At 69.2% G+C, this 57168-nt stretch carries 47 protein-coding genes and 9 pseudogenes (1 of these 56 only partly in view); 29 read left to right on the forward strand and 27 right to left on the reverse strand.

The genetic code is table 11. The features are described from left to right. Positions 1-118: 118 nt before the first annotated feature. Entirely contained in the window at positions 119-535 is a 417-nt protein-coding gene (locus AB0I23_RS31900) for an IS66 family transposase (protein ID WP_359114541.1), read from the forward strand. 157 nt (positions 536-692) lie between these two features. Here AB0I23_RS31900 and AB0I23_RS31905 read toward each other — a convergent pair. Both AB0I23_RS31905 and AB0I23_RS31910 read right to left on the reverse strand, forming a co-directional pair. Then, positions 693-1711, reverse strand: a pseudogene (locus AB0I23_RS31905) (aldo/keto reductase). A 33-nt stretch (positions 1712-1744) separates the two neighbouring features. Further along, the gene (locus AB0I23_RS31910; RefSeq protein ID WP_359114543.1) at positions 1745-2641 is read right to left on the reverse strand and encodes a helix-turn-helix transcriptional regulator; all 897 of its coding nucleotides are present in this window, start codon (positions 2639-2641) and stop codon (positions 1745-1747) included. Between the two features lie 305 nt (positions 2642-2946). Between AB0I23_RS31910 and AB0I23_RS31915 the strand changes: the two are divergent. After that, a pseudogene (locus AB0I23_RS31915) lies at positions 2947-3216 on the forward strand (MFS transporter); the annotation flags it as partial. Between the two features lie 159 nt (positions 3217-3375). Here AB0I23_RS31915 and exaC read toward each other — a convergent pair. From exaC to AB0I23_RS31945, 6 genes and pseudogenes are all read right to left on the reverse strand, one after another. Continuing rightward, the gene (gene exaC, locus AB0I23_RS31920; protein ID WP_359114545.1) at positions 3376-4899 is read right to left on the reverse strand and encodes an acetaldehyde dehydrogenase ExaC; all 1524 of its coding nucleotides are present in this window, start codon (positions 4897-4899) and stop codon (positions 3376-3378) included. A gap of 103 nt (positions 4900-5002) precedes the next feature. Then, entirely contained in the window at positions 5003-6253 is a 1251-nt protein-coding gene (locus AB0I23_RS31925; protein ID WP_359114547.1) for a GAF domain-containing protein, read from the reverse strand. Between the two features lie 97 nt (positions 6254-6350). Then, complete coding sequence (locus AB0I23_RS31930; RefSeq protein WP_359114549.1) at positions 6351-6944, reverse strand: N-acetylmuramoyl-L-alanine amidase; 594 nt, start codon at positions 6942-6944, stop codon at positions 6351-6353. A 297-nt stretch (positions 6945-7241) separates the two neighbouring features. Then, positions 7242-7539: pseudogene (locus AB0I23_RS31935) on the reverse strand (LysR family substrate-binding domain-containing protein); the annotation flags it as partial. A gap of 90 nt (positions 7540-7629) precedes the next feature. Continuing rightward, positions 7630-9012 (reverse strand): SWF or SNF family helicase, encoded by a 1383-nt coding sequence (locus AB0I23_RS31940; RefSeq protein ID WP_359114551.1) that lies wholly within the window; start codon positions 9010-9012, stop codon positions 7630-7632. Then, on the reverse strand, positions 9009-11894 hold the full coding sequence (locus AB0I23_RS31945; protein ID WP_359114553.1) for a DEAD/DEAH box helicase: 2886 nt from the start codon (positions 11892-11894) through the stop codon (positions 9009-9011). Before AB0I23_RS31945 ends, AB0I23_RS31940 begins: the two co-directional genes overlap by 4 nt. A gap of 268 nt (positions 11895-12162) precedes the next feature. On the opposite strand from AB0I23_RS31945, the gene AB0I23_RS31950 reads away from it, so the two are divergent. The 3 genes from AB0I23_RS31950 (at position 12163) to AB0I23_RS31960 (ending at position 14125) form a co-directional block, all read left to right on the forward strand. Beyond that, the gene (locus tag AB0I23_RS31950; RefSeq protein WP_359114554.1) at positions 12163-13287 is read left to right on the forward strand and encodes a fatty acid desaturase family protein; all 1125 of its coding nucleotides are present in this window, start codon (positions 12163-12165) and stop codon (positions 13285-13287) included. A gap of 96 nt (positions 13288-13383) precedes the next feature. Next, a complete protein-coding gene (locus AB0I23_RS31955) occupies positions 13384-13566 on the forward strand; it encodes a hypothetical protein (protein ID WP_359114556.1) in 183 nt (60 codons plus the stop codon). Positions 13567-13582: 16 nt separating this feature from the next. Then, a complete protein-coding gene (locus tag AB0I23_RS31960) occupies positions 13583-14125 on the forward strand; it encodes an MOSC domain-containing protein (protein ID WP_359114557.1) in 543 nt (180 codons plus the stop codon). 158 nt (positions 14126-14283) lie between these two features. Here AB0I23_RS31960 and AB0I23_RS31965 read toward each other — a convergent pair whose 3' ends face one another. Together AB0I23_RS31965 and AB0I23_RS31970 are read right to left on the reverse strand one after the other, a co-directional pair. Next, the gene (locus AB0I23_RS31965; RefSeq protein ID WP_359114559.1) at positions 14284-15249 is read right to left on the reverse strand and encodes a hypothetical protein; all 966 of its coding nucleotides are present in this window, start codon (positions 15247-15249) and stop codon (positions 14284-14286) included. Between the two features lie 120 nt (positions 15250-15369). Beyond that, positions 15370-15669, reverse strand: a complete 300-nt coding sequence (locus tag AB0I23_RS31970) for a hypothetical protein (protein WP_436847035.1) — start codon at positions 15667-15669, stop codon at positions 15370-15372. A gap of 116 nt (positions 15670-15785) precedes the next feature. Here AB0I23_RS31970 and AB0I23_RS31975 point away from each other — a divergent pair, with 116 nt between their 5' ends. Then, the gene (locus tag AB0I23_RS31975) at positions 15786-16688 is read left to right on the forward strand and encodes an oxygenase MpaB family protein (RefSeq protein ID WP_359114562.1); all 903 of its coding nucleotides are present in this window, start codon (positions 15786-15788) and stop codon (positions 16686-16688) included. 28 nt (positions 16689-16716) lie between these two features. Here the strand turns inward: AB0I23_RS31975 and AB0I23_RS31980 are convergent, their stop codons facing one another. After that, on the reverse strand, positions 16717-17316 hold the full coding sequence (locus AB0I23_RS31980) for a class I SAM-dependent methyltransferase (RefSeq protein WP_359114563.1): 600 nt from the start codon (positions 17314-17316) through the stop codon (positions 16717-16719). A 171-nt stretch (positions 17317-17487) separates the two neighbouring features. Between AB0I23_RS31980 and AB0I23_RS31985 the strand changes: the two genes are divergently transcribed. Genes AB0I23_RS31985 through AB0I23_RS32000 form a run of 4 tightly spaced genes read left to right on the forward strand, consistent with a single transcriptional unit; the run spans position 17488 to position 21940 of the window. Beyond that, positions 17488-18351 (forward strand): MHYT domain-containing protein, encoded by an 864-nt coding sequence (locus AB0I23_RS31985; protein WP_359114564.1) that lies wholly within the window; start codon positions 17488-17490, stop codon positions 18349-18351. A gap of 58 nt (positions 18352-18409) precedes the next feature. After that, positions 18410-21049, forward strand: coding sequence for a sensor histidine kinase (locus tag AB0I23_RS31990; protein ID WP_359114566.1), 2640 nt, complete (start codon positions 18410-18412; stop codon positions 21047-21049). Further along, positions 21046-21483 (forward strand): roadblock/LC7 domain-containing protein, encoded by a 438-nt coding sequence (locus AB0I23_RS31995; protein ID WP_359114567.1) that lies wholly within the window; start codon positions 21046-21048, stop codon positions 21481-21483. Before AB0I23_RS31990 ends, AB0I23_RS31995 begins: the two co-directional genes overlap by 4 nt. Positions 21484-21505: 22 nt before the next feature. After that, positions 21506-21940: a DUF742 domain-containing protein gene (locus AB0I23_RS32000; protein WP_359114569.1), complete on the forward strand. Its 435-nt coding sequence runs from the start codon at positions 21506-21508 to the stop codon at positions 21938-21940. Positions 21941-21971: 31 nt separating this feature from the next. Here AB0I23_RS32000 and AB0I23_RS32005 read toward each other — a convergent pair whose 3' ends face one another. Together AB0I23_RS32005 and tatA are read right to left on the reverse strand one after the other, a co-directional pair. Beyond that, positions 21972-22547: a TerD family protein gene (locus tag AB0I23_RS32005; RefSeq protein ID WP_266977885.1), complete on the reverse strand. Its 576-nt coding sequence runs from the start codon at positions 22545-22547 to the stop codon at positions 21972-21974. A 143-nt stretch (positions 22548-22690) separates the two neighbouring features. Then, positions 22691-22855, reverse strand: a complete 165-nt coding sequence (gene tatA, locus AB0I23_RS32010) for a Sec-independent protein translocase subunit TatA (protein ID WP_359114571.1) — start codon at positions 22853-22855, stop codon at positions 22691-22693. A 174-nt stretch (positions 22856-23029) separates the two neighbouring features. Here tatA and AB0I23_RS32015 point away from each other — a divergent pair, with 174 nt between their 5' ends. Then, a complete protein-coding gene (locus AB0I23_RS32015) occupies positions 23030-24529 on the forward strand; it encodes an LCP family protein (protein ID WP_436847032.1) in 1500 nt (499 codons plus the stop codon). Positions 24530-24744: 215 nt separating this feature from the next. On the opposite strand, the pseudogene AB0I23_RS32020 reads toward AB0I23_RS32015, so the two are convergent. Further along, positions 24745-25323: pseudogene (locus AB0I23_RS32020) on the reverse strand (cation-transporting P-type ATPase); the annotation flags it as partial. Further along, positions 25307-25675 (reverse strand): ArsR/SmtB family transcription factor, encoded by a 369-nt coding sequence (locus tag AB0I23_RS32025; protein WP_359114573.1) that lies wholly within the window; start codon positions 25673-25675, stop codon positions 25307-25309. The pseudogene AB0I23_RS32020 and the gene AB0I23_RS32025, both read right to left, overlap by 17 nt. A 332-nt stretch (positions 25676-26007) precedes the next feature. Between AB0I23_RS32025 and AB0I23_RS32030 the strand changes: the two genes are divergently transcribed. The 5 genes and pseudogenes from AB0I23_RS32030 to AB0I23_RS32050 all read left to right on the forward strand — a co-directional run. Then, positions 26008-26646 carry a GTP-binding protein gene (locus AB0I23_RS32030; protein WP_359114575.1) on the forward strand — a complete coding sequence of 213 codons (639 nt, stop codon included), beginning with the start codon at positions 26008-26010 and terminating at the stop codon, positions 26644-26646. Between the two features lie 117 nt (positions 26647-26763). Beyond that, the gene (locus tag AB0I23_RS32035) at positions 26764-27171 is read left to right on the forward strand and encodes a roadblock/LC7 domain-containing protein (protein WP_359114577.1); all 408 of its coding nucleotides are present in this window, start codon (positions 26764-26766) and stop codon (positions 27169-27171) included. Positions 27172-27448: 277 nt separating this feature from the next. Further along, the gene (locus AB0I23_RS32040) at positions 27449-28384 is read left to right on the forward strand and encodes a DUF6397 family protein (protein WP_436847033.1); all 936 of its coding nucleotides are present in this window, start codon (positions 27449-27451) and stop codon (positions 28382-28384) included. A 36-nt stretch (positions 28385-28420) separates the two neighbouring features. After that, a complete protein-coding gene (locus AB0I23_RS32045) occupies positions 28421-28909 on the forward strand; it encodes a GNAT family N-acetyltransferase (protein ID WP_359114579.1) in 489 nt (162 codons plus the stop codon). Between the two features lie 161 nt (positions 28910-29070). Continuing rightward, a pseudogene (locus AB0I23_RS32050) lies at positions 29071-29267 on the forward strand (LAETG motif-containing sortase-dependent surface protein); the annotation flags it as partial. Positions 29268-29365: 98 nt separating this feature from the next. Here AB0I23_RS32050 and AB0I23_RS32055 read toward each other — a convergent pair. Continuing rightward, positions 29366-31570, reverse strand: a complete 2205-nt coding sequence (locus tag AB0I23_RS32055) for a SpoIIE family protein phosphatase (protein WP_359114580.1) — start codon at positions 31568-31570, stop codon at positions 29366-29368. Between the two features lie 252 nt (positions 31571-31822). Here AB0I23_RS32055 and AB0I23_RS32060 point away from each other — a divergent pair, with 252 nt between their 5' ends. After that, positions 31823-32896, forward strand: coding sequence for an enoyl-CoA hydratase/isomerase family protein (locus AB0I23_RS32060; RefSeq protein ID WP_359114582.1), 1074 nt, complete (start codon positions 31823-31825; stop codon positions 32894-32896). Between the two features lie 262 nt (positions 32897-33158). Here the strand turns inward: AB0I23_RS32060 and AB0I23_RS32065 are convergent, their stop codons facing one another. From AB0I23_RS32065 to AB0I23_RS32080, 3 genes and pseudogenes are all read right to left on the reverse strand, one after another. After that, entirely contained in the window at positions 33159-33386 is a 228-nt protein-coding gene (locus AB0I23_RS32065) for a hypothetical protein (protein ID WP_359114584.1), read from the reverse strand. 619 nt (positions 33387-34005) lie between these two features. Next, positions 34006-34467 (reverse strand): hypothetical protein, encoded by a 462-nt coding sequence (locus tag AB0I23_RS32075; protein ID WP_359114586.1) that lies wholly within the window; start codon positions 34465-34467, stop codon positions 34006-34008. A 143-nt stretch (positions 34468-34610) separates the two neighbouring features. Continuing rightward, positions 34611-35229: pseudogene (locus AB0I23_RS32080) on the reverse strand (FAD-binding oxidoreductase); the annotation flags it as partial. A 182-nt stretch (positions 35230-35411) separates the two neighbouring features. On the opposite strand from AB0I23_RS32080, the gene AB0I23_RS32085 reads away from it, so the two are divergent. Continuing rightward, entirely contained in the window at positions 35412-36206 is a 795-nt protein-coding gene (locus AB0I23_RS32085) for a pentapeptide repeat-containing protein (RefSeq protein ID WP_359114627.1), read from the forward strand. Positions 36207-36221: 15 nt separating this feature from the next. Here AB0I23_RS32085 and AB0I23_RS32090 read toward each other — a convergent pair whose 3' ends face one another. After that, positions 36222-36410, reverse strand: coding sequence for a hypothetical protein (locus AB0I23_RS32090; protein WP_359114588.1), 189 nt, complete (start codon positions 36408-36410; stop codon positions 36222-36224). A 141-nt stretch (positions 36411-36551) separates the two neighbouring features. On the opposite strand from AB0I23_RS32090, the gene AB0I23_RS32095 reads away from it, so the two are divergent. Together AB0I23_RS32095 and AB0I23_RS32100 are read left to right on the forward strand one after the other, a co-directional pair. Then, positions 36552-37886, forward strand: a complete 1335-nt coding sequence (locus AB0I23_RS32095; protein WP_359114589.1) for a radical SAM protein — start codon at positions 36552-36554, stop codon at positions 37884-37886. A 192-nt stretch (positions 37887-38078) separates the two neighbouring features. Next, a pseudogene (locus tag AB0I23_RS32100) lies at positions 38079-38445 on the forward strand (short-chain dehydrogenase/reductase); the annotation flags it as partial. A 93-nt stretch (positions 38446-38538) separates the two neighbouring features. Here AB0I23_RS32100 and AB0I23_RS32105 read toward each other — a convergent pair. After that, positions 38539-39234, reverse strand: a complete 696-nt coding sequence (locus AB0I23_RS32105; protein ID WP_359114629.1) for an NADPH-dependent F420 reductase — start codon at positions 39232-39234, stop codon at positions 38539-38541. A gap of 154 nt (positions 39235-39388) precedes the next feature. Here AB0I23_RS32105 and AB0I23_RS32110 point away from each other — a divergent pair, with 154 nt between their 5' ends. The 5 genes and pseudogenes from AB0I23_RS32110 to AB0I23_RS32130 all read left to right on the forward strand — a co-directional run bounded on the left by AB0I23_RS32110 (position 39389) and on the right by AB0I23_RS32130 (position 42560). Continuing rightward, complete coding sequence (locus AB0I23_RS32110) at positions 39389-39940, forward strand: glycoside hydrolase family 25 protein (protein WP_359114591.1); 552 nt, start codon at positions 39389-39391, stop codon at positions 39938-39940. A gap of 21 nt (positions 39941-39961) precedes the next feature. Continuing rightward, positions 39962-40440: pseudogene (locus AB0I23_RS32115) on the forward strand (zinc-binding dehydrogenase); the annotation flags it as partial. A 370-nt stretch (positions 40441-40810) separates the two neighbouring features. Beyond that, the gene (locus tag AB0I23_RS32120; protein ID WP_359114593.1) at positions 40811-41008 is read left to right on the forward strand and encodes a hypothetical protein; all 198 of its coding nucleotides are present in this window, start codon (positions 40811-40813) and stop codon (positions 41006-41008) included. Between the two features lie 91 nt (positions 41009-41099). Further along, positions 41100-41366, forward strand: a complete 267-nt coding sequence (locus tag AB0I23_RS32125) for a hypothetical protein (RefSeq protein ID WP_359114594.1) — start codon at positions 41100-41102, stop codon at positions 41364-41366. Positions 41367-41867: 501 nt separating this feature from the next. Continuing rightward, the gene (locus AB0I23_RS32130) at positions 41868-42560 is read left to right on the forward strand and encodes a LysR substrate-binding domain-containing protein (RefSeq protein ID WP_359114596.1); all 693 of its coding nucleotides are present in this window, start codon (positions 41868-41870) and stop codon (positions 42558-42560) included. Between the two features lie 59 nt (positions 42561-42619). On the opposite strand, the gene AB0I23_RS32135 is transcribed toward AB0I23_RS32130, so the two are convergent. The 4 genes from AB0I23_RS32135 to AB0I23_RS32150 all read right to left on the reverse strand — a co-directional run bounded on the left by AB0I23_RS32135 (position 42620) and on the right by AB0I23_RS32150 (position 50059). Beyond that, a complete protein-coding gene (locus AB0I23_RS32135) occupies positions 42620-42808 on the reverse strand; it encodes a ferredoxin (RefSeq protein ID WP_359114598.1) in 189 nt (62 codons plus the stop codon). A gap of 31 nt (positions 42809-42839) precedes the next feature. After that, positions 42840-44036: a cytochrome P450 gene (locus AB0I23_RS32140; protein ID WP_359114600.1), complete on the reverse strand. Its 1197-nt coding sequence runs from the start codon at positions 44034-44036 to the stop codon at positions 42840-42842. An 826-nt stretch (positions 44037-44862) separates the two neighbouring features. Next, a complete protein-coding gene (locus tag AB0I23_RS32145; protein ID WP_359114602.1) occupies positions 44863-49431 on the reverse strand; it encodes a carboxypeptidase regulatory-like domain-containing protein in 4569 nt (1522 codons plus the stop codon). Between the two features lie 190 nt (positions 49432-49621). After that, positions 49622-50059: a helix-turn-helix domain-containing protein gene (locus tag AB0I23_RS32150; protein ID WP_359114604.1), complete on the reverse strand. Its 438-nt coding sequence runs from the start codon at positions 50057-50059 to the stop codon at positions 49622-49624. Between the two features lie 263 nt (positions 50060-50322). Here AB0I23_RS32150 and AB0I23_RS32155 point away from each other — a divergent pair, with 263 nt between their 5' ends. Continuing rightward, on the forward strand, positions 50323-51423 hold the full coding sequence (locus AB0I23_RS32155) for a hypothetical protein (protein WP_359114606.1): 1101 nt from the start codon (positions 50323-50325) through the stop codon (positions 51421-51423). 66 nt (positions 51424-51489) lie between these two features. Here AB0I23_RS32155 and AB0I23_RS32160 read toward each other — a convergent pair whose 3' ends face one another. Continuing rightward, complete coding sequence (locus AB0I23_RS32160) at positions 51490-52062, reverse strand: hypothetical protein (protein ID WP_359114608.1); 573 nt, start codon at positions 52060-52062, stop codon at positions 51490-51492. 138 nt (positions 52063-52200) lie between these two features. Between AB0I23_RS32160 and AB0I23_RS32165 the strand changes: the two are divergent. The 3 genes and pseudogenes from AB0I23_RS32165 to AB0I23_RS32175 all read left to right on the forward strand — a co-directional run. Further along, positions 52201-54593 (forward strand): annotated as a pseudogene (locus tag AB0I23_RS32165) (Tn3 family transposase); the annotation flags it as partial. A 142-nt stretch (positions 54594-54735) separates the two neighbouring features. Then, on the forward strand, positions 54736-55989 hold the full coding sequence (locus tag AB0I23_RS32170) for an IS256 family transposase (protein ID WP_359114610.1): 1254 nt from the start codon (positions 54736-54738) through the stop codon (positions 55987-55989). A gap of 270 nt (positions 55990-56259) precedes the next feature. Next, a complete protein-coding gene (locus tag AB0I23_RS32175) occupies positions 56260-56835 on the forward strand; it encodes a hypothetical protein (RefSeq protein ID WP_359114611.1) in 576 nt (191 codons plus the stop codon). 122 nt (positions 56836-56957) lie between these two features. Here the strand turns inward: AB0I23_RS32175 and AB0I23_RS32180 are convergent, their stop codons facing one another. After that, on the reverse strand, positions 56958-57168 hold the 3' portion of the coding sequence (locus AB0I23_RS32180; protein ID WP_359114613.1) for a hypothetical protein. Its footprint extends 17 nt past the window's final position; the window shows 211 of its 228 coding nt (coding positions 18-228); its start codon lies off the right edge, out of view; its stop codon occupies positions 56958-56960.

A 57168-nucleotide genomic window follows, 5' to 3' on the forward strand; every position in this document is an offset into this window, starting at 1 on the left:
CTGCTATCCGGGTGCCCTTACCGCACACCGGACATGACGTCACGTCACACATGAACCCGGCGAACCGGACCAACCTCGACTACGCAATGCCCCTGGCCTGAACACCCAGGCCCTGCGCGTGCGGACCGGTGAGATCGACGAGATCGCGCCCGAGGCCCTGCTGCTGCACCTCGAAGCGTTCCACCACGGCGTCGCCGTCGGCCTGTCCCACCATCCACGCGCCGAGGGACGAAAACAGTCCACCGCCCGCAACCTGCTGGAACGTCTGCGGGACCAAGCCCATACCGTGCTCCGGTTCGCCGACGATCCCCGGCACGTGCCCTTCACCAACAACTGTGGCGAGCGAGCACTCCGCCCGGTCAAGACCCAGTTGAAAATCTCCGGCTGCCACCAGTCCGCCGACGGCGCCACGGCCTGGCTCGCCGTGCGCTCCTACCTGGACTCCGCCCGCAAACACGGGCTGAGCGCCTTCGAGGCCATCCACCGCGCCTTCACCGGCACCCTCTGGATGCCACCCATCACGCAGACCACCTGACAGCACACTTCACACACCGTCACCGATCAGCCGCATTCCTTCTGAATGCGTACGTCCGAGTAGTCGCCGGCCGGTGCGTCATGAGCCAGAAGGCGCCTTTCGTGGTCGCGGGGAAGTCGGCGCGACTGGCCGGCGTGGCCGGCCAGTCCGGGGCGCGTCAGCGGCGTCGCTGGTCGGCGAGCAGTTCGACGTCGCCGTAGCTGTTGTCGACCGGGTTGACGGTGACGCCGGGGGCGACGATCTCGTCGATGGCGTCGAGCATGTCGGACGACAGTGTGACGTCGGCGGCGGGCAGAAACGCCTTCAGCTGGTCCGTGGTGCGCGGTCCGATGATCGCCGAGGTGACGCCGGGGTGGTTGATGACGAAGGCGACGGCCAGCTCGATCAGGGTGAGACCCGCTTTCTCCGCCAGGAGCGCGAGCTGTTCGACGGCGTCGAGCTTGCGCTGGTTGGCGGAGGTGCTCATGTCGAAGCGGGCCTGGGGCGTGCCGCGGAGGCGGGGCCCTCGGTGGCGTTCTTGCGGTAGCGGCCCGACAGCCAGCCGCCGCAGAGCGGGCTGTAGGTGAGGGTGCCCATGCCGTGGCGGCGCACGGTGGGCAGTACGTCCTCCTCGATGCCACGGACCAGGATCGAGTACGGCGGCTGCTCGGTCACGAACCGCTCCAGCAGGCGCTCCCGCGAAGCCCACTGGGCCTCCACGATCTGGGAGCCGGAGTAGGACGAGGAGCCGATGTAGCGGACCTTGCCCTGGTGCACGAGGTCGGAGAGGGCGCCGAGGGTCTCGGTGACGTCGGTGTCGGGGCTGGGGCGGTGGACCTGATAGAGGTCGATGTAATCGGTGCCGAGCCGGCGCAGGGAGTTCTCGACCTCGCGGATGATCCAGCGCCGCGAGCCGCCCCGCTGATTGGGGTCGTTCTGGTCCATGGGCATGAAGAACTTGGTCGCCAGGAACACGTCCTCGCGGCGGCCTTCGAGTGCCTTGCCGACGATCTCCTCCGAGACGCCGGCGGAGTACACGTCGGCGGTGTCGACGAAGTTGATGCCCGCGTCGGGGGCGCGGTGGATGATCCGGATCGAGTCGGCTTCGTCCTCGTTGCCCCAGGGGCCGAACATCATCGCGCCCAGGCAGAGCGGGCTGACCTGGACGCCGGTGCGGCCGAGTGGTCGGTACTGCATGAAGGAGTTCTCCTCAAATGTGGTCAGTCGTCATCAGTCGTTCGCGGTCGGGACGACGGTCCCGGTGCTTGCCCAGCTGGCGAGAAGGCCCAGGGCCTCCCTCGCCGGGGAGTCCGGTTCGGGTGTGTAGAAGTTGAGGCGGAGGCCGGGATCGGCGGGCAACTCCATTGCCTCGTAGGGCAGGGCGAGATCGCCGACCAGGGGGTGGTGCAGGTTCTTCAGTCCGGAGCGGTGGAACTTCACGTCGTGGCGGGCCCAGCGGCGGGCGAAGTCGCCGCTCTTGGTCGTCAGTTCACCGATCAGGTCGGTGAGCGCCTTGTCGTGGGGTGCCCGGCCCGTCTCGTTGCGCAGGAAGGCCACCGCGTCGTCAGCGCCCTTGTCCCAGTCGACCCAGAAGTCCTTGCTCGCGGGGTCCAGGAACATGAAGCGGGCGCTGTTGACCGGGCCGCGCTGGGCGAACAGCGGCGAGTCGAAGAGGGGTGCGTACAGCGCCCGCCCCAGCGTGTTCGCGGCCAGGATGTCAAAGCGCGCGTTGCGCACGTACGCCGGCACATCGGTCATCGAGTCGAGCAGGCGCAGGATCGTGGGCCGCACCCGTGACGCCGTCGCCGTAGGGCGCCGGCCTGACGGTGTCGCCGCGCGGGCCAGGTCGTAGAGGTGAGTGCGCTCGGCCTCGTCCAGCTGCAGCGCGTGCGCGAGGGATTCCAGTACCGAGTCCGAGGCGCCGGAGAGGTTCCCGCGCTCCAGGCGGACGTAGTAGTCGACGCTCATGCCGGCGAGCAGCGCGACCTCCTCCCGGCGCAGGCCCGCAACGCGCCGGTTGCCGCCGTAGACCGGCAGCCCGGCCTGCTCGGGCGTGATCCGGGCACGCCGGGTGCTCAGGAACTCGCGGACCTCGGCGGCCACGCTCTTCTTGTCTCTGTCTGCCATCGTCCAGATCCCTGAAATCGCTCCGCCGCCGGTGATCGCGCCCCGGTGGGACGGTCCAGCCCGGCCTACGACGGTCCTGCCTTGACCTTCACCGTAGGTCCGTCCGCGAGGACCTGCGAGGTACTGCCAGTACCCGGAAGACCAGTGACTCCCACCCCTGTGCCCGCGCGGGGTTCTCTTGGAGAGAACCGAGGACCAGGAGTCCGACACCAGGCCCTCACCCGGAAAGCGAAGGACACACCGTGCGCGCAGCACCCAAGTACGACGGGACCGGCGACGTCGCCATAGCGGAATCCACGCCGCCCATGGCGGTGCGTGCGTCGGCCCCTGCCGCCCCGGCCCGGGCGACGCTGATCCTCGCGATCATCTGCGTCAGCTACTTCATGGTCATCCTCGACAACTCGATCGTGTTCACGGGGCTGCCGCAGATCCGCTCCGACATGGGGTTCTCCGAGACGGACCTGTCCTGGATCACCAACGCCTACGTCCTGGTCTTCGGCGGCCTGCTGTTGTTGGGGGCCCGGGCCGGTGACCTGTTCGGCCACCGCAGGGTGTTCCTGTTCTCCCTGGTCGTCTTCGCGCTGACCTGTGACTGGTCCGGAAGCACTGGTCAGCAGGGGTGCAGTCGTGGGAGGAATTGGGAGTTAGCGCGCAAGCCGGGCCCGGTCGAGAGCGGGTTGAGCGAAGGGCGCCTGACGGGTGAAAACCCAGGTCAGGCGCCCTTTCGCATGTGTCTAGAAGAAGCCCAGCTTCTTCGGCGAGTAGCTCACCAGCAGATTCTTGGTCTGCTGGTAGTGCTCAAGCATCATCTTGTGGTTCTCCCTGCCGATACCGGACTGTTTGTAGCCGCCGAATGCGGCGTGAGCCGGGTACGCGTGGTAGCAGTTCGTCCAGACCCGGCCCGCCTGGATCGACCGGCCCGCCCGGTACGCGGTGTTGATGTCCCGGGTCCAGACGCCCGCCCCGAGCCCGTACAGGGTGTCGTTCGCCGTCTTGATCGCGTCGTCGAAGTCCGAGAAGGAGGTCACGGCGACGACCGGGCCGAAGATTTCCTCCTGGAAGACCCGCATCCGGTTGTCGCCCTCGAAGATGGTCGGCTGGACGTAGTAGCCGCCCGCCAGTTCTCCGTCGTACTCGATCCGCTGTCCGCCCGACAGGACCTTCGCGCCCTCCTGCCGGCCGATGTCCAGGTAAGAAAGGATCTTCTGCAGCTGGTCGTTGGAGGCCTGGGCGCCGATCATCGTGTCCGTGTCCAGCGGGTGTCCGGGCACGATCTGCTCGGTGCGGGTGATGCCCGCCTCCAGGAATTCGCTGTAGTGCCCGCGCTGGATCAGCGCCCGCGACGGACAGGTGCAGACCTCGCCCTGGTTGAGGGCGAACATGGTGAACCCTTCGAGGGCCTTGTCGCGGAAGTCGTCGTCGGCCGCCCAGACGTCGTCGAAGAAGATGTTCGGGGACTTGCCGCCCAGTTCCAGCGTCACCGGCTTGATGTTCTCGGATGCGTACTGCATGATCAGCCGCCCCGTCGTGGTCTCGCCTGTGAAGGCGATCTTTGCGACGCGCGGGCTGGATGCGAGGGGCTTGCCCGCCTCCGCGCCGAAGCCGTTGACGATGTTGACGACACCCGGCGGCAGTAGATCGGCGACCAGGCTCAGCCACACATGGATCGAGGCCGGGGTCTGCTCCGCGGGCTTGAGGACCACCGCGTTGCCCGCGGCGAGCGCCGGGGCGAGTTTCCACGTCGCCATCAGGATCGGGAAGTTCCACGGGATGATCTGGGCGACCACGCCGAGCGGCTCGTGGAAGTGATACGCGACGGTGTCGTCGTCGATCTCGCTGAGCGAGCCCTCCTGGGCGCGCAACGCGCCCGCGAAGTACCGGAAGTGGTCGATCGCGAGCGGGATGTCGGCGGCCAGGGTCTCCCGGACCGGCTTGCCGTTGTCCCAGCTCTCGGCGACCGCCAGCTCCTCGAGGTGCGCCTCCATCCGGTCCGCGATCCGGTTGAGGACCGAGGCGCGTTCACCGGCCGCGGTGGCGCCCCAGGCGGGGGCGGCGGCGTGGGCCGCGTCCAGGGCGCGTTCGACGTCCTCGGCGGTGCCGCGGGCGACCTCGGTGAACGGACGCCCGTTGACGGGGCTCGGGTTCTCGAAGTACTGGCCGAGGGCCGGCGGGACGTATGCGCCGCCGATCCAGTGGTCGTAGCGGGACTTGTACGAGACGATGGCGTCCTCGGTGCCCGGCGCAGCGTAACGGGTCATCTCTGTGGCCTCCCGGATCCGGTGCCGCCCGCCGTTGGACGGCCCTCGGCGGGAGGCTAGGGACGGGAACGTTGCAACCTCGTTGCGCCGGACAGCAGAGGTGTCAGCGCTGTTCGGAGTCGAGCGTGCGGGCCCTTGCCAGCAGCGCCGGCCGCTGCCCGGGAGGTGCCGCCGCGGCGAGCGCCTGCCACACCGGCAGGTCGTCCTCGCCCCAGGGGCTGTACGCCCAGTCCGCCAGCAGCCCCGGGTCGCCGCGTGCGATCAGCGAGGCTCGCAGCTGATCGTCGAGACGGCGCCGCAGCCGGACGACGGACGGTGCCTGCGAGCCCGGCAGCAGCGGCCCCGCGTACGCGCTGAGCGCCGCCGCCAACGCACCGGACGCCAGTCTGCGCGCCACGCCGTCGAAGTCGGCGTCGACCGCAGCAGCGAACCGATAGGGGCGGGAAAGCAGCAGTTCGGGGCCGAGCAGCCTTCGCAGCCGGGAGAGTTCGGCCCGCAGCGTCACCGGGGTCACCGACTCGTCCTCGTACAGTTCGACGAGTAGTTCGTCGCCTGCGAGGCCGTCCGGGTGACGGGCGAGTGCCACCAGGATCTCGCTGTGCCGCCTGCTGAGCCGGATCCTGCGGCCGCCCGCGACAACCAGCGCCTCGTCCCGGCCGAGCGCGCTCAGCTGTACGAAGTCCCCGGCTGGTTCGGGTGCGAGCAGGGCGAGCTGGGACTCGGCGGCGCGCGCCACCGCCTGGACGAACGCCAGGCTGTGCGGATGGGCGAGCCGGTTGCCGCCGGTGATGTCGACGGCGCCCAGCACCCGTCCCGTGTGCGGGTCGTGCAGCGGCGCCGCGGCGCAGGTCCACTGCTGGACCGGGCGCAGGAAGTGCTCGGCGCCGAACACCTGGACCGGACGGTCCACGGCGATTGCCGTCCCCGGCGCGTTCGTTCCGGCCACGGACTCGGACCAGCGGGCACCCTCCACGAAGTTCATCCGGCCGGCGCGTCGGCGGGTCGTCGCGTGCCCTTCGACCCAGAGCAGTCGGCCGTGCGCGTCGCACACCGCAAGGAGATGTTCGCCGTCCGTCGCGTACGCACCCATCAGTTCACGGATCACCGGCATGGCGCGGGCGAGGGGATGTCCCTCGCGGTACGGTCCGAGTTCGTCCGGGCCCAGCTCGACCAGGGCCGCACCGTCCGGACTGACCCGGGCCCGCGCGGAGCGCCGCCACGACTCGCCGACCACGGAACGTACTGGCCGTTCCAGCCGTCCCGCGGTGGTGAACACCTCGTGTGCTTGGCGCAGTTCGCCGAGCCGTTCGCCGGGGTCCGTGTCTGCGGTCAGCGCCACCCAGGGGTCCGTCAACTCACTCTCCCGTCCGGGGGACTCGTGCACCCCCATCGTCGTCGCAGCCGGGCTCTGCGACAACCTCGGTGCGGAGAGTCGTCTGACCCGCGCGGGGTCAACCGGTGCTGTAGAGGTTGACGAGGCGGATGTAGCGCACCCAGTCCCAGTTGGGGCCGGGATCGGTGTGATCGGTGCCCGGAACCTGGGCGTGACCGAGAATGTGGGCGCGATCCTTGGGGATGCCGTAGCGGTCGCAGACCGACGCGGTCAGCAGAGCGGACTGTTCGTACAGGGCGTTGGTGAAGTACGTCGGCTGGTCGACCCAGCCCTCGTGCTCGATGCCGATGCTGCGGGTGTTGTAGTCCCAATTGCCCGCATGCCAGGCGATGTTCTGCTCCCGTACGCACTGCGCGACGTACCCGTCCGCCGAGCGCACCACATAGTGAGCGGAGACCTGCTTCGCCGGATTCTGGAAGATGCCGATCGTTTCCGAGAAGGTCTCCTGCGTGACATGGATGATCACGTACTGCACCGGATAGGCCGAAGGGCGTGTCGAGACCGTGTAGTTGGACGTGGAAGCGGGCGTCCAATGCGCGACCGGGTAGTCGGTGCTGCCCGCCTCCGCTGAAGCCATGGCACGGGTGGAAGCCGACAGCATTGCCGCCGCGGCGGCTGCCGCAGTGCCCTGAAGAATCCTTCTGCGATGCATCGATGCTCCTGTGGGGGAGGGGAACGGGGAGACGGTGTACGGGGTCAGGGGGTGGGGAGCAGGGTAGCGGTTTCGCGGAGGTGTCGGTGCGGTCCACGGTGAGGGTCGCCCGCGGGAACACGCCGATACGGCCGAGCGCGAGGACCGTGATGGAATGAGGCCTCCTGAGGCAACAGCAGCTGACGGCGGTCAGGCTCTGCCGTCGCGCTCAACCTCCGGTGACATCGAGCCGAACACAAGGGCAGTACGCGACGAGGGGCAGGAGCGGTCCCTGTTCCCGAGCGGCTGGATTCTGTCCGGCGGATCTTGGCTGACAGCTGCCAGGAGGCTTGCGACCAGAGGGTTCTGGAAGTTGCGTCGCCAGGCGGCGGCGACCCGCGTGCGGGCCGTGCGGGGCTCGATCCTGCGGAAGGCCACGTTTTTGAGACGGATTGCGCCGGATGCTCGCCGGGGCCAGTGAGATGCCCAGGCCGGTTTCCACCAGGGCGCAGACGGTCTGCCATTCCACCGCGTACTGGGCCACGTCGGGGGTGAAGCCCGCGGCTGCGCAGAGGCCGGTGATCCGGTCATGCAGGTGTGGGCCCACCAGGCGAGGGTCGTCGTCACCGCCGCTATCTGCGCGGACGCCCGATCAAGCACACCCCGGGCCGAAGGACCAGCGGGCCGTCGCCACGGCAGCGTCCGATCACGGCTCTGCCAATGACCCGCCGGCCAGGACATGAGCGTCGCCGAGCGCGCCCGCCAGCACCGCCGCCGGATCGTCGTCCGCCGGGCCCGCCGGGTTCCAGCGACCGCGCTCCTTGCGGTACGGCCACCAGCGCCCGTCCCGCCCGTACCGCAGCTGTACGTCGCCATCCGCAACGGTCCAGCGGTTGCCCGCCGCCCCCAGCTGCGGGCGCTCGCCGTCCTCCCACGCCTCGGCGAGCCGCGCACGGGCCCTGGCGAGGGACTCCGGATCGGGTGCCCACGCCTCGTCGAGCACCGCGAGCGCGGCCGCCCCGCCGTATTCCCAGGCTCGCACCGCCGCGTCGAGCTCGGCCCGCGGCCGCCCCGATCCGGTGCTCAGCCGTGTCACGATCCACGGCTCGGGACGGGTGTCGGCGACCAGCCGTACCGCGTCCTGCTCCGGCGTCAACTCCTCCTGCACCGGCTGCTGTTCGTGGCCAGGAACGAGGGCGTCCGCCAGCATCCGGTAGGCGCGTACCGCACTGTCCGTCACCAGGACCTCCAGCGCCGTCGGGTCGAGACCGGGCTCCGGTTCGGTCTCCGTCTCCAGCGACGGGGCAGGACCGGGCTCCGCGGGCAGCGGCGGGGGAGCAGGCAGCGGGGGCAGGATCTCCCGCGCGGCGAACGTCTCGTCCGCCCGTACGCCGAGCACCCGACGGTCCTCCACGACGGAGGTCTGCGCGGGTTCCCGCTCCGCGGCCCGGACCGCGATCCGCACCTGGAGTTCGTCGAGCAGCCACCGCTCGCCGCGCCCGCGCATCAGCAGGAGTACGAATGGGTCCTGGTCCAGCAGCCGTGCCACCTGGTAGCAGAGCGCGGCGGAGTGCGGACAGTGGTCCCATGTCTCGCACGTGCACTCAGGATCAAGATCGCCGATGCCCGGCAGCAGATCCACTCCGGCCGCCGCCGCGTCCTCCACCAGATGCGGCGGCATCTCCCGGTCGAGCAGTGCGGCGATGTGCCCGGGCCGGTCGACCGCCATGTCCAGGAACCGGTCCCACTCCTCCTCGCTCAGCTGTTGAAGCAGCACATCACTGCGGTATGCGGTCGAGTCCCGGTCCTGGACGACCGCGGTGATCCGACCGGGCCGTACGGAGACCGCACCGACCCGCCCCTCGCGGGCGAACCGGCGCCCCTGCTTGACCTGTTCGCCGTCCAGCGCCGTGTCCTCCAGGGCCTTCAGCCATGCCCGCCCCCACCAGGACTCGGCGAAACCGCGGCCCCGCGCCGACGGCAGGGCAGCGAAGGTACGTTCCTGCGCCGGTGCCGACTCCTCCTCGGCGACGTCCTCGGATGCGTACCCGTCGAACTCGTATGCGTCGTTCTCATAGCCGTCATTCATCGCGCGCCCCCTCGCAACTCCACCAGATCCGCCAGTTCCGCATCGGTCAGTTCTGTCAGCGCCGACTCACCGGAACCGAGCACCGCATCCGCGAGACCCTGCTTGCGGGCCAGCATGCCGGCGATCCGGTCCTCGATCGTTCCCTCGGCGATCAGCCGGTGCACCTGCACCGGCTGGGTCTGCCCGATGCGGTACGCGCGGTCGGTGGCCTGCGCCTCCACCGCCGGGTTCCACCAGCGGTCGAAGTGCACCACATGGCCGGCCCGGGTGAGGTTGAGCCCCGTGCCCGCCGCCTTCAGCGACAGCAGGAAGACGGGGGCCTCGCCTGCCTGGAACCGGTCCACCATGGCCTCGCGTTCGGCGACCGGCGTGCCGCCGTGCAGGAGCTGGGTACGCACGCCGCGCGCCGCCAGATGCTGTTCGAGCATCCGTGCCATCTGCACGTACTGGGTGAACACGAGCACGCTCGCATCCTCCGCGAGGATCGTGTCGAGCAGTTCGTCCAGCAGCTCCAGCTTGCCCGAACGGTCCGCGATCCGCGGCCGTTCCTCCTTGAGGTACTGCGCCGGGTGGTTGCAGATCTGTTTCAGTGCCGTCAGCAGTTTCACCACCAGGCCGCGCCGGGCGAACCCGTCCGCGCCGGAGATCTCGGCCAGCGTCTCCCGTACCACCGCCTCGTACAACCCGGTCTGTTCCGCCGTCAGCGACACCGCACGGTCCGTCTCCGTCTTCGGCGGCAGTTCCGGGGCGATGCCTGGATCGGACTTGCGCCGACGCAGCAGGAACGGCCGGACCAGCGCGGCGAGCCGTTCGGCCGCCGCGGGATCGCTGCCGTCCTCCACGGCCCGCGCGTACCGGGTGCGGAACGTGCCGAGCCGGCCCAGCAGCCCGGGCGTCGTCCAGTCGAGGATCGCCCACAGTTCCGAGAGGTTGTTCTCCACGGGGGTGCCGGTCAGTGCCACCCGCGCCCGCGCGCCGATCGTCCGCAGTTGCTTCGCGGTCTCCGAGTACGGGTTCTTGACGTGCTGTGCCTCGTCGGCGACCACCATGGACCACCCGGCCTCGGCGAGCCTCGCCGCGTCGAGCCGCATGGTGCCGTACGTGGTGAGGACGAACTCGCCGTCCACCAGGCCCTCCAGGCTGCGGGACGCGCCGTGGAATCGGCGCACCGGTGCGCCGGGGGCGAACTTCTCGATCTCCCGTTGCCAGTTGCCCATCAGCGAGGCCGGGCAGACCACCAGGGTCGGTCCGGCCGTCTCGTCGACGCTCTGCCGGTGCAGATGCAGGGCGATGAGCGTGATGGTCTTGCCCAGACCCATGTCGTCGGCCAGGCAGCCGCCGAGGCCGAGCGAGGTCATGGTGTGCAGCCAGTTCAGACCGCGCAGCTGATAGTCCCGCAGCGTCGCCGCGAGCGCGGCGGGCTGACCGACCGTCTGCTGCTCGGCCGACCCGGGATCGACGAGCCTGGATCGCAGCTGCGCGAGCCAGCCGGTCGCCTGGACGTCGACCCGGCGGCCGTCGACCTCGGCGGAACCGGTCAGTACGGCGCCGAGCGCGTCGATCGGGGTGACCTTGCGGTCCTGCGTCGCGCGGGCGCGACGCGCCTCCTCGGCGTCGATGAGCACCCACTGGTCGCGCAGTCGGACGATCGGTCTGTTGGCCTCGGCCAGCCGGTCCAGTTCGGCGCGGCTGAGCTTCTGGTCGCCGAGTGCGAACCACCAGTTGAACGCCAGCAGCGCGTCGGCGGACAGGAACGACGGGGCGTCCGACGCGGACCGCCCGTTGCGGGATTCGCCGTCGCCGACGCCGCCGTCCTGGTCGTCCGGCGGTCCGATCACCGCGCGTGCGGTGAGGGTACGGGTGAGCTCCTTGGGCCAGTGCACCTGGACGCCGGTCGCGGCGAGCGCCCGGGCGGCGGAGCCGAGCAGTTCGGTGATCTCCTCGTCGTCCGGCTCGACGGAATCCGGTACGGCGGCCGACAGCAGCGGGGTCAGCGGTGGCCAGGCGCGGGCGGCGCGGCGCAGCGAGAGGAGGGCGTCCATCCGTGCTCGAGGACCGAACGCCGCCGCGGTCCCCGCCCAGACGTCGGCGGCATCGGCGACAAGCGTCGGATCGCTGACGCTGTGGATCTGCAGCACCGCACGGAAGGACGGCCCGCCGCCCGGCTCGGTGTCCTCGTGCACACCGGTAGGTCCGGTGAGCTCGATGCGCAGCGAGAGCCGCACGCCCGCGTCGTGCCCGGCCGCGACATCAGCGGCCCAGGCTCGACGGTCCGGCAGTCTCTGCGGCGTGTCGACGGCGAACGCCGGGCTGCCGGTGGCGAACACCGCTGCGGGTGTGCGCGGCAGGCCGTCCGCGACCGCGTCCAGGAATGCGCGCAGCAGCCGCTCCGGCTCCGGCAGCATTACGGGCTCGGCGTCCTTGTCGAGCGGCACCGCATGGGCAGTGGGTGGCATGGAAGCCGCGAGGTCACGGATCCGGTCGACATCGGCTGCAGTCAGCGGACCGGCCCGCCAGGCGTCGTGGTCCGTGGCACTGAGCCCCGGCAGCAGCAGTCCGCGGGCGGCGAGTTGGAGGGCGAGGAGCGTGGCCGCGCCCCAGAACGCGGCTGCGGGATGGGCGTGCGCGGCCGCCCGCGCGCGGGTCAGAACGGGCAAGGAGTCGCGCACGGGCAGCAGTAGGGCCGGAACACGGTACGGGCGGGCGTCGGCTCCGACGACGGTCAGTTCTCCGACCGTCCCAGGGGCCTCGGGCGGGCTGCTGCCGTCCGGATGCCAGAAGGCGGCCCGGCCGGTGCGGGCGGGGTCCGAGGGCAGGAAGACGACGGAGCAGCGGGACAGTGCGGAGATCTCGGCGCGGGACGGCGCGGGAAGCCTGTGCACAGCGATGGCGGATTCCTCAAGTTTGACTAGTGGGTGCCAAGGTCGCCGAGGGTACTCCATGGCGACGATGCCCGGGAGTGCAATCACCATGATCCACATCACGTTCGAGGGCGTCCGCGAGCTGTCGGGTGGAGCCAGCACCCCCCTGCGGGTAGGGGGCTGTCCCCCCGGAATCCCGGGTGGTGGCGCCATGGTTGCGGTGCGCCCCGTGCCCGTACGTTTCGACAGGTCAGAGCAGACTTCAAGCCTCCCAGAGAGCGGAGACGCCATGCCCGAGGCCGTAGCCACCGTCGCGGACCGCACCCGCGACCGTGCCTGCAGTACCGACATCGCCGGAGGTGCGGGAGACACCACAGGCACGGGAACTGCCGCACGGTCGGGGGACGAGAGAGGCACAGGAGCAGCCGGTAGCGACTTCGCGCCCCTCCTTCGGGCCGTCAAGGCACAGGGACTCCTGAAGCAGCGCACCGGTTGGTACGCGGTACGCATCGCGACCAATCTCCTGGCCCTGGGTGCCGTGACGACCGGCCTGGCCGTCCTCGGCAACACCTGGTGGACCCTGCTGCTCGCCCTGCCGCTGGCGGTCCTCTGGGCCCGCGCCGCGTTCGTCGGCCATGACGCCGGACACGCCCAGATCACCGGCGACCGAAAGGCGAGCCGGATCATCGGCCTGACCCATGCCAATCTGCTCCTCGGCATGAACGAGGCCTGGTGGAACGACAAACACGTACGCCACCACGCCAACCCCAACCACATCGACAAGGACCCCGACGTCGGCGTCGGCGCCCTGGTCTGGACCCAGAAGCAGGCGGCCCAGCGCGAAGGTTTCGCCCGCTGGCTGACCCGCAACCAGGCCCGGCTGTTCTTCCCGATGCTGCTCCTCGAAGGCATCGCCCTCAAGATCTCCGGCTTTCAATACCTGCGGCAGCAGCCGGCCCGTGAGCGCGCCCTCTCGGCAGCCCTCCTCGTCACCCACCTCGGGTTGTACGCGACGCTGCTCCTCACCGTCATGTCTCCCGGCAAGGCCGCCGTCTTCGCACTTGTGCACCATGCACTCTTCGGGCTCCACCTGGGCATGGCCTTCGCGCCGAACCACAAGGGCATGGAGATGCCCGATCCCGACGGCGACCGCTGGGGGCATCTCCAGCGACAGGTCCTCACCTCGCGCAACGTGCGCGGCGCCGCCCTCACCGACTGGTTCCTCGGCGGGCTCAACTACCAGATAGAGCACCACCTCTTCCCGAGCATGCCCCGCCCCCATCTGCGCCGGGCACAGCCGCTGGTGCGTGCCCACTGCGAGGCGCTGGGCATGCCGTACGCGGAGACCGGACTCATCGAGTCCTACCGGCAGGCGCTGCAGCACATGCACGAGGTCGGGGAACCGCTGAGGTGACCCCGCGGGAGGCCCGCCGCCGTGGGCTGGAACCGATGAGGACGCACAGGCGTTCTCACAGCAGGAGCGGCGTGAGCCGCGTAGGAGGCGTGGACAATGTCGAACAGCGCAAAGATTGCCATCGGGGGAGTCGTCGCGGCAGTCATCCTGATGCCGTTCATCGGATTCTGGCTGTCGCTGCTGGTGCTGATCGGAGTGCCTGCGGTGGCCTACCTGATGCTGGATCCCTCCCAGAGGCGCAGGCTCCGTAGGATCACCCGTAAGGAAATAGGCCGCTGAATGGGGTTCTTCGTAGATGAGCGGGATCGTCACCGTGGTGAGCAGTAACGGGGCTTACTCATTCACCAAGCCGAACCGGCAGACCGTCACCCTGCTGACCGGTCTCGGAGTGGAGGGGGATGTGCACGCGGGAGCCACGGTCAAGCACCGCTCCCGCGTCGCGCAGGACCCCACCCAGCCGAATCTGCGCCAGGTTCATCTCATCCACGAGGAACTCTTCGACGAGTTGCGTGCAGAGGGCTTCGAGGTCGCTCCCGGTGACCTCGGGGAGAACGTCACCACGCGTGGCGTCGATCTCCTCGCGCTGCCCGTCGGCACGCTGCTGCGCCTCGGCGACGAGGCCGTCCTCGAGGTCACCGGCCTGCGCAACCCGTGCCTGCAGATCGACACCTTTCAGGAAGGGCTGCTCAAGCGGGTCGTCGGCCGTGACGAGGCGGGCAACATCGTGCGCAAGGCCGGGATCATGAGCATCGTCAGGACCGGCGGGGTTGTCCGGCCCGGCGACCCGGTCGAGGTCGAACTGCCCGCCGAACCGCACCGGCCGCTGGAGCGCGTGTAGCGGCCGACGGGGCGGCGCGGGCAGCCGGGCCGCCAAGGAGGACCGCCGAGCCCCTGACTCAATCGCAGGCCGGCTCGCGACCCGGCGGCGCAGGCCGGGACCCAGCGGGCGTTTCGGGCCCTCGGCCTCGGCCCGGTCGGCGGGGCGGGCGCCGAGAATCAGGCCGGTCGCACGGCGAGCGCGTCGAGCGCCTTCAGCAGACCGGGCAGTTCCGCCCCGCGGCCGACAGGCAGGACCTCGCCGGGTTCCTCGTCCAGCAGGATGAACGCGATGTCGTCCGTCCGGGCGACCAGGGACCAGCCGGGGCCATCGGCTCGCAGGGTGCGGGCTTCGCCGGGGGCGAAGGAGGAGCGGATACGCCCGGGCGGCGGCGGGTTGTCCACGTAGGCGTGGGCTTCTGCCAGCGCGCGCCGGACACCGGGATGGACGCCCGAGGGCGCCGCGTCGCCGGCGTCGGTGTCGGCAGCGGCGGTGGGGTGGGCGGAGGCGTCCGCGTCGGTGGCTCCGTCGGCATCCGGGTCGCCTGCGCCCTCCTCGTCCGCAGAATGTGCGGGGTCCGACGTGTCCTCGCTCTCTGCGTCATCGGTACTGCCCGCGACTTCCGCCCCCGCGAACGCTGTGGCGTCGTCGATCTGCTCGCGCCACGCCGCCCACTGCAACGCGATCTCGTCGGCGCCCAGCCGCCGCTGCGCGGGCCCCCACGATTCCGTGTCGGGAGGGGTCAGCGGCGGCAGATCGGCTCCCTCGGTCTCCGGGGCCGGCAGCGGGTCGTGCGGCGCGGGCACCCCTGGCGCGGCGACCGCCAGCGCCAGCGGCCAGCCAGGGAGCGCGCAGACCACCGAACGGTCGTCGGGGGAGAGGTCGTACTCCATGCCGCAGTCCCAGGAGGCGATCGCGACGGCGACCAGGGACACGTCATCGACGACGACGGTCCACCGGGCCCCGCCGTCGTCCTGACCGAGGACGAGGCCGTAGCCGTCGGCGTACGGTTCGAGGCCGAGTGCCGCGCAGGCCGCCGGGTAATCGTCACCGAGCACGCTCGGGAACTGCGCGGGTGTCAGCAGCACCGCTGTCAGCACATACAGTGCGTCTTCTTCGGCGACTGCGTCGTCCGTCCCGGCCACAGCACCCTCCTCGTCCCTCATCGTTTTCCGTCGGCGCACCTTAACCAGTGGGTAACGCGGTCGTCGAGGCCCTGACAAGGTAGGACCCCCACCGCGCCGTCGGTGAGCGGACGTCGCGGTTCAGTCGGCGGGCAGGCCGAGCAGGGTACGGGCCACGGTCTGCGGCGACTGGCCTGTCTCACGCGCCAGCGCGGTGACCGCCCGGCAGGCCAGCTCGTTTATGCCGAAGGAGAGCGCCTCGGGTGACACCCAGCTGCTCGCCTCGTCGATCCGGTCCTGGTCGTCGTCCACACTAGCCGCGACGTAGGTGGCGGCCGCGTCGAACAGATTGTGCTGTTTGGGTTGCCGTTCCTCGCGCGGCGGCGCGGACCGCTCACCCTTTCGGCGGGGTGACACAGCCTTCCGCAGACTGCTGAGCATGTCGATCATGAGGGACCGCCTTCCGGGAGCCGTGCACGCGTGGTGCGTTCGTACATGCTTACGCTCTTCCCCTTCCACGTAGAGTTTGACCTTCGACCGAGGAACGGGGCAGTGCGGTGGAGCGATACGACCGGCTGAAGGAGATCCGGCGGCTCGATCCGGAGCGGGACTTCCTGGAGATCTACCGGCTCACGGCGACGTACGAGTTCCCCTGGGACATCACCCGTGCGCTCGAACTGGCCCTGTACCGCACGTATGCGGTCCCCAGCATCGGCCGACTCCTCGCCGAAACGGCTGAGCTGACGGATCGTTCGCAGAAGCGGTACGACGACACCGCGCTGCTTCTCGACACCGTGGTGGAGCACGGCTTCGACAGCGCCCCGGGGCGAACGGCGATCCGCCGGATCAGTCAGATGCACCGCAGCTACGACATCAGCAACGACGACATGCGTTATGTGCTGTGTACGTTCGTCGTGGTCCCGAAGCGGTGGATCGACACCTACGGCCGGCGTCGGCTCTCCGAGCATGAGCTGCAGGCGTTCGCCTTCTACTACCGCACTCTGGGCACGCACATGGGCATCAAGGACGTGCCGCAGACCTTCGAGGATTTTGAGCGCACCCTCGACACGTACGAGGACGAGCACTTCGGCTGGGACGAAGGGGCGCGCAGCGTCTCCGACGCCAGGCTGGCATTGATGGGCTCCTGGTATCCGGGCCCGCTCGCACCCGTCGTACGCAAAGCCGGCCTCGCACTCCTCGACGATGCGCTGCTGCGGGCGTTCCGTTACGAACGACCGGGCGCCGTCGCGCGCCATCTCACCCGAGGCGCGCTGCGGCTGCGGGCGAGGGCCGTGCGACTGCTGCCGCCCCGGTCCACCGCGCACTATGCGCGCCAGAACCCGGAGATCAAGGGCTATCCGGACGGTTACGAAGTCGGTGAGCTCGGTACGTTCCCGACGCCCGGCGTCGGTGGCTGCCCGATCCCGCGCAAGCGGAGGCCGGGCGCCCCGGTCGAGTGAGCACGTGCGTACGTGAGCCGGGGCCAGGTCAGTCCGTCCGCACGGCGAGTGCGAGGAACCGTGCGTCCTCATCGGTGTACGAGACCAGCTGCCAGCCCGAGCGTGCGAGCAACCGCCGGAGATTGGGCTCGGCCCGCAGATCGTCGTCCGTGATCTGCCGATCGTGGCGTGCGGCCAGCGCGGCCCGGCCGATGGGGTGGAACAGTGCCAGCTGCCCTCCGGGACGTACGACGCGGGCCAGCTCCGCCAGGTCCGGCCCGGGGCGCGACAGGTGCGAGATCAGCCCGGCACCGAACACCGCGTCGAGCACCCCCGCCCGCAGCGGCAGGCGAGCGACGTCGGCGAGGAGCAGCCGACCGCTGCGGTCGCGCCCGGCCCGGACCGCCGCGTCCAGCATCGCCCGTGTGAGATCGGCGCCCAGGACCGTACCGTGCGGCCCGACGGCGGTCCGCAGAGCGGGCAGCGCACGTCCCGTACCGCAGCCCGCGTCGAGGACGGCGTCGCCGGGGCGCAGCACGAGGACTTCGACAGCGGCGGCGTAGGCCGGGCCGTCGTCCGGGAAACGGGTGTCCCAGTCTGCTGCGCGGGCGGTGAAGAAGTCCTGGACGTGTGTGTCGTCATCGGCCATACGTACATGATCGCGCACGGGCAGACGGAGCGAAACAGAGTGAAACGGACGGAAGTGACGTGCATGTTCGAGCACAACCTGATCGTGCGGGATCATCTCTCTGTCATATTCCGGCAGCTTTCGAAATGCGCCCCGAACGCGCGCCCCCATGGCGACTAGCGTCCCCGGTCCATGGGACACCTGGACCACGCCACCTTCGGCTGGCTGACACCTGCGCTGTCGTACGCGATGGCAGCGATCGGCGCGGCGCTCGGACTGAGCTGCACCGTGCGCGCACTGGACACGAGCGGTCGTTCGCGCCGTAACTGGCTGCTCACGGCCGCCTCCGCCCTCGGCACCGGCATCTGGACGATGCACTTCGTCGCGATGCTCGGCTTCGGCGTGACCGGCACGGCCATCCGCTACAACGTGCCGCTGACCTTGCTCAGTCTGCTCGGCGCCATGCTGGTGGTCGGCTGCGGCGTCTTCGCCGTCGGTTACAGCCGCGACCGGACCAGGGCGCTGGCCGTCGGAGGGTTCGGCACCGGACTCGGTGTCGCCAGCATGCATTACCTCGGCATGGCGGCGTTGCGACTGCACGGCACGATCCACTACGACCCCTTGCGGGTCGTGCTCTCCGTCGTCATCGCCGTCGTCGCCGCGACCGCGGCTCTGTGGGCAGCCCTCAACATCAAGTCATCGCGCGCCGTCGCACTCGCCTCGCTCGTCATGGGCGCGGCGGTCAGCAGCATGCACTACACCGGCATGCTGGCGGTCGGCGTCACCGTCAACCCCTCCGATGTGGAACTCCCCGGAGCCCCGACGATGCAGTTCATCTTTCCCCTCGCCGTCGGCCTCGGCTCGTACCTCTTCCTGACCTCGGCGTTCGTCGCTCTGTCGCCGACGGCCCGGGAGCGCGCCGCCTACGTCTCGGCCGAGCGCACCACGGAACCGGCGACCGGCGCGGCCTCGACGCGCCTCGCGCAGCGCGGACGTGATCCCCGCCCACGGCGCGGCACCCGCGGCCACGACGTCTCTCCGTCCGCGACGCCCTGACGCCACAGCACGTCCCCCTTTCGCCCCTGCCCAGCTCCACACCCGGAACGAGGAGGCCATGCGCCCACCCCGCACGACCCCGGACCCCGGCACGACGACCGCTGCCCGGCCCGGTTCCGCGCCCACGGCGCGCGGGCGCCGCGCGCACGCGGGGCGGCCGGCCGACGAGAGCGTCGAACGCGACGCACATCTGCTGCTGACGCAGGAGACGTCCGGGCCACGTGGACGCCGGACCCTGCGCCCCAGGACCGTACGCGCGAAGATCATTTCGCTGTTGGTGGTGCCCGTCGTCTCGCTGCTCGCTCTCTGGGGCTTCGCCACGGTGAACACCGCCCAGGACGTGGCGCGGCTGCGGCAGTTGCAACTCGCGGACGAAGAAGTGCGGGCGCCGATATCCACCGCCGTCACCGCCCTCCAGGCCGAACGCAGAGCCGCTCTGATCCAGACCGTCGCACCCAGCAGCGCCCACGCCACCGCACTGGAAAAGCAGACCAAACGCACTGACTCCGCGCTCGCCGCGCTGCGACTGGACAAGCACCACACGATCGCCGATGCCGGCAACCTCCCGGTGGGCGTCGCCGCCCGGCTCGACCGGTTCTTCGACCGTACGCACGAACTGCGCGCAGACGGAGGCACAGGGAGGCAGGAGCGCGACGAGAGCGCCGTGTACGCCCGGTACACCGAGGCAGTCACCGCGGGATTCGGAGTCTCCGGGGCCCTCACCGGACTCCAGGACGAGGCACTCGGGTCCGACGCCCGCGTGCTGCTCGAACTGGCCCGCGCCGACGAGATGCTGGCCCGCGAGGACGCACTGCTCGCCACGGCCGCTCTCACCAAGCGCCTCGACGGCCGCCAACTCGTCGACTTCATCGGGGCGGTGGAGATTCGCAGGAACCTCACCCAGACCGCGGGCGCGGATCTCCCGGCCACCGAACGTTCCGCCTGGCAGAAGTTGGCCGCCCGGTCCGCCTACCACCGGATCGAGGATGTCGAGGACAGGGTGCTCACCGCGCGACCCGGCCGGGAAGCCGCCCAGGCGGTTCCCGCCGCCGACTGGGATGCGGCCGCGGCGGGCGTACGGAGTCAACTGCGCACCATCGGCGCCGGAGCCGCAGAACGCGCCGCGGACCGCGCCGACCCGCTCACCCGCGGACTGTTCAGCCCGTCCGGAGCGGCCGTCCTCTTCGGCTGCGTCGCCGTCGCGGCCTCGCTGGTGATCTCCGTACGCATCGGTCGTGCGCTCGTCGTCGAACTCGTCAGCCTGCGCAACAGCGCCCTGGAGATCGCCCGCCGCAAACTGCCCCGTGCGATGCGGCGGCTCAGGGCGGGCGAGGAATTGGACATCCAGGCCGAGGCACCGCCCGGGCCGGCCACCCACGACGAGATCGGCCAGGTCGGCGAGGCTCTCGGTACCGTGCACCGGGCCGCCCTCAGCGCCGCCGTCGAACGCGCCGAACTCGCCGACGGCATCTCCGGGGTCTTCGTCAATCTCGCCCGCCGCAGCCAGGTGCTGGTCCACCGCCAGCTCGACCTCCTCGACCACATGGAGCGCCGCGCTGACGATCCCGGCGAACTCGGCGATCTGTTCCGCCTCGATCACCTCACCACCCGGATGCGGCGGCACGCGGAGAGCTTGATCATCCTGTCCGGTGCGGCCCCCGGGCGCGCCTGGCGGATGCCCGTACCGCTGACGAACGTCGTACGCGCGGCCGTCTCCGAAATCGAGGACTACGCCCGTGTGGAGGTGCGGCAACTGCCGGATGCCGCCGTCAAGGGAACGGCGGTCGCCGACCTCACCCATCTCCTCGCGGAACTCGTGGAGAACGCAGCGCAGTTCTCGCCGCCGAACACCAAGGTCCGGATCACCGGCGAACCCGTCGGCAACGGCTACGCCCTGGAGATCGAGGACCGCGGACTCGGCATGGGCAACGAACTCCTCGGCGAGGCGAACCGGCGCATCGAGCAGGCGGAGGCACTCGACCTGTTCGACAGTGACCGGCTCGGCCTCTTCGTGGTCAGCAGGCTCTCGGTCCGGCATCACATCAAGGTCAAGCTGCGCCCCTCGCCGTACGGCGGAACGACGGCAGTGGTCCTGCTGCCGACCGCGCTGCTGCAGGGCGCACTTCCGACGGGCGGGGAAGAGGCCGTACCGGACAAGGCATCGGTCGAGCGTCAGCAGGAAAGCGACGGTGTGGCCTTCGGAACGGATCCGAGCCCCCGTGCGGTGCGTTCGCAGGCGACGACCGCGTTCTCGGCCCCCGCTCCGGTGCCTGCGCTGGAGGCGCGGAGGGGGCCCACGGCCGGAGTCACCGCGCTGCGCCCACGCTCCCGCAGAGGGGTCGAGGACCGGAGCGATGAGCGGGCCGGGGCCGAGCACGGAACCCGTGGGATCCGGGAGAACGCGGAAACCCGCGAGAGCCGGGGGACCAGGGAGGAGGGCGACAGCTCACTTCCCCGCCGCGTCCGTCAGGCCAACCTCGTTCCGCAACTGCGCGAGGAGCCCCGGCCCGAGTCGACCCGGATCGACGACGGGAACGGCATGGACAGACCGGCCGAGCGCACCCCGGAACAGGTCAGGGACCGCATGACCTCCTACCGCAACGGGTGGGTACGCGGCGGCGGCGCCGCCCCAGGCACGGCAGCGCCCCACCGAATCACCACCGAACCCCGTCCCGGCAGCGAAGGAGACCACGCATGATCGCGAACGAGCGGACCGAGGCGCGCAGGCACTCGGGCGAACTCGACTGGCTGCTGGACGATCTGGTGGCCCGGGTCGGCGAAGTCCGGCACGCCGTGGTGCTCTCCGGTGACGGTCTGGCCGTGGGCGCCTCCAGTGCCCTGAGCCGCGAGGACGCCGAACATCTGGCCGCGGTCGCCTCCGGCTTCCACAGCCTTGCGAAGGGCGCCGGACGCCACTTCCGGGCCGGGGAGGTACGCCAGACAATGGTCGAGATGGACGAGGGCTTCCTCTTCGTCGTAGCCGCCGGGGACGGCTCCTGCCTCGCCGTGCTGAGCACGGCTTTCGCCGATATCGGTCTGGTCGCCTACGAGATGGCCCGGCTCGTCAAACGGGTCGGCGAGCATCTGCGTACCCCGCCGCGGTTCTCCGTACCCCCGTCCCCGGCCGGCTGAGAGGGCGGAGACCGCAGTGGACATGACCAGCGAGGGTCCCGGATACCTCGAGAGATTCCCGGACCCGACCGAACTGCCGGGCAGCCAGTGGTACGACGCCGAAGCAGGGCCCTTGGTCCGCCCGTACGCCATGACGGGCGGGCGGACCGAACCGGGCCCGGGCGGAGTGCACTTCGACCTCATCGCTCTGGTCTCCGCCGCCGACCATGTACCGGACAGCTCCGAGGATTCCCAGCTGGGCCCCGAACACCGCGCGCTGTTCACGTTGTGCCGCTTCGAGCCCCAGTCCGTCGCGGAACTCTCCGCCGACGCCGACCTCCCGGTCGGTGTCGTCCGTGTACTTCTCGGAGATCTGCTCGAAGCCGGCCATGTGCGGGTCGGCCGCCCCGTACCGCCCGCGCAGCTGCCGGACGAGAGGATCCTCCGCGAGGTGATCAACGGACTCCGAGCACTCTGAAATCGCCGCTCAGGAGCGCGACTTCGAGCGATCAGACGTTGACGCCGTAGTCGGACGCGATACCGGCCAGCCCCGACGCATACCCCTGTCCCACCGCGCGGAACTTCCACTCCGTGCCGTGCCGGTACAACTCGCCGAAGACCATGGCTGTCTCCGTGGAGGCGTCCTCGCTCAGGTCGTAGCGGGCCAGTTCCACGCCGTTCGCCCGGTTCACCACGCGGATGAACGCGTTGCGGACCTGGCCGAAGCTCTGCCCACGGCTCTGCGCCTCATGGATGGAGACCGGAAAGACGATCTTTGCCACGTCCAGCGGTACACCGGCCAGGTCCACGTTGATGGACTCGTCGTCGCCCTCGCCCTCGCCGGTCAGGTTGTCACCGGTGTGCTGCACCGAACCGTCCGGGCTGGTGAGGTTGTTGTAGAAGACGAAGTGCAGGTCCGAGAGGACCTTCCCGGCGTCGGAGCACAGCAGCGCACTGGCATCCAGGTCGTGATCGGCACCCGTCGTCGTCCGTACGTCCCAGCCCAGGCCGACCGTCACTGCGGTCAACCCCGGTGCCTCCTTCGACAGGGAGACGTTTCCGCCCTTGGCCAGGGTCACACCCATGAACTTCCTCCATTGGTCCAGTGATCCATCGATCAGCGCTTCTTCGGCCGTCACTGCGTGAACGGCGGTTCCCCACCCAAGGTTCCCTGATTGCGCAAGTCGTGAAATGGCGAGCGCCGTACCGTGGTGTGCCGCCCCCCGGCTCACTGTGGGTCGGTCTCCTTCATCGCCTTCGCCTCACTCTTCAGGATCCGCATCGATTTGCCCAGGGCGCGGGCGGCGTCCGGCAGTTTCTTCGATCCGAACGGCACGATCAGTACAACCGCGACAATCAACAGGTGCCAGGGCTCAAGGCCGTTGCGCAGCATCTGGGTTCCGCCCTTCTTCGCGGTCTTCCGGAATTGGTGGATCCGGCCGATTGCGGGTAGGTCTGGTGATCCATTCGCGTATCGATACTTGCTACATTGCGCAACTGTACAACCGTGGGGTGGGGTCGGACGTCTTCCTCCATGGAAGCCGGAACCGGACGGACGAGGTGACCAATGGCAGGCAGTCGCAAGGTTCCGACAGGCGGGGGACGGGGCAGCGGGCTCCGGCGCACCGCCATGACGGCGCTGTCGTTTCTCGTCCTGCTGGTCGCCGGGGCCGGTTGGACCTACCTCAAACTGACCGGCCAGATCGACACCTTCGGCGCGGACGGGATCTCGGGTGACCGGCCACCCGCCTCGTCGAACGGGCAGAACGTCCTCGTCATCGGATCGGACACACGCTCCGGCGCCAACGGGAAGCTGGGCGGCGGCAAGGGCACCGTGGGGCGCTCCGACACCGCGTTCCTGCTCCATGTGTACGCCGATCGGCGGCACGCCGTCGCCGTGTCCATTCCCCGTGACTCCCTGGTCGACATCCCGGCGTGCAGGACACCCGGCGGCGAGTGGACCGCACCGCAGCACCACGTCATGTTCAACGGGGCGTTCTCGGTGGGGGAGACCGCCGAGGGAAACCCGGCCTGTACCCAGAACACGGTGGAACTCCTCACCGGCCTGCGCGTCGACCACACCGTCGTGGTGGACTTCTCCGGCTTCTCCGCACTGACCTCCGCCGTCGGCGGAGTCCCGGTCTGTCTGCCGCAGGACATCTACCAGCAGGACCTCAGCCCGAACCGGCCCACACGCGGCGCACTGGTCTTCGCCAAGGGGTCGCAGACCGTCTCCGGGCAGCGGGCCCTCGACTACGTGCGGATCCGGCACGGCATCGGCGACGGCTCCGACATCGGACGGATCAAAAGACAGCAGGCCTTCATCGGCTCTCTCATCAAGAAGGTCAAGTCCCAGGGGCTGAACCCGACCACCCTGTTGCCGCTCGCCCACGCGGCGACCGACTCGATGACCGTGGACCCCGGACTCGGATCGGCCGACCGGCTGCTGAAGTTCGCCATGTCGATGAAGAACATCGATCTGCGCAACACCCGGTTCGTCACCGTCCCGTGGCGTTACGAGGGCGCGCGCGTCGCGATCGTCGAACCTGACGCCCGGGCACTCTGGGCGGCGCTCAAGGCCGACCGGACGATCGACGGCCGTGACGCCAGCGGTCAGGGCAAGGGCGGCCGCAGCGCCACGAGGCCGGACGACGCGTCACCATCGCCCTCCGCCCCCGCCCCCGTCTCCGGTACGGGAATCAGCCTCGCCGTCTACAACGGCACCACGGTCGACGGACTTGCGGCCCGCGCCGCGGAACTCCTGCGTGCCCACGACTTCACCGTCACCGGCACAGCCACCGCGAGCAATCAGGACCAGATCTCGACCGTCATTCAGTACGGGCCGGGACTGGAGGGCGAGGCGGAGACCACGGCGCGCCTCTTCGACGGGGCGCGGACCACTGCGTCCGGCACCGCGGGCATCCAGGTGATCCTCGGGACCTCGTACGCGGAGAATTCGTCGCGCTCGGCCGAGGCCACGCCGGCACCCAGCGCAGTTCCCTCCACCGTCGGCGACGGGGCGCGGTCGGCCGACGAAGACCTCTGCAAGGACCTCTCGTACGGCTGACAGTGAGCGATCAGGCTCCCGTCCGGAGCTGCACGTGCGACAGGGGCATCAGCATCTCCAGGTGCGCTGGTAGCGGTTACGGGCCGTCCTCAGCCCATAGGCGTACAGCGCGAGCACCGCGGCGAGCAACAGGTAATAGAGCGGGGGCAGCGCGCTCATCCCCAGCAGTGGCCCGAGCGGAGTGAGCGGCAGCAGGACGCCGACCAGTGCAAGACCGGGCCGAGCCTGATCACATCGCCCGGCACCAGCTCCGCGACCGGCAGCTCCCGAGCCGACGGCGCCGCCTCAGGACCGGTGCGACGCAGTACGGTCGCGGTCGTCGCCACCATCTCCCGCAGCGCCGCCATCGCCCGGTCGGCCCGGTGTTCCTCCGTGGAGCGCAGCAGACAGCTGACCACCACGAGCACCAGAGTCACGGATGCGGTGCCCCATGCGGTCACCGCGGCGGAGACCAGCCCCAGACAGAGGAGAACCGAGGTGAACGGGTCCCGAAGGCTGCGGACGAAGCGTTGCGGCCAGGAGACCGGTCGCCAGGCCGGAAGGGTGTTCTCGCCGAGCCGTCCGAGCCGTTCCTCCGCCTGCGTTTCCAGGAGCCCGCGCGGTCCGCTGTCCAGAGCACGCAGCACCTGCAACGACGTCAGCGCGACCCCCTCCGGCCCTGTGACCGTCGCGTCGGTGAAGGTGATCCGGCCGGCCGCCGCGCTCGCTGTCGGTACGACGGCGGAAGGGGGAGAGGCGTTGAGATCGCTGCGGCCGGGCCCTGCGGCGGCGCTGCTCTCAGGCACCGAGGTCACGGAGGCGTGCCGGCCGCGCAGCAGGGGCGTGACCGGCCCGTGCGGCGAGCTGGCCGACCATCAGCCGTACCACAGTCACCACGTCGGGGTCGTCGACCAGATACACCTGGCGGCGGCCTTCGCGCCGCGAGCGTACGAGACCAGCGAGCTTCAGCTTTGTCAGGTGCTGGCTGACCGAGGGCAGCGTGCCGCCCACCCGCTCCGCCAGACCGGTCACATCGCTCTCGCCCTGGGACAGCGCCCATACGATGTGCAGGCGCGCGGGCGTCGCCAGCAGACCGAAGGCGGCGGCTGCCTCCGCCAGCACCTCTGCGGGCGGATCCATGAAGCCGCCGCCGGCACCTGTCGACACTCTTGCTCTCCTGTCCACCCGGACCGTTTCCCGCGCCCCGAAGCGACAGTGTAGGCGGCGGTCGTGGTGGCCCCCAGGATCGAGGCCCCGACCCTCTGGATCGGTTCCGGCTCGAACTCGGTTCGAATTCGGCTCGAATAGTGACCTCATGCGGACATCGAACGATCCCCGTTCGGCCACTAAGGTCAAAAACCGATCACACGGCTCGGGACGGACGGCCGCTTGTCATGCTGTCCACCGTACTGCTGCCCACAGATACCGAACCGGGCCCGTCAAGATGGCTCTGAACTGCGCCTTTACGTCTTGAGGCTCACGGGTGAGAGAAGTGATCGATGCCTTCCGAGCACGCCGACAGAAGGGGCGGGGAGACCGTCGAGGGATCGGCCGGAGAGGCCGTGGAGACCGACGCGCTCGCACTGAAGATATTGGTCGCCGGCGGATTCGGGGTCGGCAAGACGACTCTGGTCGGCGCGGTGAGCGAGATCCGGCCGCTGCGGACGGAGGAACTCCTCAGCGAGGCGGGACAGTCGGTCGACGACACCGGCGGAGTCGATCAGAAGACCACCACGACCGTTGCCATGGACTTCGGACGTATCACCATCCGGTCCGGCCTCTCGCTGTATCTGTTCGGCACACCGGGGCAGGACCGCTTCTGGTTTCTCTGGGACGAGCTCTCACAGGGGGCACTCGGAGCGGTTGTCCTCGCGGACACCCGGCGGCTGGAGGACTGCTTCCCCGCCGTCGACTACTTCGAACACCGCCGGATCCCCTTCGTCGTCGCCGTCAACTGTTTCGCGGGCGCCCGCGCCTACGGTGAGCGTGAGGTGTCCCGCGCCCTTGATCTGGACGTGGGCACACCCGTCGTGCTGTGCGATGCGCGCGACCGCGACTCCGGCAAGGAAGTTCTCATCCGCATGGTGGAGTACGCGGGCCGCATGCATACGGCCCGGCTTCTCGACTCGGTGGGCTGACCCGTCCACGAACGACGGCCGCGAGACGGACGGGCAGTTGCCCCGACGTGCGCTGTGCGCAAGGCTTACGTGCGATGTGGGGCACGGGGAACGTATGAACGGGGAGGAGCGGGGAAAATGGCGCTGGGCAGGGGACTTGACTGGCTCCTCGACGATCTCACCGGCCGGGTCGAGCACATACGGCACGCGCTGGTGTTGTCGAACGACGGCCTGGTGACGGGGGCGAGCACGGACCTGGCACGTGAGGACGCTGAGCATCTCGCCGCGGTCTCGTCGGGGCTGCACAGCCTCGCGCGAGGCTCGGGACGGCACTTCCGGGCAGGAAAGGCCAGGCAGACGATGGTGGAGTTCGACGAGGCGCTTCTCTTCGTGACAGCCGCCGGAGACGGCAGTTGCCTCTGCGTGCTGGCCGCGGCCGAGGCCGACGTCGGTCAGGTCGCATACGAGATGACGCTGCTCGTGAACAGAGTCGGTGAACACCTGGGGGTCACCGCGCGCCAGGGCGGCAGCGGGCAGGTCAACTGAATCTGACGGAATCCCTCTCGACTGCACCTTTCGCCCGGTTGTGGGAGTTGTCCACAGGCCGGGCGAAAGGCTTTCTCCCCGGTTACGGTGATCACAGAGAGTTGTCGCACTTTCACGGGGGAGGATGGCCATGGTCATGGCGGAAACGACGCGTGCCGCAGCATCGCGCGCAGGAACACGGCGTTCGCAGAACGGCCCGACGGTAATCGGTCCGACGGAAATTGACCTGACGAAGGCCGATCCGCCGAATGCCGACCGGACGGAAGTCGGCGCGACGGTGGCTGCAGGGAGGGCGGCGCAGGAGCTGAACCTGAAACGCGGGGAATTCGAGCTCGCCGTGCACCTGGGCATCGTGCGGATGGCGGCGGACGAGGCCGGTGGCAGGCCCAGGGTGAGTCGCGAGGAGGTCGACCGGCTGCGGTCGGGGAACGGGCTCCCGGACGCGCTGCGAGAACGGGTGCGGACGGTGGGGACGGCGGAGGGCGCACGGCTGCTCGGCATCAGCCCGGTCCGCTTCACCAGGCTGGCCAGGGCCGGATGCATCACGCCTGTCACGTTCTACCTCAACCGGTACCGGGCGATTGTCTGGCTCTATCTCGCCCCGGACCTCCTCGAGTTCGCGGCCGGGGCTCCGCAGTTGCTGACCGGGAACAGCCCGGAGTGGATGCGGACAAGTCTGGGCGCAGGAATCGACTGGCGGACGCGCAACTGGCGCTCGCACCGGATCGAGCGCCTGCTGAGTCGCACGGAGGATCCCTGGGCGCGGGCCGCGGTGCTTGCCTGCGCGCTGGATCCGGTGCAGCTTGCCGAGGTGGTGGACGATCCGTACGAGCGTGCGTACCTCAGGAAGATCCTGCCCGGTCCGGTCTTCGGGTCACCCGGATCCGTCGCCGCTCGCGACACCATGGCGCACCTGATGCGCGCCGACGACCCGGACGAGATCCTCTGGCGCCGGGTCAACCTCGTCCTGGAGCTGGACAGCGCGCGCGAGGCGCGCCCGGCACCCCACCCGGGGGACGACCGGCGACCCGATCCGGACTGCTCGGTCCGGACCGCGGCCCATGTCTCTGCTCCCGCCCCTCATTCTGCGCGTGATTCCGGTCCTGTCCGGAACGCCGGACTGTTCGCCCGACTCGGCTTGCGGAGGCGCGAAACCGTGTGCGAGGGAGGGGCGGAGGGAGAAGAGGACGTGGCTGCGAGGCCCGGCGGATAACGGCTCGCGAAGAGACGCTATCGGCATCCTGTCCCCATGCTGATCAGGGAGACCGTTACCGAGGACTGGCCCGCCATCTGGCCGTTCTTCCACGATATCGTTGCCGCGGGGGAGACGTTCACCTACCCCGTCCAGTTGGGCGAGGAGGACGGACGCGCCTGGTGGCTGCTGAAGGAGCCGAACCGTACCGTTGTCGCGGTGGCTGACGACGGGACGGTGCTCGGTACGGCGAAGATGAACAACAACCACATGGGTAATGGCGCACACATCGCCAGCGCCAGTTACATGGTCGACCCCAAGCACTCCGGGCGAGGAGTGGGCCGCGCGCTGTGCGAATACACCCTGGAGTGGGCTCGCGCAGCGGGGTTTCGCGCCATGCAGTTCAACGCCGTGGTGGAGACGAACACCTACGCGGTACGGCTCTATCGTTCGCTCGGCTTCGAGATTCTGGGCACGCTGCCCGAGGGATTCAACCATCCGAGGAAGGGTTTCGTCGGGCTGCACATCATGTACCGCCCACTCTGACTGACTGACTGACTGACTGACTGACTGACTGACGGCCGGTCGATATGGTCCGGCAGCGGATCGTGGGCTCCTCGGCCGGCTTCGACTCGACGCCGTCGGCGTGGGCGTCGGGGTGTTGTCCAATGCGGCCGGATGGACGTGGCATGACGTATGCGCCCGCGCCGAGCGCCACACCGAGCCAGAGCCCCTCCGAGACCGCGCCCGCCGCGGCCTCGCCGAGCCCCAGCTCGCCCGATCCGGCCGAGACGGGTTCGCCGTCCGCTACGCCCATCATCGGTGGTGCGGTGTCGCCGTGCTGCCGACCGGTGGCGGCATCATGTGGTCCGTGCGCAAGCGTCGCACGGCCCAGCTGACGTAGCTCGGTCGTCTGGTTCGGGCGCAGGACTGCACAGGGACCGCCGGACGAGGGGCGTGCCACATCACACCATGCGTGACGGCGCGCCCCTCACTGCTTCCTCAACGTCGTTCCTCCGTCGGCTCGGACGGATCACGGGTCTCCGAAGCCTCTGCGGACTCATGGGGCTGCGTGGCCGTCGCCGTGGCTGCGGCCAGGGGCCCGGAGGTGGGCGGTGTGGCAGGTCCGATCTCGCACCACACGGCCTTCCCCTCGCCGTGCGGCTCGATGCCCCAGCAGATGGCGACGGCGTCGAGGAGCAGCAGACCGCGTCCCGATGTCGCTGTCTCGCCGGGATTCCGGCGCCTCGGCCACGCACTGGAGCGGTCCTGCACCGAAAGCCGCACCCGGCGGACAGGCTCCGGAAGGACCTCCAGCGTGAGCACTGCCCCGCCTTCGGTGTGCAGAAGCACATTCACCAGCAGCTCACCGGTGACCAGTTCGGCATCGTCAGCGAGTTCGGCCATGTTCCAGTCCTGCAGGGCCTGACGCACGATGGACCTGGCATCGGAGAGCCCCTCGGGGTCCGCCTGATGGATGTACTGGTGCAAGCGTGGCGCCCGTGGCGAACCCGGGCCGGGACTGCGCCGGAGGACCAGCAGCGCCACATCGTCTCCCGCGCCCCAGCGCTCCCGGAGCCGGTTCGACAGATGGTCGGCCAGTGCCTGCGCGCTCGCGGGCCCTGTGCTCACCTCGTGGATCAGCGCCTCCACACCCGAATCGATATCGGCGCCCGGTTCTTCCACCAGCCCATCGGTATACAGGACAAGGGTTTCGCCGGGCACCAGGTCGAGACGCGTCTCCGGGTACTCCTCGTCCCCGAAGTCGGTGGAGATCCCCAGCGGCAGACCGCCCCGTGTCTGCGGATAGCTGACCCGGCCGTCCATGTGCCGGATCAGCGGACCGAAGTGCCCGGCGCGCACCGCGCGTACGGTTCCTGAAGGGAGGTCGACCTGGGCGTACGTACAGGTGGCGAAGCGGTCCGTGTCCAGTTCGGCGAGAAAGCGAGAGGCCCGGGCCAGCACCGTCGCCGGCGGGTGCCCCTCGCCGGCGTACGCACGCAGGGCGATGCGCAGCTGGCCCATGATGGCGGCCGCATGGGTGTCATGTCCTTCCACATCGCCCACGACGACGCCGAAGCGGTTCTTGGGCAGGGCGATCACGTCGTACCAGTCGCCGCCGACCTGCCGCCCGCTCCACGCCGCGTGGTAGCGCACGGCGATCTCGCCGCCCTCGATCTCCTGGATCCGCCGGGGAAGCATCGCCGACTGCAGCCCGGTGGCGAACTCGCGTTCCTCGTCGAAGAGGGTCGCCCGTTGCAATGACTGGGCCACGATCGCCGCGAGCCCCAGACACAGGTTGCGCTCGTCGGCGTTGAACGCTGTGCGCTCGCAGTAGAAGAGCGCGAGAGCGCCCAGTGAGCGCGCCTGCGCGACGAGCGGAAGATAGGCGGCGGCGCGGAACTTCAGCTGGTCCGTGTACGGTTCCAGCGCCGGATACCGTCGCAGGAGGCCGGCGATCGAGCTCACGAACCGGGGCCGACCGCTGAGGACGGTATCGGCCAGCGGGAACTGCGGATCGAGTTTCCCGGACCCGAGCTCGATGATGTTTTCCGGTGCGACCCCGCTCACTGCGATGACATTGAGGGAGGTGTCCTCCACCAGGCCGAGGGCGAGCCCGTCCGCGCCGAGCATGGCCAGACCGCTCGGACCGGTGAGCGTGGCGGTCACGTCGCTCACGGTCACCGCACGCGACATCGCGCTTGTTGTGCGTTCAACGATGCTGGTCTGTCGTTGGCGGCGCTTCTCCAGGTCCAGCACGAATGCCGAATGGGTGACCTCCGCCGTCGCATCCCGCACGACCCCGATGACCCGGTGCGCCCGCCCGTCGGCGCTGCGCAGGATCCGCGCCTGGACATGTGTCCACTGGTGGGTGCCGTTCTTGCGCGGCACCTGGAAATGGACGCTGTACGAACTGTGGCCACCCGTGATGGCCTCGTCGATCGCGAGTTCCAGCCGGTCCCGTTCCGCCGGTTCGAGCAGCCCGACGAGGACTCCCGGGTCAGGGGTGAACTCCTCCTGGTCCACTCCGAAGACGAGCAGGCCTGCCGCGTCGATGTCCAGCGTCCGTGCATCGAGATCCCACTCGAAGCTGCCCGTGCGATTCAGGGCAAGCCGCTCCTCCGTCCCGGTCTCGCCGCTGTACGGCCGGTCGATCTGCAGGCGGGGCGTATCGTCGGAGTCTGGTTCCCGGTCGTGGTCGGTCATTCCTGCTCCGGAGATCGTCCGGCGGGATTGGCGGACTGTGCGGCCTGTGCGTCTTGTGCGTGTCTCAATTGTCGAACCCGTTCCGGATGGCTGCCACAGCGGACCGGTGCTTCAACGGCCCGCCGAGCGCGTCCCTGCGGGTCTTCGGCACCCCTGCTGCCCCGACCTGCGGACCGTCACCCCAGAATGAGCAACGGAAGATCGTCCGTGACCGGCGGGCGGTACACCCCAGGGGCTGACCGGAGCGCACTGATGAACTACGAAGACCCCGTCCTGCTGCACACCGAGGGCCGCACTCGTCACATCACACTCAACCGCCCAAGGGCCCTCAACGCGCTGACCCACACCATGGTGCTCCGCGTCGACGAAGCCCTCACCGCGGCAGAACACGACGACGCGGTCACCGCGGTGCTGATCAGCGGGGCGGGGGAGCGCGGCCTCTGCGCAGGCGGCGACATCCGCGCCATATATGAGGACGCCCGCGCGGGCGGCTCCGCATCGCTGGACTTCTGGCGCGACGAGTACCGGCTCAACGCCCGTATCGCACGCTTTCCCAAGCCGTACGTCGCGCTCATGGACGGCATCGTGATGGGTGGCGGGGTGGGCATCTCGGCCCACGGCAGCATCCGCGTGGTCACGGAACGCTCCCGCGTCGCGATGCCGGAGACCGGGATCGGCTTCGTACCGGATGTGGGCGGCACCCATCTCCTCGCCTCCGCACCCGGTGAGCTCGGCACCCACCTGGCGCTCACCGGGGATGCGGTCGGAGCGGCCGACGCCCTGCTGTGCGGGCTCGCCGACCACTTCGTACCGTCACGACACCTCGCGGAGCTGACCCGGGATCTGGCCGGGGCCGCCACGTCGGCCGACGTGACGGAGGCCGTGCAGAAGTACGTCACCGGGGCGCCCGTCGCCGAACTGGCCGCGCATCGCGACTGGATCGACGCCTGTTACGCCGCGGACTCGGTCGAGGAGATCGTCGACCGGCTCCAGAACTGGGGCGCACCCGCCGCGAAGGAGACCGCCGAGACGATCCTGGCCAAGTCGCCCACCGCGCTCAAGGCGACCCTTGCCTCGGTGCGCAGCGCCCGGCTCCTCAACAGCTTGGAGGAGGTGCTCGACCAGGAGTTCCGCGTCTCCTCCACCGCCTTCACGCGGCCCGATCTGGTGGAAGGTGTGCGCGCCCAGATCATCGACAAGGACCGCAACCCGCAGTGGAGCCCGGTCCGGCTGGATCAGGTCACGACGGCGGACGTGGCGGCGTTCTTCGCCCCCTTGGGCGGCCGCGAACTCGGGCTCGCCCGCGACGCCTCTGCCGCTGGCTGAGGCACGCGGCGGCCTGGCGTGAGTACACCTTCGCGCCCCGAACCGGGCGGGCGAGTGCGAGCGTCCGTGGAGCTGCGGTCACGGCAGCCGCCGTAGGGGTGGTGGGACCGCCGAGTCACCGGCATTCCGCCGCGCGGCCCCTGCCTGCCCACGCGCACCGAACGAGGCGGCCGGTTACTTCCCCACGTGAACGAACCGGCCGCTGCTTCGGACACCGCAGTCCGGACCTCCATGCTGCGCGGGATGCAATGTTCCGTGCCGCTCAGCGACCGCTGCCGGACATGCTTGGCTGCAGGGTTCGCACCAGGTCGAAGAACCTGGCCTCATTGCCGCAGAGCCCTGCACGCTGCAGCGCGCCGTCGACCTCCGCCATCGGGGAGGCGAGCAGGGGCAGGTACAACGGCGCCTCGTCCGGGTCCGCGAGGGCGGCCCGAGCGGCCTCCAGCAGCCGGACGTACGCCTGGGCCGCGGCGAGTTCGTCATTGCGCATCTCAGCATCTCCTGATCAGAGGTGTCGGACCATCAAGCATCTCTCATGGGTCTGACAACGTCGTTCAGGAATCCGTGACGGGGAGGTCCAGGGCTGTTCCGTGGAGACGGGACACGCAGATCCGGATCAGCAGGCGCTGGTCCTCTGTGGCGACGCGGGGAACCCCCCTCCCCGCGTCGCAGCACGGTGATCGCGACGGCGAACGCGACGACGAGGAATCCCGTGCCCTCGGTGAAGGTCAAGTGGTAGCCGCTCGTCAGTGCCTCGGCCCGGCCCTCTCCGTTCGCGAGCAGTTCGTCGGTACGGGAGGCCGTCAGTGTGGACAGCAGGGCGACGCCCACCGCCGTACCGATCTGCTGGGTGGTGCAGAACAGCCCGGACGCGAGCCCGGCGTCATCGGCCTTCGCGTCGGACGTGCCGCGCTGCTCACCGAGGCCGCCGGCTCCCTGCCTTCGGCCACGCTGGTGGACGTCGGCCGCATGACAGGTTGTGCAATGGGCCGACGCCCGGGAGGAGGTTCGGGCGTCAAGGAGCTGGTACTGGCGTCAAGGAGCCGGTACAGACCTTGTGTTGCGGAGTTCCCCACTCTTGCGCGTTCACGTCCTGAACGCGTGGCGTTTCAGGGCTCGACCTCCAGGAATCGTCGACGCCGCGGCCCGCGGTACAGCAGCGCCGTCCAGCCCAGGCGCCTCAGCGCGGCCGCGCACCGGGACAGTTCCGCCTCCTCCTCGTGCGCTGCCCCGCTGCCGGGCGGACCGAGCCACTCCACCCGCACGGTGCCGGGCGTCCCGCCCTCCTGCACGCGGTATCCGGACGCGACCCGCTGCCCGGACGCATCAACGGCCGATGCGGGTACACCGGCCGCCTCCAGCGCCAGCGCGACAGCCCGCACCGTCCGGTGGAGCTCCCACTGCGCCGGAACGCCCTCCGGGTCCGACCGCCCGGTGTTGGTCAGCCGCCGGATCTGCAGCAGCCCCTCCCACGCCGTCCGCACCGACGCGGCACGCTTCTCCGCCGACATCGGGGCCAAAAGGCCGTCCCCGGTGTCCGGTTCGAAACCGGTGTCGTCCTCGCTGCTCATCCGCGTCCCCTTTGCCCGTACCGCACTCCTGTCAGTGTGCGTCGCCCCACTGACAACGGCCCCGGACGACCTGCCCGACCGGCGACGACACCCAGGAGCTACGCCGAAGCGCCTGGCCCGGCGGCGAGAACCTTTCCAGGATTCAGGTCGTAACCCGCGACTCCCTTCGCGCGGTGCGCCGCCCCAGCGACGCGTCCTCGCCGAGCCCGTTGACCGCTTCCAGGCCGAGCGCATAGTCGCGGGTCACGCCGTACGTGACGCAGCACATTCCTCCGGCGTTCGTCGCGACATTTCCGCCGATCGTCGACCAGGGCGAGCTCGCCCGGTCCGGCGGTACCAGAGCCGTGCTCCGCGCAGGCCGCCAGCCGGTCGTCATCGACCGCACCGGGCTGGGCGACGGCCAGTCGTTCCGGCACGTCGATGTGGACGATCCGGTTCATGTCCTCGAAGGACAGGAGGATCGAGCCGTCGACAGCGTTCGCGCCACCGGACAGGCCGTGCCCGCTCCTCGCGGCACCAGTGGAATGCGGTGCGCAAGACAGTGACGCACCACATCCCGTACCTCGCGGGCGGTCTGTGCCCGCACCACCGTCGAAGACGTTCCGTACGGAGCCCCACTCGGGCTCGTCGTGCTGGTACCGGACGAGCCCGGCCGGGATCGGTGAGCACCCGCTGCGCCGGGATGCTGTCGACTGGTGTGTTCGCCCCGTCGGTGGCCACTTCCCAGAACGATTCAGGACCTCGTCGTCGCGCGCACGGCATCCGGCCCGGACCGGAGGGCCGGTGGCCTCCGCACATCGGGGTACCGGCCTCGATAGGCTCGACCTTCCACGCACTACGTACACCAGAGGATCCGACGCACTGTGTCCGACAATGCCCAAGGCCCCGGAACCGACCGCGCCCACCGCACCGAGCGCCGCGTCGACGATACGGAGCACGCCGCCCTGCGCGCCGACTGCGCGAACTGCTTCGGACTGTGCTGCGTCGCGTTGACCCTGACCCGGTCGGCGGACTTCGCGGTCGACAAGGATGCCGGCCAGCCCTGCCACAACCTGCAGGACGACTTCCGCTGCGGCATTCACACCGAGCTGCGGACCCAGGGCTTCCCCGGTTGCACGGTGTACGACTGCTTCGGTGCCGGCCAGAAGGTCTCCCAGGAGACCTTCGACGGACAGGACTGGCGGCGGGCCCCGCAGACCGCCCAGCAGATGTTCCAGGTGTTCCCGGTCATGCGCCAGCTCCACGAACTCCTCTGGTACCTCACCGAAGCGCTGACGCTGCAGCCGGCCCGCCCCCTCCATGGCGAGATACGCCGCACCCTCGAGAAGACCGAACGCCTCACCCGTCTCGCCCCCGACGCGTTCGCGGACGTGGACGTCGCCGGTCACCGGGACGACGTGGCCGCGCTGCTGCTCCGTACCAGCGAACTCGCACGCGCCACCGTCCCCCGCAAGAAGAAGCGCAACCATCGCGGCGCCGACCTCATCGGCGCCCGGCTCAAGGGCGCCGACCTGCGCGGGGCCGACCTGCGCGGTGCGTACCTCATCGCCGCCGATCTCGCCGGCGCCGACCTGCGCCTGGCGGATGTGATCGGAGTCGATTTCAGGGATGCCGAACTGTCCGGCGCCGACCTCACCGGGAGCCTGTTCCTGACGCAGGCGCAGCTGAACGCGGCGCGGGGCAGCGCGGCCACGAAGCTCCCGCCGTCGCTCAGCCGCCCCACGCACTGGAGCACGTAACCGCCTGCCGAACGGTCAGCTCGCTTCCAGAACTTCCTTCGACCGCCGCGGAGTGGTATGGACGTTGCCGCTCTGGAAGTCGGCGAAACCATCGGTGGTGCCACGGTTCTCCGGGCTCCGGCGTCCCCTTGCGGTGGGGCTGCTGAGCTGCACGCACACGACCGAGGGAGCGGCGGCGATCACGACGCTGTCCGAGACGTACATGTCCGGGGCTATGGATCCTGTTTGCGGACGACGACGCGAAGGGATACGGACGGGCGTCGCGAACGGATCACGTCCGTGGTTCGTTGCACAGTGTGGCGTACCCGGAAGAACATCCGACGACCGGACCGAGGAGCCCCGTACATGCCCAGCCGCACCGACACGAGCCGCACGCACCTGATCGAGCGACTCATGGCACAGTTCCCGCATGTGCCGCGCGAAGCAGTCATCAAGGAGGACCTGCTGCGCGGCGGCGTGGCGTTCGACGAGTCCGCGCTCAGTGACAACGAGGACGGCGACGTCAAGCCGAAGTCGTACTTCATCTTCTCCTTCGACCACGGCACCCTGCCGGAGCTGGGAGCGGCCGCACTGCGACGCCCACCGGAGGAGATCGTGCTCACCGGAGGCCCGTACGAGCTGCGACGCACGGTTGTTTCGGTACGGGTGAACCCGGCGTCGCCGTACCGCGTCGCGGCCGACGACGACGGCGTCCTGGGGCTCTACCTGGACGGCAGGCGGATCTCGGACGTGGGCCTCCCGCCCATGCCGGACTACTACCGGCACACGCTCGCCAACGGCAAGTCGGTGATGGAGGTCGCGCCCACCATTCAGTGGGGCTACCTCGTCTATCTGACGGTCTTCCGCGTCTGCCAGTACTTCGGTGTGAAGGAGGAGTGCCAGTACTGCGACATCAACCACAACTGGCGCCAGCACAAAGCGGCGGGACGCCCCTACACCGGGGTCAAGCCGGTCGAGGAAGTGCTGGAAGCACTCGCCATCATCGACCGGTACGACACCGCGAAGGCCTCCACCGCGTACACCCTTACCGGCGGCGCCATCACCTCCCACATCGGCGGGCGCGACGAAGCCGACTTCTACGGGCAGTACGCCAAGGCCATCGAGGACGCCTTCCCCGGCCGCTGGATCGGCAAGGTTGTTGCGCAGGCCCTGCCGAAAGCGGATGTCCAGCGCTTCCACGACTACGGCGTCCAGATCTACCACCCCAACTACGAAGTGTGGGACCGCCGGCTGTTCGAGCTGTACTGCCCCGGCAAGGAGCGCTACGTGGGCCGGGACGAGTGGCACCGCCGGATCCTGGACTCCGCCGAGGTCTTCGGCGCCCGCAACGTCATCCCCAACTTCGTGGCGGGCGTGGAGATGGCCGAGCCGTTCGGCTTCACGACGATCGACGAGGCCATTCACTCGACCACCGAAGGCCTGCGGTTCTTCATGTCGCACGGCATCACCCCGCGCTTCACCACGTGGTGCCCGGAGCCCACCACGCCGCTGGGAAAGACCAACCCGGACGGCGCGCCTCTGGAGTACCACATCCGGCTGCTCGAGGCGTACCGCTCGACGATGGAGGAGTACGGGCTCAGTTCACCGCCCGGTTACGGCCCGCCCGGACCCGGTCGCGCCGTGTTCTCCGTCAGCTCGTTCATGGACAGCCTTCCGGCCGCACCGGACAGCACACGGTAGTCCCTCGTCGGACAACGCCGGTGCGTCGCAAATGAGTTCACGTACGACAGCCAGACGAAGGCGACATCGGCAAGTCCGTCGCGCAGCGCAGCGGCCTCCTGGCCCCGGTCGTACCGCTTCGGTGCCACCCGTACGCCCGGGTGGCGACGTGCGAACTCCGCCCTGGCCCGGGTGGTCAGCTCGCCCGCCCCGCTCGCAGCCGAGGTGGCCCCGCACGGGATCAAGGTCCTGATCGTCGAACCCGGATCGTCGAACCCGGATCGTTCCGGACCGGGTTCGCGGGGGGAGGCACACTGCGCCGGACCGCGGCCATCTCCGCGTACGAGGAGACGGTCGGCCCGGTCCGTATCGACCTTCCCGGCTCGGACGGCAAGCAGGAGGGCGACCCCGACAAGGCCGCCGCGCCGATCCTGACCGCGCTGGCCGCCGAGAAGACGCCGCTGCGGCTGCCGCTCGGCAACGACGCGACCGACGCGGTCTTCGCCGCCCCCTCGACGCGGCCCGCGCCGAGACAGCGGCCTGGGAGAAGGTCAGCCGCAGCACGGGCTTCGACAGCTGAGCGCGAGCCACGGGACCGCCGAGGGGCGGGGCCGGGCGGAATTCCGTCCCGGATCCGCCCCGTCGCCGATGGACGCAGTGGCGCGCCGGTCTGTCAGGCGCGCCACTGCGCCGTACGCTCCGGGGACGCCTCGGCCAGCGCCTTCGCGATGGTCTCGGCGTCGCCCTGGTTGCCGTAGACGGGCGTGCCCGGCTGCTGGCGCCAGGACTCGTCCAGGCCGCCCGCGTCCACCGTGTCGAAGCCCAGTTCGTCGATGAGGTCGCACACGGTCTGCTTGGCGGCCGCGTCGTCACCGGCGACCGGCAGGGCCTGACGGCCGGGGCTGCCCTTCGGGAGCGGCTTGGAGAGGATGTCCTCCGCGTACGTCCCGTTGAACGCCTTGATCACCGGGTGGCCGATCTGCTCCTCGGTCCACCTGCTCTCCGGCAGGCCGTCCTCGATGGCGGCGATACGGCCGTCGCGCTCCTTCGGGTAGTAGTTGCCGGTGTCGATGACGACGACACCCTCCGCCGCCCCGTCGAGGAACCCGGCGGGCAGACCGGGAACGGCCTTGACCGGGATGGTGACGACGACCACGCGCGCTCCCCTTGCCGCCTCCGCGACGGTCACCGCGGTGGCCCCGGTCTCCTCGACGAGCGCCGTGAGAGTCTGCGGGCCACGGGAATTGGCAACGGATACCTCATGGCCGAGCGCGGTGAGACGCCGGGTCAGGTTGCCGCCGATATTGCCCGCTCCGATGATGCCGATCTTCATGGATCCGACCTTTCGATGGTGCCTGCGAAGTGCAATGCGGTCCTGTCGTTACACCAACTCGTCGATACAGGGGCCTATTCCGGGTGGCCGGAAGAACGTTCCCCCTGGGGCGGGACGGATGGGGACCGGCGGCTGCGGGCACGTACAGAAAGAGAAACGGAACCACAAAGCCCACTTGAAGGCGGTGCCCATGCTGCATGGCGTCGATGTCAGCTCGTATCAGTCGTCCTTCGACACGGACGGACTGGACTTCGTTTTCATCAAGGCCACCGAGGGCCGTTCGTATGTCAATCCGCACCTGTCCGCACAGGTCAAGCGGGCCAGGGACGCAGAATGCGTGGTCGGCTTCTATCACTTCCTGTGGCCGGGCAACCTCACGGCGCAGGCGGAGTACTTCGTGAGCAAGGCCCCGGAGAAGGCCGGCGATCTGCTCGCAGTGGACTGGGAAGTGACCGGTGACGGAACGCGGGCGAGCAACGAGGAGAAGGACCGTTTCATCCGCGAGGTCAAGCGCCTGAGGCCGAACCACCGGGTTCTGCTCTACTGCAACCGGCACTTCTGGCTGAACTACGACACCACGTCCTACGTCGGTGACGGTCTGTGGATCGCCGACTATGTGACCGCCGGCCATCCCCGCATCAAGGCGACCTGGCGCATCCATCAGTACGCCGACCACCCGCTCGACAAGGATGTGGCCGCCTTCTCCACACGCAGCGCCATGCGCACCTGGGCGCAACCGTAGCCTCTGCCTCCTTACATGGCGGGCCACGCCCTGCAGTACGCGCGGATCTTCGGGGCGGAGACCATCGCCGTCGACGTCACCGACGAGAAGTTGGCGTCTCGCCCGGGAACTGGGCGCCGACCATGTGATCGACGCCCGGGTTCAAGCCGTTGCCGAGGCGACGCAGCAGCTCGGCGGCGCCGACGCGGCCATCTCCGTCGCGGTGAGCGACGAATCGTTCCGTGCTGCCTACGGCGCGCTGCGCCGCGGCGGCACGCTCGTCCTTGTGGCACGTCCGGCTGAAGGCACGTTGGAACCACCTGTGTTCGACACGGTGCTGAACGGTACGAAGGTCGTCGGCTCGATCGTCGGAACCCGCGAGGACCTTGCCGAGGTCTTCCGGCTGCACCTGCTGGCGCACCCGCGTCGTCCGGGAGGCCCGCCGTCCGGAGGACATCAACTCCTCGATCGGCGACGTGCTGAAGGGCAAGGTGTCGGGACGCCTGGTCTTCGACCTGCGCCGACGGGAAACCGTTGGGGGCACACCTGGTCGCCCGGGTGCGCCCCCGATCAGTGCCATCCGATCAGTACGACTGAGACTCGATGAGATGCCCTTCTGATCGCGCGCATGGGCGGTGTGGAGCATTGACCCCCAGTCCGGCCGGTCGCAGGAACCGGCGACCGGTGAGGCGCCGTGTTCCAGGCAGAGCGCGAGTCCGGCGTCGACATCGGTGACCCGGTAGACGAACATTGAGCTGTCCTGCGCGGGCGGTGCCGTGACGGGCAGGTCCCCGGTCCCGGCAACCGCCGCCATGTGTCGACTTCGACCCGCATGTGCAAAGGGAGTCGGCGTCCAGACTTGCGATCGACCGCAGCGACATCGTGAAGGTCGTGGACGATCTCGCGGCCGCCGGCCTGGTGGACCGCACCCGCGACGCCGGCGACCGGCGCCGCGTCGCCATCACACCGACAACGGCGGGCCGAGCCACGCTCGCGAAGCTCCAGTCGGACACCCGCACCGTGCAGGGCGACCTGCTGGCGCCGCTGACTAGACTGAAGACGAACACACCCAGCTGGACGGCCTGTTGAGGCGCGTCCACGTACACATCGGCCATGACACGGACCGACAACGGCCAAGTCGCTGACCGAATCCGGGCATCCGGTACGGCAGACTTATACGGTGACCACAGCAGCTCAACCGCCCCGCGACCGTGCGCTCGGGCGCGGCATCACCACCCTCATCCCGCAGGCTGCGAGCGTGACCCCGGCAGAACAGGCGGCCGCGGTACTGGCAGGAATGCGAAGCGTTCCGGTGCGCATCGGGGTCCTCCAGGCGGCCGTTGTGCTCCTGGAGGAGCGTGTGCGTACGACAGAGGACGACACGGAGCGTCGGGCGGCGGCCACGACCGTGGCCATGCTCCGCGGCGCGATCGGCCAGGCGGACTGAACGGCGACGGCGCCGCCGCCCGGTGCAGATCGGTCCCGGGCAAAGGCGTCGACCGGCCTGCTCTCCGCGATGCAAGGGACCTCGGTCCGACCGAGAGTCAGGCCCAGGCGCGTCTGACCGCGGAGAGGACGGCAACCGCCCTGCAGCCCCGACCTGTCCGGGCTCCAATGGTGAGGATCGCTTGCGCCGGCTGGGCCGATCGAACCGGACCGATGATCTGTCTCGGACGTGCTGTCCGGCGGGGGAGCCCGGCGGTGCGTCTGCGGCTGAATCTGTCAGGGTGGACGGTGCGGCTGCCGCTCTTCGGCCTGGGGGTCGCGGACACTCCGTACCCGTTCCTGCTGTTCCTGTCGCAGGCCGAGACGGAAAGTGTGCTCGGCGGCCTTCTGGCTGATGCAGGCACGCAGGCCGAGCTAGGCGCCGAGCTGCTGGAACTGTCCCGTGAAGGAACGGGCGCGACCTGCCGGTTGAGGACGCGCGAGAGTGTGGAGGAGAAGGTGATTGCGCTCTGGGGTGCCGTACTCGCCGCGCCGCTCGGCGGCTACGTCCACGTGTTCCGGCACGCGCACCCTCGTCTCCGTACGTGCCGCGCGCAGTCGGGGCTCCCAGGCCCCGGTCTGGCGAGAGGCCTTCGTCGCGTCATGCGTGACGTTCGGCTTCACCCCGGAGGTTCGGCCGCGGGCGGCCGTACCACTCACCGCGCTCGGTCTTGTCACATCGGGGCTGGAGGCGGCGCCGCTCCAGCGGAGCGAGTTCCGTGGCAGGATTGCCGGCGTCGTGGCGCGTGACCTGCCCTGGTTCGCGGCATCGGTTCAGCTGTGGGCCGCCTGGCACCGGGGCGAACCGAGACCGATGGTGGCGGACTTCCGTCAGACGGTCCTGGGGGAGTACGACGCCGAACAGATGCCGTCGGCGCTGTCCAGGCTGGACCGCAGGGAATGCGGCAGCGAGCTGTGGGCCGACACATTCCTCTACACGCGCGCTGCCGTCGTTGCCGCCGGACGCGAGGAGTTCGAGGGCGTACTGGGAGAAGATGCACGGTTCACCCCCTGCGTCACTGATCTGGTCCGGTCGGAGGGACTGCTCTCTGTACCGGACCTGGCGTACCGGCATATCACCGGTGAGGAATGGGATCGCAGCACTCGCTACTCCTATGAGTCCTGTTCCAATGTCGCCGGGTGGGCGCTCGGCTGACCGGACATCACCGCCGAGCGGATGGCGGCCGATGGCCGTGCCGCCCTGGTCCATTCGGGCTAAGTGATCGTGATCGCTTGCACGGGGCAGGCACGGGCAGCCTCCCCGACCAGCGGGCCGTCGGCGGTGTCCTCGTATTCCGGCAGGAGTTTGCTGAAACCGTCGTCGTCCTGGGTGAAGATCTTCGGCGCGGCAAGTACGCACTGTCCGGCGCCGATGCACACATCCATATCGATGCTGATCCGCATCACAACAGGGTCCTTTCTGTTCGGACTTCGGTCACCAGGCCACGGGGAGTTCCACCATGCCCTGGATGGTGTCACCCGGTTTGAACGGGATATCGCCGGCGGGTACCGCGAGCCGCAATCCCGGCAGACGGTCGAAGAGAGAGCGCAGCGCGATCTCCATTTCGGCCCGCGCCAGATTCTGGCCGAGGCACTGATGGATCCCGAAGCCGAAGGCGACGTGGTTGTGCGAATTCCGGCCGAGGTCCAGTTCGTTCGGCGAGGGATATGCGGCCTCGTCCCGGTTGATCACGGAGGTGGACAGGATGACGGCGTCCCCGGTCCGGATTGTCACCCCGCCCACGTCGATGTCCTGCGTAGCCACCCGTGACATTCCGTCGGCGATGGAGAGAAAGCGGAGCAGTTCCTCGACGGCAGAAGGCATCAGGTCCGCGGAGGCGCGCACCCGGGCCAACTGGGTTGGGTGCTGCAGGAGGGTGAAGGTACCGAGCGAGATCATGTTCGCGGTCGTCTCGTGACCGGCCACGAGCAGGATTTCTGCCAGTCGGACCAGTTCGTCGTGGTTGACGGCCCCGGTGTCGAGTTGCTGAGTGATGAGCTCGTCGAGCAAACCTTCGCCAGGGGCGGACCGTTTGCGTTGGATCAGGGCTCGGAAGTAGTCGTCGAGTGCGGCCCGCGCGGCCTCGACATCGTCGGCTGCAGGACCGCGCAGCAGCCTGCGTGACTGCGACTCGAAGAACTCGTGGTCGGCGTAGGGAACTCCGAGCAGCGCACAAATGACCATGGACGGAACGGGCAGCGCGAAGGCACTGACCAGATCGGTCGGCGGGCCCTGCTCGATGATCGCGTCCAGCAGCCTGTCCACCGTTTCCTGGATCTGCGGTCGCAGGGCCGCTGTCCGCTTGACCGTGAAGCTCGGAATCAGCATCCGGCGTTGAACGTTGTGCTCGGGGTCGTCGAGACCGAGCAGTTCGACGCGTCGCGAAGCGGTCCCTGCGAACCGCTCGGTGAATACGGGAAACGCAGGGTTCTCCCGGTCGGCCGACAGTCGGGGGTCGACCAGCAGCGCACGCGCCTCCGCATGCCCGGTCACGAGCCATGCAGTGCGGCCGTCGAAGAGCCGGGCAGGCGATACCGGCTGCAGTCCCCGGTGCGCAGGCCGGTACCCCGTCGGCGGGTGGTAGGGGCAGGTTCGGTCCTGCGGAAAGGAAATGGTCTCAATTTCTGCCATGGCGGACCTCGCAAACAGGATGGGGGAGTCCTACCGACCTCTCCCCACTGGATTCCTCAGGCACCAAATGGTCTGGTTAATGTTCAGCCAGCTCGCCGTCGACCGTTGTTTTCCGGCGGCTGCCTTGGCCGGGCATTCCGAGCCACCGAGGTGACGTGCCCGGATACCCGTATGCAGTTGGGCACGCGCCACGTACGGAGCGCGTGTCTGTGGATCCCTGAATCAGGCGTGCACCGTGAATGCGGCGATGAGATCGGGCTTGTTCCGCAGGTGCGGTTCTGACTCACGTACGTCATACACGGTGCGGTGGCCGATTTCGGTTGCCACGCCGACGTTCATGGGAAGGGAGGGTGTCTGACTGTCCGCCGGATGGCAGGAGAGGGCGTCGGCCCCTCAGGGCTGTTGCAAAGTCAGGGTGATTACGGATCGCTGCTGGCAGCCGATGCGTAGGAGGTCCAGCGGCCCGGTGAAGGGCTGGTAGGACATGTCGCGGACCGCGGCGGCGATGGGTCGTAAGGGGTCAACAGGGCGGCGAAGCCGGTCATTGCGTTGGTCTTGTCCGGCACGCGCAGCTGAGTGACGGCCCTCCCCGTCTGCGGTCATCGCGGCCAGCAGACGCGCGGCCGGGCTGTCGCCGGTACGCGAGCCGCGGGCGCTCTTGCCATCCACGGCCGGCGCGTCTGTCCCAGCCGGGTCCGCTCCCAACAGGTCGGCGAGCCCGCCGGGGCAGGTGTGGTTGATGACCCGGCGGATGGTCGCCGTGCTCGGTGGAGACGGGAAGGGCCCGCGCCGGTGAACGGCGCGGGCCCGGTGGATCAGACTCCTCTCAGCAAGCGGTGGGGCGGAGGGCGAAGTCGGTGGTCACCGCCTCGCCCGCCTTGAGGTTCACCATCCTGGACTGCGGCTTCCAGCCATCCTGAGCCGCGATGATCTCGACTGGGTTGTCCCTCGGAGCCCAGATGACATACCGGCCGTCCGCATCGGTCTTCAGGGTGTGGGTCCAGCCCTTCTTGCCGTTGATCTGGACGGTCGCCCCGCGCAGCGCGGTGCTGCTGTCACGGCAGTCGACACCGGTGACGACGCCCGTCGCCTTGCCCCAGTCCTTGGGCGGCTGCACGGTCATCGTCACGTCGATCGGTGCCACGGGCGGGGTGTCCGACTTGATGCCGAGCTGGGCGGTGTACTTGCCGGGCTGCTGCACGCCCGCCGCCGTGGAGGCCTCAAACGTCACGTTCACCGTGATGCTCTGCCCGGGCTGCAGCGTCGCCGAGGTCGGGGACGCGGACAGCCACGGTACGTCGGTGACAGTGGCGCACTGGTCGAAACCGGGCAGCAGTTCGCTGTCCGGCGTCGGGGTGAAGCCGCCGGTCGAGCCACCGACCTTGACGAACCCGCACGCCGCACCCGCCCGGTAGCGGGCGAGGTTGGCGTTGGGCAGCGCCGACCAGGAGTTGGCCGCCGGGTCGTACGCCCAGCCCTGGTTCGTGACCGTGGTGGAGTTGTTGATGACACCGGTGGAGACCAACAACAGGCCGTTCGCGGTGTCCGCGGCCGCCCCCCAGAGGTCGACCGGCAGGTCGGCCATCTGGGTCCAGGCGTTCGCGCCCGGGTTGTAGGCGTACGTGCTCTTCAGCGTCGTCGGCCCGTTGCCGCCGGCGCAGTAGAGCGTGCCGTCGATCCCGCCGCAGCCCTGCCACGCCACCGCGACCGGGTACGCGGCGACCGTGGTGAACGTGTCGGCCCCCGGGTTGTACCGGACGGTCACATTGGACTTGTTGCAGGTTCCGTCCATGCAGCCGCCGACCAGGTAGATCTGGCCGTCGACCACCCCGATGCCGGGCGCGGCCCGCGGGGCCGGGTTGGTGCCGGCCCGGGTTTTCCACGCGTTGGTACCGGGGTCGTAGGCGTAGACCTTTGCCGACGTGTTGCCCGCCGGGTCCCAGCCACCGAAGACGTAGAGCTTGCCGTCGACGAACGTCGCTGCCGGCTTCTCCAGGGCCGTCGGCATGTCGGCGATCTTCGTCCAGGTGTTCGCCGCCGGGTCGTACACGTAGCTGTTGGCGAGGTTGGCGGCGCCGTCGGTTCCGCCGACCGAGTACACCTTTCCGTCGTGCGCGGCCACGGCGTTGTCCATGACCTTGATCGGGTAGTTGGCCGTGTTGATCCACGGCGGCGCGTACGGGGTCGGCTCCAGGACGTCACCGGGCTTGCTGTCGCCCCGCCAGGCGGGCGATACGCCGCCCCCCTTGACCCGGAGGTTCTGCAGGCGCGCGCCACGCGTACCGAGCTTGTCGAAGCTGCCGGCCCGCTCGGACAGCTCAAACGTGGCCGGTGCGGTGCCGTCGTTGCGGATTGTGGTCGTCGCCGTCTTGGACTGCCCCAGCGTCAGGGTGGTCTCCACCGATGGCGGGGTGACGGTCAGCCGGCCCGACTTGAGTGCGAAGTCCTCCCGCGTGGCCCGGTCAGCCGCCACATCTACCGTGGATGTAACCGATTTGTACTGGTTTTTCGCCCCGGTGAACGGGTGCTTTCCGGTCAGGGTCGAGAACATCCAGTAGAAGCCGTCGCCGAGTTTGGCGTCGTCCGGAGTCGATCCGGTCACCGCCTTCTCCGCCGGCTTGTCCTCACTGATCACTGTCGCATCGTTGAGCCCGGCGCCGGTGTTGCCGTCCAGCACCCGGCCGACCACCAGACCACCCGGGATCGGGTCGCAGGTCCGGTTGACGATCGACAGGTTGTCCAGCTCCCACCACCATGCGTAGGTGGCCTGGTAATGGAACCGGATCCGCACGTCGGACTTCCCGGCCGCCTGCGGCACCGGGATCTCCTCCAGCACCGGACCACGCCGGCTGGTGCTGGTCCAGTGCGACACGTTCTTCCAGGTCGTGCCGTCGTCAACGCTCACGTCGACGTCGGCGAACCCGCCGAGCGCCCGGTAGTCGCTGTTGAACCGCAGCACCGGTGCCGGCACGGCGGACAGGTCCATTGCCGGGGTGATCAGCGCGCTGTCCATCGGCTTGCCGGAACCGGCGTTGTCGCTGTCCGCGATGGCGTACTTGCCGCTGCCGCCGGTGAGGTTGCCCCGGCTCTTCGGGTCGGTGAAGGCCCAGCCGCCGTTGGGGGTGGTGTTCACCACGCTCCAGTCGGCCGGCGTGTCCCCGGACTCGAACTGCTCGGTGACGACCGGTTCGCCGTAGCCGGTCTTGTACCCGGTGGCGTCGCAGGAGGTCCCGACCGCCAGGTCGAAGTTCCGCACCAGGTCGCTGTCACTGACGGTGACTTGTGCCGTGCCTTGCTGGTAAGACGGGTACATCGCCTTGACCGTCAGGCCGTACTCGGCCCCCTGTGGCAGATCGACGCTGTACGCGCCGGTCGCCGGGTCGGTGAAGACCGGGCCGCCTGGCTTGCCGGCCACGTCGATGCGCGCGTAGAGCGGCCAGCCATGCCCGGAGCCGTCCTTCACCACGCCGCTGACCTTGTGCAGCGGAACCGGGTCGAGCGCGAAGTTCGCCGTCACCGCGCCACTGTCGGGCACGGTCACCGTCTCGGACTTCGACGCGTAGCCGAATGCTGAAGCGGTCGCCTCGTGCTGACCGGCCGGCAGGGTCAGCTTGTACCCGCCCTGGTCGTCGGTGACGGTGCCGCTACCGCCGACGCGTACCGTCGCACCGGCGATCGCTCCGCCACTGGACTTGGTGACCTTGCCGGTCACCTCACCCCGCGGGCCGTTCACGCAGTTGGGGAACTTCATCGCACCGATGCGGGTCTGCCAGTTGGCGGAGCTGGTCTGGGACAGGTACTCGGAGGTGAACCAGAACGTGCAGCCGTCTGCCGGGTCCACCGACATCGAGCTGTAGTCGCCCCAGCGGGCCGCCGAGTGGGTCTGTGCGCCGGTCCCGGCGATCAGGGTCCGCTCGCTCTGCCCCAGTTCGCCCAGCGGGTCACCGGAGAGTCGCCCGGCCACCCGGATCGACGGGAAGGACGTGCTGCCCGATGACGAGTAGCCGATGGCCATGTTGCCGGTGACGTCCATGGCCGCGCTGGCCATCCACCGGTTCTCGCCGTCCGGCGCGTAGGTGCCCTGCTGATGGATAGCCCAATCGGTGGGCGAGTTGCTGCGCAGTTCGTACCACCGTACGCCGGCGTGGTCGCCGGCGACATCCACGGTGTGGTTGAGCACCATGGAGGCGTGGTCGCCGAAGTTGCGGTAGGCCGCCCGGTACATCAACCGGTCGGCGATCGCGTCCAGCCGCGCCGAGGTGCCCTGCTGCGGGATGCAGGACCGGGCGCCGTTGCACATGTTCGAGTCGAACGGTGCGGTCTCCAGGGACCGGTTCGGGGCCAGGTTGTTGCCGAAGGTGGAGTTCGCCGGGTTGGTCCAGTCGACGTGGAAGTCCCACATCAGCAGCCGGTCGGTGGGCGAGGTGCCCCACGCGTCGTCGTCGAACATGGAGAACGGGTTGGGTGCCCCGGCCGGCGGCGCCTGACCCTCTGCGTCGGCGGGCAGCAGGCCGCCGAAGTCCGGACCGAGGTGGAAGTACACCATCCGGGCCGGCTGGCCGGCGAGCATCTTCTCCCGCTCGAAGGCCACCGCTCCGGCGCCGACGAAGGACGGCGCGAACTCGTTGGTGGTCATGTAGTAGGCGTCCGGCCAGATCCCGTACTTCGGGTAGTCGTTCATCCGGGTCTGGTGGTAGAGGAAGTCGTACCGGTAGAAGGCCCCGGTCGGGTCCGGGGTCTGTGAGATCGCCATGCACTGGTGGTTGCCGGCGGATCCGCCCGGCAGGGCGAACTGGGTGATCATCCAACGATCGGCGGTCTCGTCGTAGAGGACCACCGGGTCGCCGTCGTTCCTGGTCTCGCACGGTCCGCCGAAGCCGGCGAAGACCGCATTGCCCGGCAGTGGCCCGAGCAGCTTGTTGCCGCTCTTGTCGAACACGGCGTAGTGGAGGTTGACCATCTGGACGTAGTGGTTGGGGCCGACATCGCCGTTGGTGTCCGGCGGAAGCACCCCGTCGACGTTGCCGACGCCCTCGAAGTTGGCCTTGAACTCAGGTACCTGGCTGGCGGTGAAGCCACGCTGGACCTGGCTGCTGCCCTCCTTCGCGGAGGGGTTGACGGCGGCGCGCTCCAGCGAATGGGACGGCTGCACGGAGGGCTTGCCGCTGCTGCGCCTGGTGCCGCCAGGCTTCGCGGAGATGTCACGCAGCTTTGGGGAGAGGTCGTGTTGCACCGCGTCGCGTACCTGCGCCTTCGCGGCCGGCCGGGCTTCGGGTGCGGCGGGCACCGTGTCGGTGGGCTTCGCCGTGGCTGGTAGGCCACCGACGAGCAGGGCCAACATGGCCAGGAATGCCACCAGTCCCGCTCGTAGGGTTCTTCGTCGTGTACGTTGCATGGGACATTTCCTCCTTGCCGAGGCAAACTAAGGACGTCTCAGACCACGTGGGGGGTTTGGGCTACAGGGGTTCGTGCTCGTCGTCCGGGCCGGTCCCGGTGACGTGTCCACAACAGTAAAGAGAACGTAAGGCCTGTTGAGTAGAGTGATTTCTGGACATGCGTGAGGCCGGAGCCCGGATTCATCTGCCTCAGTCGTTGATCAGCCGCCACGCGGTGAGGGCGAGCCTGGCCCGCATCAGCCCGGTGGGCTCGGTCAGTTCGATGCCCAGGGTCTTTGCGATCGGTTCGAGTCGGCGAGCGACGCTGCTGTGGTGCAGGCGGAGAAGGTCGGCGGCTCGGCGTAGGGAGCCGGTGGCGCAGTAGGCGTCCAGAACCTCCATGTCTTCTGGGTTGCCTGCGATTCGGGCGATGGCGGCCACGTCGGCGTTGTCGCGTGAGGCGTCCTGAGGTATCTCGGCCAGCAGGGCCAGTGCGCCCAGGCCGGTGTAGCGGATGACGGGTTCGCGCTGGGTGTGCAGCGCGTCGGCGGTCACGGTCACGCCGGTCAGGTCGTAAGGGGTCAACAGGGCGGCGAAGTTGGTGATTTCGTTGGTCTTGTCCGGCACCCGCAGCTGAGTGACGGCCATCCCCGTCTGCGGTCATCGCGGCCAGCACGGCGTTGGGACTGGTGGGCTCGCATGTTGAGGTGTCTCGTATTTAATGTCTGCGGAGGAGTTCAGTCACTCAGCGTGTGCTTCGCTCTCTGATGCGGCTGCGATGTGGCGACTTGAGAAAGGGTGGCGCGCCCACACCGTCCGCCCAGCCAGCCTCGCTGTCAGTGCTCTGTGTCATTATGCGGACGCGTCCCAGGGGAGCGGGCCGTGGTCTACTGATTGCCAGGCGGTTGGGGATGGGCGCGGGTAGGGAGCCGGACGGCTCGTCCAGGTCCGACGAGGAGTGGGAGCGGTTTCTGCGCGAGTCGGTGGCGGGTGCCGCCGACTCGCCCAAGGAGCCGTCGGCGCGGGCCCGCGACGTGGCGAAGCGGCTGCGCGCGGAGCCCGGCCGCGGCCTGGAGGGCTGGCGCAGCTACACGCCCGCGCGGCCCAAGCGGCGCACGGGCTGGTACGTGGTCGGACTGCTGGCCTCGCTGGTGCTGCTCGTGGTGGCGCTCGCGCCGGGGCGGATAGTGAACCTGTTCGCCGGCGACGACCCTGACTCCCCGCCGCTGGCGGCCGAGACCGCCCGCCCGACCCAGGTACCCCCGGCGGAGGCGGCCCAACGCCCCACCATGGACAAGCCGTTCCGCGGTTCGCCGGCGGCGAGCTGGGCGAGCGGAGCGGCGGGGATCACCGTGCCGAAGGCCGGGGCGGTCGGCTGGTTGAGCGCGGCCGAGGTCGAGCGGGCCCTCGCCCGCAGCCGGGACTTCCTCGTCGCGTCCGGCCTGGACCGCGGGGTGCTGCGGGGCGAGCGCCCCGAGACGGCGATTGCACTGATCAACCCGCACCAGAAGGACGTCCAAGACCTTCTGAAAACCGCTTTCCGAACCCCGAGCGAGAAGAACGACCCCCTCCTCCTCTTCAGCCGCTTCCAGCCCTCCCGCACCCACCTGGTCGGCGACGTCGTGAAGACCCGGGGCCGGCTCACCTACCGGGAGGGCGAGCACGGCGCGCTCCAGGTGACCGCCGACGTCACCTTCGTCTACCCGGTCACCCGCGCGGACACGGGCGGCGACGACGAGATCGTGCGCACGATCGTCCGGCGCGAGCTGGTCCTGAGCTGGGACGACCCTGACAAGGTGATCACCGAGCCGGGTACGTTCTCGATCGTCTCGTACAAATACGACATGACCAACGGCGGCTGCGGCGCCCCCACGGGCTACTTCACCCCGCCCTTCGGCACGGACCGCCGGGCGGACGAGGCCGGCACGGAGGTCGACCCGTACGACCGCAGCGCGCCGGTCGGGCAGGGCGAGTCCTCTGGGGACGAGTGCGGGAGGGCGACGCGGTCCTAGCGCGGCCTTGACTGGTGGCTCGCATGTTGAGGCGTCGCGTATTCGTCGTTGAGTTCGGTCGTGATGTCACCGTGTGTGGTCGCCGGGGGCGTATCGGCTCCAGGTTCCTCCGGCCTCGGTGACCAGGCGGGTGGCTGTCTTGTCGTGATAGCCAAGCGCCTTCGCGATGACGGGAGCCGGGGCCTGGAGGACGAGTTGGCGGATCGCGGAGGTCCTGCCGTGCTGTGGCGGGACGCCGATCTTCCGCAGATGGACTTGGAGGCTGACCGGGTTCATCGGCTGTCCGGGCTGGCGGCCGGGGAAGAGCCACTGTGAGCTTCTGCTGCTGGCGTAGGGCAGGTGCTCGCACGACTGGACGTATGCCCGCATGAGGTCAGCGACGGGCTCGGGAAGCGGAGACGGCGGGTTTCCCAGCCGGACGGTGACGGTGGCCCCGTCGTCGATGACGTCGTCGACAGTGAGGCGGACGATGCGGGTGACGGGTTGCGCGTAGAGGAGAACGAGCGTGGCGGCGACCCGGGCCCGCAGGGGCAGGGAGTCGTCGTTGAGGGTCCGCCGGAGAATGGCGAGTCGGCGATGCTGGTGCAGTGGCGCTTGGTCCTGGTTGATGACCTGGGGTGGCAGGGTGAGGCGGGGCATCCGGCTTGTCTTCATGCATCGGTACAGCCGTTGGCGCTATGCACTTGATCTTGGTCGTCTAGCACAGGCGATCGGTCTATTGCGGGGGTTTTCCGGAAGCTCTTCGATCGCCGGCGGGGGCTGGCTACTGTCCGCCGCATGCCGGTGGAATTTCTGACTGATGAGCAGGCCGAGGCGTACGGGAAGTTCAACGAGGAGCCGACCCGCCCCGAGCTGGAGCGGTTCTTCTTCCTCGACGACGAGGACCGCAAGCTGATCGCGAAGCGGCGTGGTGATCACAACCGGCTCGGCTTCGCTCTCCAGATGTGCACGGTCCGCTACATCGGGTTGTTCCTGGAGGACCCTCTGGCGGTGCCGTGGCCGGTGGTCGAGCACCTGGCCGCGCAGTTGGAGATCGAGGACGTCTCCTGCGTCAAGGAGTACACCGAGCGGTTGAAGACGGCGTACGAGCACGCGTGGGAGATCCGCGACGCGTACGGCTACAACCCCTTCGAGGACCACGCCCAGGGCCGGAGGTTCCGGGCGTTCCTGCACGGCCGGGCGCGGACGGCGCATGCCGAGGGGCCGAAGGCACTGTTCGATCACTCGGTGGGCTGGCTGCGCCGGCACCGGGTGCTGCTGCCGGGGGTGAGCGTGCTGGCCCGGCAGGTCTCCGAGGTCCGCACCATCGCCGAGAAGAGGCTGCACACCACGGTCGCGAAGGCCGCCCGGCGGGCGGACCCGGCGCTGCCTGGTGACCTGGTCGCCACGCTGAAGACGCCGGAGGGCAAGCGGTACTCGGAGCTGGAGCGGATGCGTCAGCCCCCGACGCGGACCACGGGTACCGCGATGAAGGGCGCGTTGCAGCGGTCGAGGACATCGCGGCCTTCCAGCTGGGCCGCCTGAAGCTGGAGCAGATCCCGCCGAACCGGCTGTCCGCGCTCGCCCGCTACGGGCTGGGCACCAAGGCCCCGAAGCTGGAGCGGACCCCGGAGCCCAAGCGCACGGCGATGCTCACCGCGGTGATGCGCCACCTGGAGGCCAAGTCGATCGACGACGCCCTGGACCTGTTCGAGATCCTGATGGCCACCAGACTGATCAGCACCGCGAAGCGATCCACGGACAAGCAGCGGCTGTCCACGCTGCCGCAACTGGAGAAGGCATCGCGGCTGGTTGCCAGGGCGGCGGCGGTGTTCATCGAGGAGCTAGAACTGATCGAGCAGAGCGGCTGCGATGTGGACGTGGCCGCGCTTTGGGCGGCGCTGGAGGAGGTCGCATCCCGGGCGGCGCTGTCCAGCGCGGCCACCGTGGTGGTGAGCCTGGTCCCGGAGGACGACGGCACGGCCGAGAGTGCGCTGCGCGGGGCGCTGGCGCTGCGCTACAACACCGTCAAGCCGTTCCTGTCGCTGCTGGGCGAGTCGAAGGCGCTCGGGGCGGCGACCGGCGGGATGCGCGTCCTGACCGGGGTGAAGCGGCTCCCGGCCCTGTCGCGGCGGAAGGTGGGCGAGATGCCGCTGCTGCCGCGGGAGGTCGACGACAAGCTGGTGCCGTCGCACTGGCGCAAGGCGGTGTACGCGAACGCCGAGCTGCCGCAGGGGGCGGTGGACCGCGACGCGTACGTGGTGTGCGTGCTGGAGCAGCTGTTCCGCGCGCTCAAGCGCCGCGATATCTTCGCTTCCCCCTCGCACCGCTGGTCCGACCCGCGGGCCCGCCTGCTGGACGGCAAGGGCTGGGAGGCGGTGCGCGAGGACGTCGTGGCCGGGCTGAGTCTGGAGGAGGACGCCGAGGAGCACTTGCGGGAGCTGACGGCGGTCCTGGACGCGACGTGGAAGCAGATGGCCGAGCGCCTGGAGGAGGCCGGCGCGGACGCGAAGATCAGTATCGAGGTGCAGCCGAACGGCCGGGCGAAGCTGAACGTGGAGAAGCTCCACGCGCTCGGCGAGCCGAAGTCCCTGGCCTGGCTGCGGGGCCGGGTCGAGAAAATGCTCCCCAAGATCGACCTGCCGGACCTGTTGTTCGAGGTGCACTCCTGGACCCGGTTCCTGGACGCCTTTGTGCACTTGGGCGACGGCCGTACCCGCATGAAGGACCTGACCACCTCGGTCGTCGCCCTGCTCGTGAGCGAGGCGTGCAACATCGGCATGACCCCGGTCATCAACCCGAACTACGAGGCGCTCACCCGGGCCCGGCTCGTCCACGTCGACCAGTACTACCTGCGCGCGGAGACCATCGCCGCGGCGAATGCCGCGCTGATCGAGGCCCAGGCCCGGGTGCCGATCGTGCAGTACTGGGGCAAGGGCCTGCTCGCCTCCGTCGACGGCCTGCGCTTCGTCGTCCCCGTCCGCACCATCAGCGCAGCGCCGAGCCCCAAGTACTTCGCGAAGAAGAGGGGCATCACCTGGCTGAACGCGATCAACGACCAGGTCATCGGTATCGGGCAGATGGTGGTGCCCGGCACCCCGCGCGACTCCCTGTTCATCCTGGACGCCCTGCTGAACCTGGACGGCGGGGTGAAACCGGAGATGGTCGCCACCGACAACGCCTCGTACTCCCGTACCCTGAGCAATGCTCAGGACCTGTGGATCGGTCTTGGGAGAGGTGCCTCGCGAAACGCGGAGGGCGTACCTTCCCGAGTGATCGATTGATGGTCACCGAGTAGACCTGCGTTGCACCGCGGGTTGGGAAGGCACGCCCGTGCTCAGCGTAGTCAACAACGATGGAACCACGGAGACCGGATCCTTGATGGACGACATCGTCCGCGAGGGTGCCCGGCGGATGCTCGCCGCGGCCCTGGAGGCAGAAGTCAACCAGTACATAGCGGAGTTGGCTGGTGAGCGGGACGAGGTCGGCCGCCGTCTGGTGGTCCGCAACGGTCATCATCGTGAACGGACGGTGACCACCGCCGCCGGGCCGGTCGCGGTGAAGGCGCCCCGCGTGAACGACAAGCGCGTCGACGTGGAGACCGGTGAGCGCAAGCGGTTCTCGTCGAAGATCCTCGCGCCGTGGTGCCGCAAGTCCCCGAAGATCAGCGAGGTCCTGCCCCTGCTCTACCTCCACGGACTGTCCTCCGGGGATTTCGTGCCCGCGATGGAGCAGTTCCTGGGTTCCTCGGCCGGCCTCTCGCCGGCGACGGTGACCCGGCTGACGAAGCAGTGGACCGACGACCACACTGCCTTCCAGGCCCGCGACCTGTCGGATTCCGACTACGTCTACGTGTGGGCCGACGGTGTCCACCCCAAGGTCCGCCTCGGCCAGGCCCATTCCTGCGTCCTGGTCCTTATGGGCGTGCGCCCCGACGGCCGCAAGGAACTCATTGCGCTGGCCGAGGGGCTGCGTGAATCGAGCGAATCGTGGGCGGATCTGCTGCGGGACTGCCGCCGACGCGGCATGCTTGATCCCGAACTCGTGGTCGGTGACGGCGCGATGGGCCTGTGGAGGGCGCTCGCAGAGGTATTTCCGCAGGCCAGGCACCAGAGGTGCTGGGTTCACAAGGTCCGCAATGTCATGAACGCGCTACCGAAGTCGGCTCAGCCCGGCGCGAAGAGGGCCCTGCAGGAGATCTACAACGCCGAGGGCCGCGACCACGCCGAGAAGGCGATCAAGGACTTCGAGCGCGCCTACGGAGCGAAGTGGCCGAAAGCGGCCAAGAAGGTCACCGCCGAGGCCGACGAGCTCCTCGCGTTCTACGACTTCCCCGCCGAGCACTGGGTGCACCTGCGCACGACAAATCCCATCGAGAGCACTTTCAGCACCGTGAAGCTGAGGACCAAAGTCACCCGCGGGGCTGGCAGCCCAGCCGCGGCCCTGGCGGTGGTGTTCAAACTCGTCGAGTCCGCCCAGGCGCGCTGGCGCGCCATCACCGCACCCCACCTCGTCGCTCTCGTCCGCGCCGGATCCCGCTTCGAACGCGGACACCTCGTCGAACGCCCGGAAGGTCACGCGGCCTGACCGGAAGGAAGAGCGGAAGCCTCCCACCGAGGCCAAGGCCCTGGTCGGACCGGGTGGGGTGATCGCCTGGGAGGGGCGCGAGTGGACATGTCGAAGACGGCCCCTTCGGGCGCGCCTTGGGCACGGTGTCTCCTCGACGTGGCGCATACTCCAGTGCCGGTCTGGTTGATCACTGGCATATGCTCCCCGTGCCGGCATGCAAGGCAGACCGAGGGGGCGTTCATGAGTGATTCCTGGAGTGCCGGTTCGGAGACCAGGGGCGGGGACTGGGTGGGCGAGGAGGGAGGGACGCCGTTTCCAGAAAACGTGAGCGGTGCGCCTGACGGCGGGGCCGGGCTGTGGCGCATGCTGTCGTGCCTGGGGATCGTCGTACTCGTCCTGGCGGTGCTGGCTGGAGGGATCATCTGGCTGTTCCAGGATGAACTGTTCCACCCGTTCGGCGACGTCCGGGCATGCGAGGGAAGCGACGTACAGTTGCCAGGCGTGATCCACGCCGGGGGCGCGTCGATCCCCGCCGGCGCCTCCGACGTCCACTACTTCACCCGGAACGGCAGCGCTGAGGTCACCTTCGTGAGCGGCCAGATACCGGACTACCTTCACCGTGCCGGCATCCTCCCGGATGGCGAGCCCCTGTTCGATGAGAAGTACGGCACCAAAGCGGTCGCCGACGACGAGATCGAGCTCCCGGATGGTCTGTGCGGCTCTCCCCTGCGTGGCCCTGTCTGGATCTATCACTCCACAAGCGCCACCGGGTCCAGCGTCAACGTCATGGTCGAGCGCTCTCCCACGGTCAACGACTACTTCCGCTTCCCGGCCCGCGCCGTGGTCACCTACAACCTCCCCTGACGCGCACGGTGGAAAGTCTGACCAGTTCAGATGCCGTGTCCTCTATCGTTGTGGGTCGTCCCACCAGTCCCGCGATGCTCAGCATGAAAGACCGTGGTGGAACGCTGGCGTCCTTGGACACATCACTTCGGCGTCTTGTCCTTGCAACTCTCCGAAGCTCTCACCACGCCGAAGACAACGGGGAAATCGGTGATCTGCTGGTTCGGGCCCGGCTGGGAGTTACAGATCTTCCACTCAGCCGGGTCGTCCACCGGACGGTCCTGTTCGCTCGCGTCCTCGAAGGTCATGTCGAGTTCGGAACTCATCTGCTCGCATGCACGCCCGGCGTTGCCG

Source organism: Streptomyces atratus (assembly GCF_040655115.1).
In the GTDB taxonomy this organism is placed as follows: domain Bacteria; phylum Actinomycetota; class Actinomycetes; order Streptomycetales; family Streptomycetaceae; genus Streptomyces; species Streptomyces atratus_D.

What these genes read in the sequence shown, in the direction of transcription:
- AB0I23_RS32160 (WP_359114608.1), bottom strand. Translation starts at nt 52,062, where the DNA reads ATGCCCCGCCTCACCCTGCCACCCCAGGTCATCAACCAGGACCAAGCG.
- AB0I23_RS32030 (WP_359114575.1), top strand. Translation starts at nt 26,008, where the DNA reads ATGCCTTCCGAGCACGCCGACAGAAGGGGCGGGGAGACCGTCGAGGGA.
- AB0I23_RS31930 (WP_359114549.1), bottom strand. Translation starts at nt 6,944, where the DNA reads ATGCATCGCAGAAGGATTCTTCAGGGCACTGCGGCAGCCGCCGCGGCG.
- AB0I23_RS32055 (WP_359114580.1), bottom strand. Translation starts at nt 31,570, where the DNA reads ATGACCGACCACGACCGGGAACCAGACTCCGACGATACGCCCCGCCTG.
- AB0I23_RS32075 (WP_359114586.1), bottom strand. Translation starts at nt 34,467, where the DNA reads ATGAGCAGCGAGGACGACACCGGTTTCGAACCGGACACCGGGGACGGC.
- AB0I23_RS31950 (WP_359114554.1), top strand. Translation starts at nt 12,163, where the DNA reads ATGCCCGAGGCCGTAGCCACCGTCGCGGACCGCACCCGCGACCGTGCC.
- AB0I23_RS32145 (WP_359114602.1), bottom strand. Translation starts at nt 49,431, where the DNA reads ATGCAACGTACACGACGAAGAACCCTACGAGCGGGACTGGTGGCATTC.
- AB0I23_RS31985 (WP_359114564.1), top strand. Translation starts at nt 17,488, where the DNA reads ATGGGACACCTGGACCACGCCACCTTCGGCTGGCTGACACCTGCGCTG.
- AB0I23_RS32035 (WP_359114577.1), top strand. Translation starts at nt 26,764, where the DNA reads ATGGCGCTGGGCAGGGGACTTGACTGGCTCCTCGACGATCTCACCGGC.
- AB0I23_RS32060 (WP_359114582.1), top strand. Translation starts at nt 31,823, where the DNA reads ATGAACTACGAAGACCCCGTCCTGCTGCACACCGAGGGCCGCACTCGT.
- AB0I23_RS32045 (WP_359114579.1), top strand. Translation starts at nt 28,421, where the DNA reads ATGCTGATCAGGGAGACCGTTACCGAGGACTGGCCCGCCATCTGGCCG.
- AB0I23_RS32000 (WP_359114569.1), top strand. Translation starts at nt 21,506, where the DNA reads ATGACCAGCGAGGGTCCCGGATACCTCGAGAGATTCCCGGACCCGACC.
- AB0I23_RS31990 (WP_359114566.1), top strand. Translation starts at nt 18,410, where the DNA reads ATGCGCCCACCCCGCACGACCCCGGACCCCGGCACGACGACCGCTGCC.
- AB0I23_RS32155 (WP_359114606.1), top strand. Translation starts at nt 50,323, where the DNA reads ATGGGCGCGGGTAGGGAGCCGGACGGCTCGTCCAGGTCCGACGAGGAG.
- AB0I23_RS32005 (WP_266977885.1), bottom strand. Translation starts at nt 22,547, where the DNA reads ATGGGTGTGACCCTGGCCAAGGGCGGAAACGTCTCCCTGTCGAAGGAG.
- AB0I23_RS32065 (WP_359114584.1), bottom strand. Translation starts at nt 33,386, where the DNA reads ATGCGCAATGACGAACTCGCCGCGGCCCAGGCGTACGTCCGGCTGCTG.
- AB0I23_RS32140 (WP_359114600.1), bottom strand. Translation starts at nt 44,036, where the DNA reads ATGGCAGAAATTGAGACCATTTCCTTTCCGCAGGACCGAACCTGCCCC.
- AB0I23_RS31910 (WP_359114543.1), bottom strand. Translation starts at nt 2,641, where the DNA reads ATGGCAGACAGAGACAAGAAGAGCGTGGCCGCCGAGGTCCGCGAGTTC.
- AB0I23_RS31980 (WP_359114563.1), bottom strand. Translation starts at nt 17,316, where the DNA reads ATGGCCGATGACGACACACACGTCCAGGACTTCTTCACCGCCCGCGCA.
- AB0I23_RS31995 (WP_359114567.1), top strand. Translation starts at nt 21,046, where the DNA reads ATGATCGCGAACGAGCGGACCGAGGCGCGCAGGCACTCGGGCGAACTC.
- AB0I23_RS31955 (WP_359114556.1), top strand. Translation starts at nt 13,384, where the DNA reads ATGTCGAACAGCGCAAAGATTGCCATCGGGGGAGTCGTCGCGGCAGTC.
- AB0I23_RS32150 (WP_359114604.1), bottom strand. Translation starts at nt 50,059, where the DNA reads ATGGCCGTCACTCAGCTGCGGGTGCCGGACAAGACCAACGAAATCACC.
- AB0I23_RS32095 (WP_359114589.1), top strand. Translation starts at nt 36,552, where the DNA reads ATGCCCAGCCGCACCGACACGAGCCGCACGCACCTGATCGAGCGACTC.
- AB0I23_RS31970 (WP_436847035.1), bottom strand. Translation starts at nt 15,669, where the DNA reads ATGCTCAGCAGTCTGCGGAAGGCTGTGTCACCCCGCCGAAAGGGTGAG.
- AB0I23_RS32090 (WP_359114588.1), bottom strand. Translation starts at nt 36,410, where the DNA reads ATGTACGTCTCGGACAGCGTCGTGATCGCCGCCGCTCCCTCGGTCGTG.
- AB0I23_RS31940 (WP_359114551.1), bottom strand. Translation starts at nt 9,012, where the DNA reads ATGAATGACGGCTATGAGAACGACGCATACGAGTTCGACGGGTACGCA.
- AB0I23_RS32015 (WP_436847032.1), top strand. Translation starts at nt 23,030, where the DNA reads ATGGCAGGCAGTCGCAAGGTTCCGACAGGCGGGGGACGGGGCAGCGGG.
- exaC (WP_359114545.1), bottom strand. Translation starts at nt 4,899, where the DNA reads ATGACCCGTTACGCTGCGCCGGGCACCGAGGACGCCATCGTCTCGTAC.
- AB0I23_RS32135 (WP_359114598.1), bottom strand. Translation starts at nt 42,808, where the DNA reads ATGCGGATCAGCATCGATATGGATGTGTGCATCGGCGCCGGACAGTGC.
- AB0I23_RS32110 (WP_359114591.1), top strand. Translation starts at nt 39,389, where the DNA reads ATGCTGCATGGCGTCGATGTCAGCTCGTATCAGTCGTCCTTCGACACG.
- tatA (WP_359114571.1), bottom strand. Translation starts at nt 22,855, where the DNA reads ATGCTGCGCAACGGCCTTGAGCCCTGGCACCTGTTGATTGTCGCGGTT.
- AB0I23_RS31960 (WP_359114557.1), top strand. Translation starts at nt 13,583, where the DNA reads ATGAGCGGGATCGTCACCGTGGTGAGCAGTAACGGGGCTTACTCATTC.